The following is a 57,671-nucleotide window of genomic DNA, read 5'->3' as shown; positions in this document are numbered from 1 at the left end:
GTAACAATGACACAGGAATCTATCTTCAGTCCCTTCTTTGCAACCATATTCCTCACAATTTTAGTGTGGGTGTACATGTATATTCGCCGCATCAATTTCATTGTGAGCAAAAAGCTAACTCCCAAAGAGCTTACACCAATTTCCCTCACTCAGTTATCGCCTCCAGCGGTATCCAATCCATCGGACAACTTCAAAAATTTATTTGAGCTTCCAATCATTTTTTATGCACTTGTTCTCTATCTCTTCACCACCAGACAGGTAGATCCAATATATGTCAATGCGGCATGGATTTTCTTTGGGTTCCGCACCTTGCACAGCCTTGTCCACTGTACATTCAATCTGATTATGCTGCGATTTTATCTCTATTTGATTTCAGCGATCGCCCTATGGTTTATGACAATTCGTGCGTTCCTAATGTATCGGTATTTAGACTATTCGGGATGACAAGTTACTAACCTCTGTTGTAAATCTGGCTGTGTAGAAATGTAGTCTTGTAGCCATTGACAAGCAAGTTCTTGCAACTTGTCTAAATCTAAGTCCCATATTTTTAGAGTTTCGTCAAAGCTAGCTGAAACAAGTTGTTTACCATCAGGCGAAAATGAAATACTTGTAACTCCATTATTATGACCTTTGATAGTTTGTAATTCTTTGCCATCAAGACTCCATATCTTTATAGTTCCGTCAAAACTGCTAGAAGCAATTTGCTTTCCATCAGCCGAAAATGCAACGCTATAAACTACACTACTATGCCCTTTAAAAGTCTTTAATTCAGTTCCATCTATATCCCAAACTTTAACTGTATTATCCCAACTTCCTGAGACAAGATATTTCCCATTAGGCGAAAACGACACACTTCTATTTCCATTGCTATGCCCTTTGAGAGTTTGTAATTCTTTTCCATCTGCACTCCATATCTTTATTGTTTGATCGCCACTAGCAGAGGCGATTTGTTTGCCATCGGGAGAAAATGCGACGCAAAACACTGAACTAGTATGCCCTTCAAGAGTTATTACTTCACAGCTATCCATGCTCCATACCTTAATAGTGTTATCCTTGCCAGCAGAAGCAATTTGCTTGCCATTTGGTGAAAATGCAACACTATTAACCCAACTACTATGTCCTTCAAAAGTTTTTAATTCCTTTCCTTCAATACTCCATAGCTTTACAGTATTGTCAGCACTAGCAGACACAAGATATTTACCGTTAGGTGAAAATGCAATACTAGAGACCCAATTTTCATGCCCTTCAAATGTATGTAATTCTTTCCCATCTCTACTCCATAGCTTTACAGTATGATCATCGCTCCCAGAAGCGATGATCATACTGTCAGGTGAAAATACAACGCTAGTAACATCTTTTTTATGTCCTTTAAGGGTTTGCCAATTCTTATCGACAATACTCCAAATTTTAATGGTTTTATCCCAACTTCCAGAGGCTATTTGCCGATCATCAGGAGAAAAGGCAATGCTAAAGATTCCACCACTATGACCTTTCAGAACTTGTAATTCTTCTCCATCTATATTCCATATCTTTATGTCTCCATCTTTACTAGAAGATGCAATTTGCTGACCATCATGAGAAAAAACAACACTAAAGACTATATTTTTATGACCTTTAAGAGTTAATAAATTTTTTCCCTCAATACTCCATATCTTTATAGTCTTGTCTTTGCTAGCGGATGCAACGTGCTTGCCATCTGGTGAAAATGCAACACTATAAACTGAACTATTATGACCATTGAGAGTTAGTATTTCTTTACCCTCAATACTCCACAGTTTTACTGTCCCATCATCGCTAGCAGAAGCAATTTGTTCGCCATTTGGTGAGAATGTAACACTATAAACTGAATTATTATGACCTTTGAAGGTCAGTAGTTCTTCACCCTTAACACTCCATATCTTTACTGTGCCATCGCCGCTAGCAGAAGCAATTTGTTCGCAATTTGGTGAAAAAGCTACACTATAAACTGAATTATTATGACCTTTAAGAGTTAGTAATTCTTCACCCTTAACACTCCATATCTTTACTGTCCCATCATCGCTAGCAGAAGCAATTTGTAATCCATCTGGAGAAAATACTACACTTCTTACTTCGCTACCATGTCCAATGAGAGTTTGCATTTCTTTCCCATAGATACTCCATATTTTTACTGTCTTATCTCCACTTGCAGAGGCAATTTGTGATCCATCTGGTGAAAATGCGACATTATTGACAGCATTATTATGTCCATGCAAGCGATTTTTTTCTCTCATACCATATATAACTTCTCGCATTGCAGCAATGACATGACTTTTGGTATCGATAGAAACTATCTTGTTCGTTTTTAGCCTATTTGCAGTTTCTACAGCTTCCACTAATGCTTCAAGTTGAAGATTGTTATTGAACAAAGACTGTATTTTATAACTTGATGAGACAAATTCAGACTCTTGTAAAGATAAACTCAGCTGATCTACAGTTTCCCTCAATGCCTCCTTCGTCTCCGCTAACTCCTGCTGCAACTTCACCATCTCAGGTGATTGGGACGCACGAATAAAGTCCGCTAGATAATCATGCACCAACTGATACCTATCCAAAGGAGACTCAGGAATCAACACCACCAACCCCGATCGCACAAAAATCTCCAACACCAAATCCAACGCTGATGTATCTCCCTGCATCTCAGCCAGCAAATCATGCAAATCCTTTTCTAGCTCCACGCGAGTCTTTAACGGACGAGTTCCCCGCTCATCGGTCATCATAAACAGCAAGAATTTAGCCAAGCGCTCATTCTCTTCACCACAATCAACAATCACATCATTCAAATAACGCTCCACCAATATCGCCTTCGGATTCGTCCCCAATTGCCGATATTGCTCCAAAGTCTTAATTCCCTCCTGCTGCAACTGCGCTCCAATCACCTGAAGCTCGATCGGACGCACCTCGCCTAGCTCATCCTTGAGATCATCAGCGATCGCCCCAATCAACTCAGGCTCCAAATAAAACCGCGACTTCTCCGTCAGTGTATGAATCAGCGACTTAGCCGCCTCCACCTTGAGATTGCCTACCCGATACAACACATTCTTACTGAGAATATCTTGATCGATCGCCGCCATGCTCTCAATCTGGTTACACTCCAGCAAATAATGCAGATAGTCCTCCCGCAACGACAAAAACACCTTCAGCGAAGATAGATTTTGCGAATCATTCAGCAAACTTCCAATAAACTCAAAAAAGCGCCACCGCTCAGTTGGTTGATTGTAATAAACAAAAAAGAACTCCTCAAATTGATCGAAAATCAAGACCAGACGTTTATTTTGCGCTTCTTTTTCTCGCAGTTTCAAGATGATTCCCTCACCCCCAGCCCCTCTCCCAGAGGGCGAGGGGAGCAAAGAATCCGTCTCACCCTCTCCCAGAGGGCGAGGGGGCTGGGGGGTGAGGGTCTTCAAAGCCTTCTCCAACTCCTCTTCCCAATTCGTATAAACCCGCATGGCGATCGCGCAAACATCCCTCCCCTCAAACGCAGTATGCTCCAACTGCGGAATCAATCCCGCATTTACCAGCGAACTCTTACCCACACCCGACTTGCCATACAGCACGATCAGCTTATAACTCGGCTTAGCAATCCGCGTAATCAACTCATCAAGATCATGCTTGCGTCCCGAAGCCTCAATTTCTGTCGCCACATCAGTTTGCGATTTGCCAACCGACTTCTTACCCTGCAATCTCCCCGCACCGATAAAGGCACGATATCCATACTGTTGCTCAACCGCAAATTGTTCCTGCTTCGTGACATAGGCTTCGAGATATTGCTTTTGTTTGGTGTAAAGCGATCGCAGTTCTGTTAAAAGTTTGATATAAATCTGTGGATGTCCAGTATCTCCTAACTCCTTTGCTTCAAGAAGTAATTTCAATCCCTCATGATTATTTTTGAGTTGAATTTCTGCTTGAGCAATGATAAATAGATATAAATTGCGCCATTTTTGATAATCCTGAGGAGATTGATCCAAGAAAGAAAGTGCCATTTTTCCGTGATTTCTGGCAGTTTCCCATTCTTGTTTTTGGAGTGCGACCTCGGCTAGATATCGATAGTCTAACGAGAGATGATAAGGTTCATGAAACTGCTGATGTAAAGGTAAAGCTTTTTGGACAAATGCCTCAACTGCATCCCAATCAGACATACGATAAGCCGTAACGAAAAGGCGAATAATGATATTAGCTACAAAATCGGAACGGTTTATCTTTTCAAAAAATTCAATAGCAGATTGAAAGCCTGCCATCGCTAATTCCCAATTAGGCGCACGATATTTCTCAGCATCAGCAATTGTGTAATTTACTTGTCCAATTTGATTGATTAATAGACCACAGCGCTCAAAATCTTGAATTTCTTGCCAATAGTTAAAACTTGCCTGTAAATACTGCAAAGCCTTTTCAGGTGAGTTATTTGGCGGCAGCGTGTCTAACCCACGAATAAAGTTAAGATTTGCTTGCAGTCTTGGTTCAATATTCAAACCGCGATCGCCCAAGTCCTTGAGTGCTATTTCCAATTCCGAACATTGAATCGAGCCGAGCTGATGAATCTCACCCAACTTTTTAAAAAAAGGAACCTCACTAGGCGCAAGTACATGACTAAATAAAGCTTCACTGCCATCATGCAAAGAAGTTAGTAACTCATCAGTATCAATGGGAAACTCCAGCGTAGTTGTCCAACTCTCAAAGTCTGGAGCAACTTTAATAATCCGTTTATGCACCGCATCCGAAATCCACCACACAATCGGATAGGGGCAGTGATTGCGAAACATTTCGCGATTGATATTGAGATCTAAAAGTGCAGCCTGTAGATCATCTAGTTCATCCATTCCCACAATCGACAATACTGCGGGAGTCTCAGACTTCACCTGAGCAATGATGTGGTTATATAAGGCTTTTTGCGATCGTGGTAACTTTATTTCAAAAATTGGCTGTGGACGAATTTCTTTGAGGCGAATAATTAGGCGATCGCGCAAATCCCGATAATTGCATCGCACTAGCAGCAGCTTAAACTCACCCTCATAGAGATCTAGCGTCATCGACAGCTCTTGCAATACAGCCTCATTCTCAGAAGAAATATTTGCTACTGCCAGCTTAGACTCATCGCTCATCGCTTTGTGACCTAGATTTTGGATTGCTTACATTATTCACTAATTCAACAAAAAAGGCTTGCTAAGCAAGCCTTTTTTTATTTTTACTTAATCAAATTTTTACTTAATAGTTTTTAAGTAGATTTTAGTGCGGCTTTGTCGCACCAAAATCTACGTTAATTGATAATTAAATTAACCAAAGTGCGTACAGCAAAACCTGTACCACCAGCATTGTTATAGCCAGACTCGCGCTCAGTCCAGACTGGCCCCGCCACATCAAGGTGCGCCCATGCCTTAGTCTTTTCCACAAATTGCTTCAAGAATAAAGCCCCTGTAATCGCACCACCAGCCCGTGAACCTGTATTTTTAAAATCAGCAACCACTGACTTTAATTGATCGAAATAGGGATCTTCGAGGGGCATCCGCCAGAATTTCTCACCTGCATCTTTTGCAGCTTTAGCGATCGCCTCGGCAAAGTCATCATCAATCGACCACATCCCTCCAATATCCTCGCCCAAGGCGACCACACAAGCACCAGTCAGCGTGGCAAGATCGACGATCGCATCCACACCCAACTTATCGGCATAAACGAGTGCATCGGCAAGGGTCAAGCGACCTTCAGCATCGGTATTATTCACCTCAATGGTTTTACCATTAGAAGCTGTGAGGATATCCCCCGGACGCATGGCACTGCCATTGACCATATTTTCGCAAGTCGCCACGATGAAATGTACTTCTATGTCGGTAGGTTGTAGCTGCGCGATCGCCTTTGCCGCACCCAGCGCTGCTGCCGAGCCGCCCATGTCAGTTTTCATCAGTTCGATGCTGCTGCCAATACCCGTTTTAAGGTTTAAGCCACCAGAGTCAAAGGTCAAGCCTTTGCCCACGATCGCCAATTTGCGCTTCGGTGTACCGTTGCTGTAGGTGAGGTGAATGAACTTAGGTGGAATATCCGAAGCTCTAGCGACACCAAGGAATGCACCCATGCCTAAAGCTTCGCATTCAGCTTGCTCAAGAATTTTGGCAGTGAAATGTTCTGATTCATTGGCGATCGCTACCGCAGTTTCCGCAAGCGTAATCGGGGTAACAATATTTGCTGGTGCAGATACTAACTCTCTCGCCAAAATTACACCATCGACAATCTGCTGCGCCTTAGCGATCGCAGGATTTGCCAACGCAGGATCAGTTTCTAAAACCTCAACTTGCTCTAGGAACTGCGGATTAGCATTTTTAGATTTAAACCGCTTGTCTTGATGGGCTGCAAGTAATACGCCCTCTGCGATCGCTTGAGCCGTCAAATTCACATCTTGGTTATAGGTAGGAAAAGAAAGCGCTAGCTTTTTCACCTTCTCCTTATTAGCCCATTTCACCGCTGATGCAGCAGCTTTGCGCCAAACATCAGCATTAGCCTTAGCGGGATCGCCCATACCGATCAAAATCACCTTACGGATCGCATAGTCAATCCCGACACGCCCACCAACTGATGCACCAATTTCCCCAGTAAATTCTGACTCAGTAATTAAATCAGTCAAAGTACAAGCTAAAACCTGAATATCTAAGTTTTTCAGAGATTCAGATAGTTGTAGAGGTTGCTTGGTTGGTTTTTCTGATTGCTCATTGCTAGATTTTGGACTAGCAAAAACAGCGATCGCAAGCGCATCACCATGCCAAGCCTGCGGAGCAGTTACTGATGAGAGAATGTTCATTTTTGATACAGTCTGTAAATTTTGTAGCGACATTTCATTTTAATCTTAACGTCAGTTTGACAATGGCGAAAAAGGTGCTGTAGGGGCAGGTTTTGTAATGAATCTATCTCTAAACTATTGACTTGTCGCTAAACCTGCCCCTTGTATCTACAGAGATTTTGCTTTATAGGAAATCATCGCGAAGCACCCTACCAAATTTCTAGGTTTGTACTACAATCTGTAAGGCAAACATACAGCGCTTCCTCTTCATTTTGACCCGATAGCATGATGATTGTCACATGTGAGCTATCCGAAGATGACCACAGTAAGGTATGTTAGCTGCTATTTTAATGACGAAGAGAGACGGACTGAATTATGCGAATTTACTCCAGTTGGTTGACGCTTGGTGCGAGTTTATCGCTTCTGATTCCAGCTTGGACAGCCAATGCTCAAGAATTTACCATGCCTCTAAAACCTTATACAAAGGTTGTCCTAGAGCCTGACAGTACGATCAAAGTTACTTCATCAATTAATGAAGCAACTACCCCAAAAAAGGTAGAGATCCTTAAACCCAAACCTGAGTTAGTAAGTAATCAGCAACCTATTCTCCAAGACATTCAGGTAGTGATTGCAGCTTTACCAAAAGCCGATACTTCAGAATCATCAAAATTGCCTGCCTTGGAGACTACTATCCTTCAAGATAGTCAGCGATCGCAACCTGAAAAAGTCAGTTCTTCTACTGAACCTGCCAGAGTAATTCCTAGCGCCGCTGCCTCTACCTCAGGTCAACTTGATCCCGCACAGACGCTAGTTGTCCCAACGACACCTAGCCAAGTTAGATTAGATATCACTAAGCCAGTCACTCTAGCCGAAATACTTGACTTAATAGAAAAAACAAATTCCGATGCAATTCAAGCAAGAATTGCCGTAGATCGCGCTCGTGCTGGGCTAAGATTCGCTGAAGCAGGCCGCTCTCCCACCGCAACGGGTTCCTTACAGTATGGTGTTACTGATTCCACAAGTAACCTAGCAGTTAATCAGACTACACAATCCCTCACAGGCACTGTGGGAATTAACTACAGCATTTTCGATTCAGGTGTAAACGATGCCACAGTTCGCGCTGCTGAGAACAACTTACGAATTGCTGAATCTAACCTTAACCAAATTAAACAGACAATTCGTCTGAATATTGTCACTGCCTATTACAACTTGCAAAATACTGATGAAACTATTCGGATTCAACGTAAAGCTGTTGAGAATGCCGAAAGGAGCTTAAAGGATACAAAGGCTAGAGAACGGGCAGGTGTGGGCACAAAATTTGATGTACTGCAATCTGATGTCTCACTTGCTAATTCTAAGCAAGATTTACTCAATGCCGAAGCTGCTCAATTAGTGGCAAGGCGTGAACTGGCTCGACAACTCAACTATCCGCCTACAGTCGAAATTACGGCTGCTGATAAAATTATGCCCGTGCCTGAGTGGAAATTACCAATAGAGCAAACAATCTTACTAGCAGTGAGGAATCGTGCTGAGTTAGACATTCAGAGATTACAAAGAGAAGTTGCCCGCGATAATGCTAATGCCTCACTAGCAAAGTTAGGCCCACAGGTTAGCGTATTTGCCAACCTCAATGCGGCGAATGATTTTACTAATGGGAGTGGTATTGGTACTGGTTATCAAGTTGGAGCAACCTTAAATTGGACTCTCTATGATGGTGGTAGAACTGCTGCTCAAGTAGACCAATTTAAAGCCGATCAAGCCACTGCTGAAAGTAAATTTGAGCAGGCTGCTCGTCAAGCCCGTTTTGACGTAGAACAGTCATATATCAATCAACAATCGCGCCTTAAGCAAATTGACACTGCTACTAAAGCTGTCCAACAAGCTGAAGAAGCGCTGCGTTTAGCCCGTCTACGTCTTGATGCAGGGGTTGGAACTCAGCTTGAAGTAATTACGGCTGAGGCAGCGCTAACTACGGCTGATGTCAATCGAGTGCAGGCAATCATTGGGTACAATCAGTCCCGCGCTAATCTTGAACGAGCTGTAAGTGGTTTATAAATACCAACACAAAAATAGGGGGGGCACTTTGTGACCCCCTATTTTTGTGTTGGTATTTTAATAATTTAATATGTAAGACAAAAACTAGGGATTAACTATGGTGTCCGCTATAGACGGATTTATTTATGCGCTTTGTCTCTTCGTCTTTGTGTGGGTTATTCTTAGCCTTCAATCAAGCATTAAAAGGCTTGAGCAAAAAATAAAGCGGATGGATCTTTCTCTAAGCTTGCTATTAAATCGGATGGAGATTGAAGCTCCTTCCGATTTAATAGCAAGTTAAACAACTTGCGCTAGATCCCTATCGCAAGATAGAAGCCATTAAACTCTATAGAGGAGAAACTGGCGCAAGTCTTTTGGAAGCAAAAGAAGCAATAGAAGAGTTTATCTTGCAGAATCAAGAGAAATGGAGATAAAAGAACAAGTAACTTTATCCCAAATCACCTATTGCCTTTAGTTCAGATCCCTTTCCTTCTTTAACTCCGCCTCAATTCTCCCAATCTGTACAGCATAGTTCTCAATTCCTTTGCCCGAACGAGACTTCAGCCCAGCAGCATGGAGTCCCACAATCTGATAAGCACCATCAATCTTGCCAATCAGCGCCGAACCTGAAGCACCAGAGTTTGTATCGCAATCATGCACAAACATCCCATCCAGTTCTCCGACCACGCTACAGCCGACATGCACGCCTGCTGTCTCACCCTTACCAGCTTGTAAATCTCCATATATATTGGGATCAGGATAATCGACCGAATAGCCTACCACAACTAGTTTGTTTTGATAATCTTTCAACTTTGTTAGGGAAAGAGGTTTCCACTTTAGAAATCCATATTTATCACCTAAAGGCTTATTCAGTAATAAAATTGCCCAATCATCAGCCGAGTCCACTTCTGAGTTCTTTGTTCCTGCAAATACTTCCTTTACCACCGCATAATCTGTCTTTTTTCTTAATCGCCCATCGATTAAGTTGGGTAAAAAGACCATTTTCTTCGCTAATCTTCCTTTGTCATAGACGCAGTGAGAGTTTGTAAGCACATGTGACGGACTAATCAATGTTCCTGTGCAAGAATACTTTTTATTTTTCTCAGTCCATCCCACCACTTTGCCCACCGTAGACCAAGGATAATTGCGGCTCATCATTGGCTGGCGCTGGTCTCTCCCAATCACGCTCCGAGTAGAACTAGGCTGCTCTGATTGGGGCAAGATTCTAGGAACAAATCCATTAGAATTTGTGCTAAGGGGCTTAGACTCATTAATCTGTGCAGGAGCGTCTTGGGTAAGCAGTTCCTCAAGTAATTTCGCTTCTAATGGATCATGGAGCATGATCCCGCATAGTAAGGCGATCGCTATCCCACACACAAACCCGATTAAAGCTTTCCACATTTTGACTTGCATAGACTTATTTCCTCAGCATCTAAGGTTAGCTTTTACTAGGTTAGATCAAAAGTAAATGATCCCTATGGTGGTTACGGAATTTGCAACAATAATGGTTTATGAGAGTTTGCCCCAAAGGAGCACACTCTTATAAACCATTTAATTAAAGCCCATTACCGATCGCCAAAAATGCTGACCAATAATTAGGATGGTTATACTTTGGTGATTTGATAAGAGTAACTTGCGCTCTATGTAAAGCTTCAGTGGTTGTGACATCAACTTTTTTGAGTTCGCGATAAAAAGCTTCCATTAATGCTTGAGTTCCCTCGTCATTTACTGACCAGAGAGAGGCGATCGCATTTTTTGCACCTGCTTTTTGGACTTGGTATCCAAAGCCTAAAATTTCTACCCCATCCCCAAGTTTGCCGACTCCAGTTTGGCAAGCACTTAACACAATCAAATCTAGATTTGGAATTTGCCAATTGGTAATTTCGTTGAGTCGAATTTTGTCGCCATTACCAAAAATGATGAAGGAATTTTCTGGTGTACCAGTATTAAACTCAGCATGAGTGGCGAGGTGAAGAATATTGTGATTTTTGAATTTTGATTCGATCGCTTGGCGACTAAAATTTTCTTCGGTTAAAGCAACTGAATTATTAAAGGAATCAGCAATTGATTGTACTTCTTTAATCGTTGCAGGCAAAGCAATTTGTCCAAATTTTCGCTCACCCACTTTACCGCCAAATGCTCCTGCAAGGATACTAGGCTGAGATTTGGAGCGCGGCGAAAAATCAGAGAGAATATAGGCAATTAGATTGCTGATGCGATATTTCTCAATTAGCCATTGTTTGCCATCATACAGCGACGCTAAGGGGATATAGCGCAGTCTTCCATCAGGTGCATAGAGGATCGTTTCAGCTTTTGCTTGGGTGAGTTCTGTCTCAATGGGTTTAATTAGTAAATTGTAGAGTTCTTGAGCAGGTTCTTTGACATCCTCGGAGCCAGCATCAAGGAGTCCGCTCCTGAAATCAACAATTAACCTTTCTAGCTTCTCTTGAGAGATTTTCACAGTGCGGCTGATGGGAATTGCATTCGCAGAGAAGAGAATTAACTCTAAGCGATCGCTAAGAATTAGAGGATAGAAAAGGACTGTTCCTTGAGGAATTTGCTTGAGATAATCGGGAACTTTATTAAGCTCTGATTTCGGAAGTTGTTGAATCTGATTGGCAAGCTGGCGATTAAGTTCGGGTATTTGATCTTTGCTAATGCCTGAAAGCTGAGCAATAATCATTTTTTCTGGTTCCAGCATTCTAATCCCTTGCGATGTTCGATCATTCCCTTTGATATTTTTGAGATAGTCTTCCAGTTCTTGGACTTTGAGCAAGTCAAGAACTTGGATCGCCTCGATCACACGACCTTGATTGAGTAGTAGCCCAGCAAGTATCCGATAGGTAAATCCAACTCGACCTAAATAAGATTTCCGTTCTTCTTGGCTGAGTCCACGAATATCTTTACGAATGGATTCACGCACATTGACAGATTGTTTATAAGATAAAATTGCGAGATCGGGAAAATTTAGTCCATAAAATGACAATCCCAAATTATTGAGGATAATCCCTTCACCATCACGATCACCGATTTGTTTGGCGATTACTAAAGCTTGCTGGTAAGACTCGATTGCATTTTGATACTGTCCTAGATCGTTATATGTAAGCCCCAAACCGATCAATGAATATCCTTCTCCGTTACGATCGCCGATTTGCTTGGAGATGGCTAAAGACTGCTGGTAGAAATCGATTGCATTCTGATACTTTCCTATCCTGTAGTATCCATTTCCCAAACCGCCAAGTGATTTGCCTTCACCATTGCGATCGCCAATTTGTTTAAGGATTGCTAAAGCTTGCTGATAGTAATCAATTGCTTTCTGATACTGTCCTATATTGTTAGAGGTAAGCCCTAAACCAAGTAGTGAAGCTCCTTCTCCGCTACGATCGCCACTTTGTTTGGCAAGTGCTAAGGCTTGCTGATAGTAATCAATCGCTTTCTGATACTGTCCTATATTGTTAGAGGTAAGCCCCAGATTAGAGAGCGATTTTCCTTCGCTAAGGCGATCGCTGATTTGTCTAAATATTGCCAAGGATTGTTGATGGTAATCTATGGCTTTTTGGTACTCGCCCAGACTGGAGAATGTAGTGCCAAGATTACCAAGGGTAGATCCTTCGCCATTAAGATTGCTAGTTTGTTTAAAGATTACTAAAGCTTGCTGGTAGTAATCTATGGCTTTTTGATACTGTCCTAGCCTGTTGTGCGCATTGCCTAGTCCATTGAGCGAAGTACTTTCATTATTGCGATCGCGGATTTGCTTGCTAAATTCTAAACTTTGCTGAAAAGCGGCGATCGCTTGCTGATACTGTCCGATACTGATGTAGGCAATGCCCAACCCAATAAACGCATCTCCTTCTCCAAAGCGATCGCCAATTTGTTTAATGATTACTAAAGCTTGTTGGTAGTAGTCTATGGCTTTTTGATGTTCACCGAGGCTGTTATATACAAAACCAAGACTTATCAACGAAGCCTTTTCGCTGTTGAGATCGCCAAGTTGTTTAAAGATCTCTAAGGCTTGCTGAGAAGATTCTATTGCTTGCTGATACTTTCCTAGTCTGCCATACAGAATTCCGAGACTACCAAATGATTTCCCCTCACTAGCGCGATCGCCGATTTGCTTGGAAATGACTACGGATTTTTGATAATAATCGATCGCTGGTTGGTACTGTCCTAAACCGTTGTAGGCATTACCCAGTCCAAGGAGTGAATATCCTTCCCCATTACGATTGTCGATTTGCTTAAAGATTGCTAAGGATTGCAAATAAGCATCAATCGCTTTTTGATACTCTCCCAAATTGCTATAGATATAGCCCAGACTAAGCTGCGAAAATCCTTCACCGTAGAGATTGTTCGCAGTTTGGTAGATTTCTAATGCAGCTTTGTATGATTGGATTGCTTCACGGTATTGTTTTTGGGAAAGCTGTTGATTTGCTAATTGGATCAGTTGATCTGCTGATAATTTGGAATCCTGCGTCATCTGTGCTTGGGAAGTCAATAAAAGCAAGTCAGGCGGCAAACCTATGCCCATGAGTCCAGACACTAAAATAAACGTAAGTGAGTAAATCCGTGAAGCCATAACATCACCTTTGAACTTACCGAGTAATTATACATTTGCTAAAACTCCTTAGCTCAATACTCATGTAGGATTGCTGTAGCCCTAAAATATAGTTAACGAGCGTGCAATCTTCTCATCCTATTGCGATCGCATCAGATCATCTATCCGTAGCCGATCGCATCGAATCTTTTAAAGCAGGTTTTCTCGGCGCGATCACTAGTGTGTTCGCATTTTTTGCGATCGCGCTATCACATCATTTTTTGCAGAATTTTCTGACTGTTCATCTGACTGTGCAACTAATCAGCAGTTTTGAGCTTGGCAATCCCTTCACTTTGCTAATGAAGCTAGGCATGATTGGTTTTTCAGGTTTTTTGTTTGCAGTCACCTATCGCTACATCGTGCGCCGCGATCGCAACTCACATCTCAAATCGGGGGCGATTTTAGCTTTTGCTTGCATCCGTAGTTTTGCCACAATTGATCGCGATTTACCTGCACTAACGCTGTTGCCCTTAATCCAAATGGCTTTAGCGATCGCCATCTTGTTACTCGAAAATATTGTATGGTTAGCGATCGTGCAAAGTATTCTCGAAACCGCCATTCAGCACAAATGGATCGCCGCTTTTGGATCGGTAAAAGATTAATTAATTTATGACTAATCAAATCTGGCAATGGATCACTGAGCCGCTAGCGTTGGAATTCATGCGAAATGCCTTAATTGCAGGTGGCTTAGCAGGAATTATTTGTCCTGCGATCGGCTGCTTTTTGATCGTGCAGCGAATGGCGTTACTAGGCGATGTGATGACGCATACCGTCATGCCAGGGATGGCGATCGCCTTTTTTTATAAAATTGATGTGGCGATCGGCGCATTTATATCGGGGATTGGGAGTGCGTTTTTGATTGCATGGTTGCGATCGCAGACTCGCGTTAAGGTTGATGCGGCGATGGCGCTGACTTCTTCGAGCTTTTTTGCGATCGGCATTTTGTTGATTTCATTGCTGAAAATCAAGATTGATCTGCATGGCTTTTTGTTTGGCGATATTCTTAGCGTTTCCCAGACTGATACGATTCGAGCAGGAATAATTACCGTGATCGTGCTGGCTGCGATCGCTATGTTTTATAAGCAATTATTGTTTTATACCTTTGATCGGATTGGGGCACAGGCTTTGGGACTGCCCGTTAATCTGATCTATTTGGGATTAATGTCGGGAGTAACTTTGACGATTATTGCCAGTATGCAAACGATGGGCGTGGTGTTGGTGGTATCGCTATTAGTTGGTCCCGCGATTACCGCCTATTTATTAGTAAAGGAATTGCATCAGATGATTTTTGTGGGTGCGGGTTTAGGGGTTACGGCAAGTGCGATCGGTTTATATGCCAGTTACTATTTGAATTTGCCTTCGGGCCCTGCGATCGTTTTAGCAGTGCTGATCTTATTTTTACTGACTTTAGTTTTTAGCCCCAGTCAAGGCTTACTCACAGGCAAATAAAAAGCGGCGCATCACGCCGCTTTTTATTTTTCTATAAAAGCCAGCGCATCGCGATGCCTTTTATAGTTTTGATTTATGCTTCGGTTGTTTCTTCGGTTGCGCTTTCTTCAGACGCTTCAGCTACTTCAGCAATAACTTCTTCCACGACTGGTTGTGGTTTGGTTGGCTTAGGGCCTCTAACCAAAGCGAGATTTACGGGAGCTTTGACTTCTTCGTCCCTTCCGCCTCTTTTATCTCTCTTGCCTTTACCACCATCACGACCATCACGGCCAGAAGAACGCCTTTTGTCGGAGTCGTCAGACTGTCTAACGCTAGGAGTGGTTTCGTTGGTTTCGGGGTTTAGCTGACGATCTGCTTTTTTGATAGGACGTTCTACCATTGTTAAATTCCTGATTAACTTGATGTATTTGTATCCTAGCCTGTTTGGGCATACTCTCGCGAATAAAACTAGAAAGAGCGCTTTGCGCCCCTATAAAACCGTAAGAGTAGAGGTAGCGCTTCGCGCTACCTCTACTCTTACGGTTTTTACAAACTATTGACTGATGTTACGCAGAACGCAGATGATGAACCTCTTGTTGATAGCAAAGCAGGGCAACCACGGGGGGATTGCCCCTACCTGAAGATTCATGTTTTGTAGGGGCTGCGCCCCTGTGCCAGCCCCAAACATCGGCTATCGCAGGAATTCTATCTACGTAAGGTGAGCTATTGATTTAGGTAGAAATTTAATTTGCGATCGCATCAGAATCATGGATCTATTTTCTATCACTAACGTTATCGATAGACTTAGAGGTTCCGTAGTTAGGAATACAAAATCACAGTTTGACTAGCACTTAATCTCAAATCATTCTAAGCAATGATTAAGAAGTTAGCCAATGACAAATCACTATCCCGTTGTAATTGTTGGCGGTGGTCAGGCGGGTCTATCCATGAGCTATTGCTTAAAGGAAAGAGACTTAGACCATATAGTTTTTGAGAAAAATCAAATTGCGAATGCATGGCGATCGCAGCGTTGGGATTCCTTTTGCTTGGTAACTCCCAATTGGCAATGTCAACTTCCTGGATATCCCTATAAAGGTAATGAACCAGAAGGTTTTATCAAAAAAGATGAAATCGTTGCCTATATCGAAAATTACGCTCGCTCCTTTAATCCCCCGATTCAGGAAGGCGTGGAAGTGCTAAATTTGCGCCGAGGCGATCGCGGTATCTTTGAAGTGGCTACGAGCATTGGTGATTACACTGCCGATCAGGTTGTCGTAGCCGCAGGTGCATACCATCAGCCTAAGATTCCTAAAATCTCGGAGCGCTTGCCAGACCATATTTTGCAGGTTCATTCTTCAAAGTACAAAAATCCTGAATCTCTTCCCGATGGCGCTGTTTTGGTGATTGGTACTGGTCAATCGGGCTGCCAAATTGCCGAAGATTTACATCTGGCAGGGCGAAAAGTGCATCTATGTGTCGGTAGTGCGCCGCGATCGCCCCGTCGTTATCGCGGTAAGGATGCAGTGGAATGGCTTGATTTAATGGGATATTATGACCTATCGATTGATCAGCATCCCCAAAAAGAGAAGGTACGGAGCAAAGCTAACCACTATCTCACAGGGCGTGATGGTGGGCGAGAAATTGATTTGCGGCGCTTTGCTTTAGAAGGAATGCAATTGCATGGCAGATTAAAAAATATTGCTAGCAATAAATTGGAATTTTTCAATGACCTCAAGCAAAATCTTGATGGTGCTGATGCAGTTTCCGAGAGTATTAAGAAAACGATTGATAATTTTATTGCTAAAAATAATCTTGACGCACCCCTTGAGCCTCCCTATCAACCCGTCTGGCAACCAGCAATGGATATTCCCGATCTAGATTTGGCTGAGGCGAATATTACAACCGTGATCTGGTGTACAGGCTTTCAATCGGATTTCAGTTGGATCGAGATTCCCGTATTTGATGGCAAGGGTTACCCCTGTCACGATCGCGGTGTCACGGATATCAAAGGGCTGTACTTTTTAGGATTACCTTGGCTCTATACATGGGGTTCGGGCAGATTCTCTGGAGTTGCTAGAGATGCAACTTATCTCGCTGATTACATCATGGCGAGACGCAAGGTTTCCCATGTGAGCGATTGGACTGTAGTAAACGAGTTTTTGCTCGGTTCATGACTACCTATCGAAATCGATAGGTAAGTGATCGCATTTTGATAATTTCTCAAAGAAAGCGATCGCCTTCCTATCGATAAAGATAGAGTTCTCTTTTTCGTAGCTAGAGATACAAAATAGAACCTTGTCTAACAACTAATCTGGCTTCAAGTTCAGCTTTTAGCTTTTTGAGATTTTCTAATTTAAATATTACGTTGAGGAACAATAATGCCTGAAGTAACTACTCCTGCCCATCAGACTGGCGATTTCTTTGTGAACTATGAAGAGAAAGTATTTGAAGATGTCAAAGCTGAACCAGGGGAGAAAGCCCTAGTCACATTCCATACAGTAGCTTTTGAAGGTTCAATCGGTTTTGTGAACCTCTTGCAAGCAACACGCTTACTTCGCAAAGGTTTTGAAACGTCAATTTTGCTTTATGGCCCTGGGGTAACTCTGGGTGTACAGCGCGGTTTCCCCAAACTAGGCGACGCAGCTTTTCCAGGACATCAGAATTTCAACGATCAAATCACTAAGTTCATGTCTGAAGGTGGCAAAGTCTATGCTTGTCGCTTTGCATTGCAAGCTCTCTATGGACATGGCGAACCTTCGCTAATTCCTGGTATTCGTCCGATTAGTCCTCTGGATGTATTGGATATCATTCTTTTACATCGCAAAGATAATGCTTTCATTCTTGATACTTGGACTCTCTAGGAACTAGATAAATCGTGGATTACTCACGCAAAGTTAGAGCTGCCGCTGTCCAAATCAGTCCTGTGCTGTTTAGTCGCGATGGCACGACTGAGAAGGTCTTGCAAGCGATCGCAAACGCTGCTAAAGAAGGCGCTCAGATAGTCGTTTTCCCTGAGACCTTCGTTCCCTACTATCCCTACTTTTCCTTCGTGCAGCCACCTGTAATGATGGGAAAAGAGCATATGCGACTTTATGACGAAGCTGTGGTGGTTCCTAGTCCTGTGACGGATGCGGTTAGTCAAGCAGCGCGGTCGCATGGCATCGTTGTCGTATTGGGTGTAAATGAGCGGGACGGAGGTTCTCTCTATAACGCCCAATTGATTTTCGATGCGGATGGCTCACTATTATTGAAGCGCCGTAAAATCACGCCGACCTATCATGAGCGGATGGTATGGGGACAGGGAGATGGCGCAGGTTTGAAGGTAGTGGATACTGCGGTTGGGAAAGTGGGCGCTCTTGCTTGTTGGGAACATTACAATCCTTTAGCGAGATTTTCATTGATGTCTCAGCATGAGCAGATCCACTGCGCTCAGTTCCCAGGCTCTCTAGTTGGACAAATATTTGCTGACCAAATTGAAGTCACGATCCGCCATCACGCGCTGGAGTCTGGATGCTTTGTGATAAATGCTACTGGTTGGCTTTCGCCAGATCAAGTTGCGCAAATCACAACCGACGAGAAACTCCAAAAAGCTCTCAGTGGTGGGTGCAACACCGCCATCATTGGGCCAGAGGGCAATCATCTCTGTCCACCAATTACAGAAGGCGAAGGTATGGCGATCGCAGATCTAGATTTCTCGCTGATCACAAAGCGGAAACGCATGATGGACTCAGTTGGACATTATGCGCGTCCAGACCTGCTCCAAGCTCATTTAAATGCGGAACCATATTCAGGATTTCAGATCGCAAATTTCGATGAGAGCGTCACCCTTAATGAATAAGCAACAACTGATTACCGAACTACAAACTAAGGGTTTGCAACTAGTCGATCGCCAAAATGATCGCGAAAGCGATCGCCAAATGGGAGCGAATGGTCGCAAAGGTGGTGCTGGTCCGTCGGATCACAAGGCGATCGCGATTGATGGTACGACGGTGATGGTTCCAGTTTTCAACAGTTCGGCAGCAAGTTCTCCTTACACTGTGGAAATCAATGCCGAAACTAATGAGATGATCTTGGAATCGGGCAAAACTGCGATCGCGCCCATTTCTTTCCCGAAATCACCTAGTTTCTATAACCTCACCACCAGCGATGGGATTCCCTATTGGAAAATCGCCCTCTTGCATAGCCATGATGTACTAGCTACAACTGTTTTGCAGACCTGTATGCGCTACAACAATACGGATACTTCCTGCCAATTCTGTGCGATCGGCCAATCTCTTGAAGCAGGGCGTACCATATCTCGGAAAACGCCTGCTCAACTCGCGGAAGTTGCGGAAGCTGCGGTGCGACTAGATGGTGTCAAAAATATGGTGATGACTACGGGGACACCAAATACTAGCGATCGTGGAGCTGCTTATTTAACAGAATGCGCCAAAGCGATTAAGGCAAAAGTAGACATTCCGATTCAAGCCCAATGCGAACCTCCCGATGATTTCATCTGGTTTGAACGCATGAAAGCAGCAGGTATTGACACGTTAGGAATGCATCTGGAAGCTGCTGACCCAAAAGTTCGCGCCAAAATCATGTCGGGAAAAGCTAGCGTCCCCCTTGAATATTATTTTGAAGCTTTCGCTGCTGCCGTGAAAGTGTTTGGTTGGGGACAGGTCAGCACCTATCTTTTAGCTGGACTAGGCGATAGTTTAGAAACTCTGGTGGAAACCTGCGATCGCCTAATCAACATCGGTGTTTATCCATTCGTAGTTCCCTTTGTCCCGATTAGCGGCACACCATTAGCTAGTCATCCTGCACCGACGACTGAGTTTATGTTTGCGGTTTATGAGCAGGTGGGCGCATTACTAAAGCGATCGCATATGTCTTCAGCCGATATCAAAGCAGGATGCGCAAAATGTGGCGCTTGTTCAGCACTTTCTCTTTTTGAATAAGAATAAGCCCCTCACCCCTAGCCCCTCTCCCAGAGGGCTAACGTGTACACACAAGTTTGGATTATCTGTATACATCGCGGAAGCCCTGCACTCAAGTGCGGGCTAAGAGCTGAAGTCCACTGAAGTGGACTAAAGAATAATTTCTAAGCAACCTATTTCAACGTGTCGAATTTCTTCAGTCGGTTTCAACCGACTTTAGCTTTTAGCCCGCACTTGAGTGCAGGGCGACTTGAGTATACTTACTCCCCTTCTCCCGCGGGAGAAAGGGCTGGGGGATGAGGGCAGAATATTAAACCTAGGGATAATTATCATGACTTCCGATTACATCTTCAAACTCGCATCTACACCACAAGAAATCGACGCATACTTTGAACTTCGCAAAGCAATCTTTGTCGAAGAACAATATGTATTTGAAGAGAATGATGTTGATGACATCGATGCGATCGCCTATCCGATTGTTGCCATTAACCCTGAGAATAATCAAGTTGTGGGCGTTGTCCGCATCTATGAAACCGAAAAAGGCATCTGGTATGGCGGTAGATTAGGTACTCATAAAGATTATCGACGGGGTTGGCAAATTGGCAAAGGCTTGATTTACAAAGCCGTGACTACAGCGAACACATGGGGCTGCGATCGCTTTTTCGCCACAGTCCAAATTCAGAATGTGCGCTTCTTCCAACGTCTGCATTGGGAATCTCTTAAAGAAATGACAATCTGCGATCGCCCCCATCACTTTATGGAAGCTGACCTTAATTTTTATCCCCCAAGTGATGAAATTCGTCCTGCATTTCCATCTCAAATCCGCGAGGCTTCATAGATGCTAGCGGAACTCGCAGCTAAGCTCAGGCAGTCTATGGGTATCTTGCATAAGCAGGATATTCAGATTACGGCAAGAGGTTTAGGTGAGCAATGGAATGAGTCAATTCTGTTAGGCGATGACTGTGCGGCGATTCCAGATCGTGATGGCTATTTGTTACTGGCTGCTGAGGGCATGTTACCGCAATTAGTCGAGACTGATCCTTGGTTTGCGGGTTGGTGTGCAGTGATGGTCAATGTCAGTGACATTTACTCGATGGGGGGTGAGCCGAACGCAGTTGTCGATACTCTGTGGAGTCAATCGACCGATTCTATTTCAGAATTATTAGCAGGGATGAAAGCAGCGTCTATTGCCTATCAAGTTCCAATTGTCGGTGGTCATACTAATTGCCGTAGTCCCTACAATGCTTTGTCAGTGGCGATTCTGGGACGCGCTCAAAAGTTGCTCACCAGTTTTAACGCTCAGCCTAATGATGTATTGTTAGCTGCGATCGATATGCGGGGTCAATTTCATCCTGACTATCCCTTCTGGAATGCGGCAACTAAAGCTGATCCGCAGCAGCTACGCAAGAATCTCTCAATTTTGCCATGTTTAGCCAAATCAGAATTATGTGACACCGCTAAAGATATCAGTATGGGCGGTATTATCGGCACTTTACTGATGCTCACAGAAACTTCCAATTGTGGTGCAATTCTCGATCTTGATCAGATTCCTTGTCCTGAGAATGTGCCTTTTGAGCGTTGGCTGATTTCGTTCCCTAGCTATGGATTTTTATTGAGTGTGCGCCCTGAAAATGTAGAAGCAGTACAAACTCTTTTTCATGCTCAAGATTTGGTTTGCGCAGTGGTCGGGGAGATTCAATCTAATGCAGAAGTGATCTTGCGATCGCAAGGTGAGACAACTCTATTCTGGGACTTCTCTCAGCAATCTTTAACGGGCTTTAGCGATTCCTTTCAGGATGCGTCCTGCCGCAAAGACAAATAATTGTTAAGCGATCGCAACCCAAATTCTCACAATTCCAGCATTTTTACTTATAGTCATTTCTCATTTACACCTTACCCAGTGAAACATTAGAACTACTCGATCGCATCGCACCAAAAGGCGATCGGAGCCACTTCATCGATCTCGCAGTTAAGTATTACATCAACGCCGAAGCAAAGAAAAATCTCAGAGAAAAACTCAAGCAGGGCGCATTACGCTGGGTAGATCGAGACTTAGGGTTAGTTTGGGATTAATCGATCTCTAAAGTTTGATCACAACAGCAATATAAATTTGCAAGTTCATAAAAGCCCAGATCTCCGACTTTTTCTATGCTATCAAAAGTGATTTGCAAGTTCACAAAAAAAGTCGGAGATCTTAATCTTTGCTTTTCGGTTGAGTGCTAAGCGATCTTCTATAAACTATGGGGGCGGTATGCTTTACAATCATTCCCATGCGTGAGGCAAACAAAAATGAGCAACTTCTCTTCTTCAGAAACCTCTAACGATCGCGACGAATATCCTCAAGTAACACAAGCAGATTTAGATCGCGCTAAATTTCGCATTGGCATGAAACCATCATCGCGCAAACAAAGTATCACGCTCTCATTAGATGCTAACCTCATTGAATACTTCAAATTAAAAGCAGGAGAAAGTGGCTATCAAAACCTAATTAACGAAATCTTGCGTCAAGCCAAAGAGAATGAAGAGTTAGGAAAAGTTTTGCAATGATAGATGCTATGCGATCGCACATCACACCCAATTATCCATACATTTCCGTAATAATCCTTCTTAACTGAGCCGCCTCATCTTCAGCTAAAACATCAATCTTATTTTTGAGACGAACCTTGCTAATAGTCCGAATCTGATCTACGGCAATCTCAGCATCTGCTCCAGCACAATTAATTTGCAAACGACTGCGCCATTTCGGATGCAGCTTAGAAGTCAACGGACAAATCACCACAGTATCTAGAGCAGAATTCATCGTATCTTGACTAATCACAACCACAGGACGGATTTTGCTAATTTCACCACCAATCGTAGGATTGAGATCAGCAAAATAAATTTCATAGAGTTTGGGTTGCAACTTCATCCATCTCAATTCCATCTAAAACAATATTTTCAAAATCTTGCCAATCCTCACGTTCCTGAGCCATTTCCCGATAAGTCTCCTCCCAAGACAACTTCACATCATCTACTTTTCGCAACAAAATCCCTCGCTCTGTCTCTTCCAAAAGCAACTCATCATAAAAGCCATACTTTTGTAATATCAACTTAGGCAATCTCACGCCTTTAGAGTTGCCAATCGAAACTAACTTAATACTCTGAACTCGTGGATGCTTCTTCATGCCATCTTTTCACGCCCTTATAACTATAGTGACAATATAGAAAATCTTACGGAAACAGATTGTAATTACAGTATCTACTTTTTGGCGATATGTCAAGTTTACAAAAAATCGGGGAGCCTAATCTCTGAGCTTCAAGTTGCGCGATCGCACTAAATATTCATCTTTTTTGCTGGCATGAATGAGTCCTTAAAATTTGGCACAAAAAAAGGGGCGCAATGCGCCCCTTTCTGATTTTACGGTGATGTTGTTAACACTGCTACTGATTTTGCATTTGGTGCTTTAGCTTGAAGAAACTGGGTTTCTTTTACGGCTTGATTGGAGAGGGAGAAGAGAGGATTAGAAGCAATACCAGCGATCGCAGTAAATATCAACGTAAATACTAGCGCCGCTTGTAAAGGCTTCATACCAACCTGAGTCCATGAGATCTCTGGATAGTTGCGAATCGACTCGGACATTTCTTGAGGCTCTTTGACCACCATCATCTTGACGACGCGGATGTAGTAATAGAGAGAAACTACGCTCATGACTAGAGCTAGCAATACCAAGCCATAAGCATGAGCTTGCCAACCAGCCCAGAAAATGTAGAGCTTACCAAAGAAACCTGCAAGCGGAGGAATACCACCGAGGGACAGTAAGCAAACACTTAGAGCCAAGGTGAGTAGAGGATCTTTTTGGTAGAGACCACTGTATTCGCTGATTTGATCGGTTCCCGTGCGAGAAGCAAACAAGATTACACAGGCAAAAGCACCCATGTTCATGAATAGATACAGGATCAAGTAAAAGATCATGCTGGCGTAACCCGCTTCGGAGTCGATCGCCATGCCGAGCATTACAAAACCTGCTTGACCGATGGATGAATATGCAAGCATCCGCTTCATACTCGTTTGCGCGATCGCAACGACGTTGCCCAAAACCATGCTCAAAACTGTCAATACCACAAAAACGTAATGCCATTGCAGCGAAGCAAGAGGGAAAACGGTAATTAAAAATCTGAGAGCAAGTCCAAAACCTGCAACTTTCGAGCCGATCGATAAAAAGGCAACTACAGGAGTTGGTGAGCCTTCGTATACGTCAGGAGTCCATTGGTGGAAAGGTACTGCCGAAAGCTTGAAGGAGACTCCCGCAATTACAAACACCATTGAAATGATCAGAGCAGTATTGCTTACGGTGATCTTCGATGCGATCGCCGCTAATGAAGTTTCGCCGCCAGAGAGTCCGTACAGCAAAGACATGCCATAGAGGAAAATTGCTGAGCTAGCTGCACCGACTAATAAATACTTAAGAGCTGCTTCGTTAGAACGGGGATCTCGTTTGGTATAGCCTGACAGCAAGTATGACGAAATACTCAAGGTTTCAAGGGCGACAAATACCATCACCATTTCGTCAGCGCCAGTGAGGAACATGCCGCCCAAGGTGGCACTAAGCAAAATGACTAAATATTCGCCCACCACTACGCCCGACTGCTCTAAATAACGCACCGAGACGAGAATCGTTAGTAGAGCCGAAAGGGCAATGATGCCGCGAAAAATAATGCTGAGTTTGTCGCTATTAAAGCTACCCAAAAAGGCGATCGGGTTTTCTAAGCTCGTCCATTGCCAGATCAAAGCGCCTGTGGAAACCGCTAAACCTGCGATCGCAATGTAGGGTAGAACATTTGCCGATTTGCGCCCCGAGGCAATCAGATCGACGATCAATACGAGTACCAATGTCCCAATGACGATTAGTTCTGGCAAGATCGCGCCACTATTGAGCAGAGCATTGAGACTTGCTGTATCCATACTTAATTCATGTGTTATTGCTATGGCAATTGTATAGCAAAAATAGAGTCGCTCTTATTTCTTGCAACCTCCTCTACTTGAGAATTATCTGTCAGAAATCTGCCAGCAAGGTGATGATATCAAACCCCGATCTATCCTTTGGCAGCAGGACTTAGGTAGATTTTGTCCTAATTATAGTCAGCTCAATACATAGATTAAATACTATGTGTTGCATAAAAATAATAGGCTTTACTCTATGAAGGTTTAACTCTAAGATATCAATAGCAACGAATCAATCGTTCTCAAGTTTTTTCGCTAAGTCTTCTCATAACTTAGCTTCTGAATCTGGGTGAGTTGAGATTGCCTGTAGCTTTGCAAGCTGCAATTTAACTAAGGGCGATCGCAGCTTGGCTTTACGATGACTTAATAACACCTTAAAAATTTAATCACTTTTTCTAACGTCAATTAAAGGAACGAAATTATGTCTGATTTCAAGCACAACATTTCACGGCGGCGCTTTATCGCCACAGCAGGAGCAACCGCTCTCAGCTCAGTTTTGCTCAAAGGCTGTCTTGGTAATCCCCCCGAAGATACCCCAACCATTACTTCGGCACAGGCTACCAAAATCAGTATTCCCACTGAGCAAGTCCCAGAGATTACAAAAGTGAGACTGGGATATTTGCCAATTATTGAAGCCGCCCCATTGATAATTGCTAAAGAAAAAGGCTTTTTTGCTAAATATGGCATGACTGATGTCGATATCTCCAAGCAAGCCAACTGGGGTGCAGCAAGAGATAATGCCAAAATTGGCTCTTCCGCAGGTGGTATAGATGGCGGTCAGTGGCAAATGCCAATGCCCTATTTGATGTCAGAGGGAATCATCACTGACAACCTCAAAATCCCAATGTATGTATTACTTCAATTGAATACACAGGGCAATGGCATTGCGATCGCTGGCAAACACAAAGATAAGGGATTATCCCTAAAAATCGATAAAGCTAAAGAGTTCTTTGAGAAAACCAAGTCCGAAGGCGCAAAATTCAAAGCCGCCTACACTTTCCCAAAAGCCAATCAAGAATTTTGGATTCGCTACTGGCTTGCTGCTAATGGAGTCGATCCTGATACTGACATTGAATTATTGACTGTTCCTGCGGCTCAAACCGTAGCAAATATGAAGACTGGCACAATGGATGCCTTCAGTACTGGGGACCCATGGCCCTATCGCATCGTCAAAGAGAAGATCGGCTTTGTTTCTGCGCTCACTGCGGAAATTTGGAAAGGACATCCTGAAGAATATTTAGCAATGCGAGCTGACTGGGTAGATAAGTATCCTAAAGCAACTAAGGCAATCCTGAAAGCAATTATGGAAGCTCAACAATGGTGTGACAACTTCGATAATCGCAAAGAGTTAGTTCAGATTGTGGCTACTAAAAACTATTTTGGTGTTGCGACTGAAATCCTTGAAGACACGATGATGGGCAAGTATGACATGGGTGATGGTCGCGTCATCAATGACAAGAGCATGGCTCCGCTCTATTGGAAAGATTCAAAAGGCAATGTTTCCTATCCTTATCAAAGTCATGATCTCTGGTTCATCACCGAAAGCGTGCGTTGGGGCTTCTTACCGAAAGATTCTTTAGCTACAGCTAAGGAGTGGATCAAAAAGGTCAATCGTGAGGATCTTTGGCGCGAGGCAGCAAAAGAAGCTGGTATTCCTGCTGCCGACATTCCGACTAGTACTTCTCGCGGTATTGAAGAATTCTTCGATGGTACAAAGTTCGATCCTGAGAATCCACAAGCCTATCTTGATGGTTTGAAGATCAAGAAGGCCTAACTAAAAAATCTAAATAACAACCTAAAAATTACTGTGTGAGGAATATCAAATGAAGAAAATTTACTCTATTGCCAAGATTGGCTTGCTTTTGTCTGGTTTGCAGCTATCTTATGGTGCGATCGCAGTCTCCGCCGAAACCAAAACTGAAACAAAAACTGCTGTTGATTCAAAAACTCTTGTTCTCGCAGAAAATGTAACTCCACCAACTTCTATTATCAATAAAGCTCCTAGTTCTGAAGTGTCTCAGTTGAGTGCAGAAATTCGCCGTGACACCATCAGTCCCAATACAACTGCTCAGAATGTCACATCTGTTTCCCAGCTATCTGATGTGCGTCCCACTGATTGGGCTTTTACGGCTTTGCAGTCTCTCGTTGAGCGCTATGGTTGTATCGCAGGATATCCCGATCGCACATTTCGCGGCAAACAAGCAACCTCACGCTATGAGTTTGCGGCTGGCTTAAATGCCTGTCTCGACAAAATCAATGAAATCATTTCGGCTGGACTAGCTGACAAGGTTAGCAAGGAAGATCTTGCCACTTTGCAAAAGCTTCAAGAAGAGTTTGCTGCGGAACTAGCAACTTTGCGCGGTCGTGTCGATGCCCTTGATGCGAAGACTGCCAAGCTTGAGGCGCAACAATTCTCGACCACAACCAAACTCAGTGGCGAAGCGATTTTTAGTGTGTCGGGCGCAACAGGAGCAAGGACTGGTTTCACGAACACTAACATTGTCTTTAATAACCGTGTACGCCTGAATTTATTGACCAGTTTTTCTGGTAAAGACTTATTGATTACGGGATTGCAAGCCACAAATATCAACAGTCTGGCTCAACCTTTAGGCTATGCTGATCCCCTCGGCAGTTCTAGCAATGTCAAATTGGGATTTGAAAATCAATTCCTCAATTTCAATCCATCTAACTCCAATACGGCTGCCGCAAACTCAGTTAACCTTTACAAGTTACTCTACATTTTTCCAGTTGCTGATAAGTTGACAATGTTTGCAGGTTCTAATGCGGAAGTTTCTGATGCTTTCCCCGCAATTAGCCCATTTGCTAGTGAAGGGCAAGGCTCTATCTCCCGTTTTGGCCAAGGTTTAAATGCTGCAACCCGTGTATCTGGAGGTACATCTGGTACTGGGCTAGCGGCGGCTGTTGGTTTTATTTGGAATATTTCTGATAAGGTTGATTTTCGAGCTTTATATGGAAGTGTTAACTCTGCGATCGCTACTAACAGCCCCACTAGTTTGCTTGGGGCAGGCTTCTTTGGCGGTAGTAGCGTTGCGGCTGCTCAATTAACCCTCAAGCCCACTTCTACTCTTGATATTGGGCTCAACTATGCTAATAGCTATCACCAGATCAATATTTTGGGAACTGGCTTAGCTTCCGCAGACATTGGTGCAATTAATGCAGGAGGACTAGGCAACCCCATCAAGATGGATTCTGTAGGTGCAACTTTGACTTGGCGATTTGCTCCCAAGGTTGCCTTTAATGTATCGGGTGCTTGGATCTTTGCAAACCTTACTGGTGTCAATGCATCAACTACCTTTACTAGTTGGATGACAGGATTCCATTTCAGTGATGTATTCAATGAAGGAAATACAGCTGGAATTATCTTTGGACAACCTCTTGCACGGAGTTCGGCAGGTGGACTTGCCACGATTCCAACTGGATTTACGGCAACTCCATATCATTTAGAAGGTTATTTCAATTTTAAATTGTCCAAAAACATCAGTGTTACTCCAGGCGTATTCTTTGTGTTTAATCCAGAGGGTATCAATAACGCGCCTACTGCGACTGTCGGTGTAGTTCGGACAACATTCACATTCTAAGGTTTTCAGCTAAGAACAGTTTTAATCAACAATAAAAAAGTAGGAGTAACAAGTTTATGGCAGCAAGTATTGGTAACCGCAATTCGTCAAATGCGATCGCGAAGTTTTGGCAGAAAAATGCTCAAAATTGGGCGCTCCCAATCATTGGGATTTTAGGATTTCTCGCTGTATGGCAACTTCTCTCAAGCATTGGCTTAGTCAAATTGCCTGGACCATGGAATATTATGGCTGAGAAATCCACTCGTAATTTATTGCTTTATCCTTTCTTCGATCGCGGTGGTACAGATAAAGGACTATTCTGGCAGACTCTTGCTAGCTTTGAGCGCGTGGCTAAGGGTTACTCATTAGCGGCTGTCGTCGGGATTGGAGTCGGGATTCTAGTTGGCACTAATGCGGTTATCGACAAAGCTCTCGATCCATTGTTCCAATTCTTGCGAACTGTTCCACCACTTGCATGGGTTCCGATCGCTCTGGCTGCACTGCGTCAAAATGAACCAGCCGCCTTGTTTGTTATCTTTATCACCGCAGTATGGCCAATCTTGCTCAATACCGCAGTGGGTGTTAAGCAAATCCCTCAAGACTACCGCAACGTTTCACGAGTTCTCCAACTTTCACGCCAAAAGTATTTCTTTAAGATTCTGATTCCTTCCGCTCTTCCCTATATTTTCACTGGGCTACGCATTTCCATTGGTCTTGCATGGCTCGCGATTATCGCCGCAGAAATCATCATGTCAGGTATCGTCGGTATTGGCTTCTTTATTTGGAATGCCTACACTAACGATAAAGTCGGTGAAGTTATTCTGGCTCTAGTTTATATCGGTGCTGTTGGCTTGATCCTTGACCGTGCGATCGGCTGGCTTCAGAACGTGATTTTGCCTGAAGAACAGAAGTAAAAAGATCCCCCTAGCCCCCCTTAAAAAGGGGGGAAAAGAAAATTATCTTCTTCCCCCTTTTTAAGGGGGATTGAGGGGGATATTTAGAAGCTAGCGCCATCAGCAAATTGATATTTAATTAAAGGAGAATTTTAAAATGAGTAGTTTTGTTTCAGTTGATCAAGTCGAAAGAACTTTCCCCTTAGGCGGTGGCAAAGAATATATTGCGCTTAAAGGAATTGATTTACATATTCAGAAAGGTGAATTTATTTCCCTGATCGGTCACTCTGGCTGTGGGAAATCCACTTTACTAAATATGATCGCAGGATTAGACCTACCCACTGGCGGAGTCGTCATGCTCGAAGATGAGCGCGTATCCCGTCCAGGTCCCGATCGCATGGTGGTATTTCAGAACTATTCACTTTTGCCTTGGCTATCGGTACGCGACAATGTGGCTCTGGCTGTAGATGAGGTTCTATCGAATTTACCGAAAGATGAGCGCCATGCTTTAGTTGAGCGTTATGTAAACATGGTGGGGCTAGCCCATGCGATCGATAAGCCGCCCACACAGCTATCGGGTGGTATGCGTCAGAGGGTTGCGATCGCTCGCGCTCTTGCAGTCAGACCAAAACTACTTCTCCTTGATGAACCCTTCGGAGCTTTGGATGCATTAACCCGTGGCAATCTGCAAGAGAAATTAATGCAGATTTGTAATGAAGACCAAATTACGGCAGTAATGGTTACGCATGATGTCGATGAAGCGGTATTGTTAAGCGATCGCATTGTTATGCTCACCAATGGGCCATCTTCAAAAATTGGCGGCATTTTGGAAGTAGATATTCCTCGTCCTCGCCAAAGACTAGAAGCTGTTAAGCATCCTAGCTATTACAGCTTACGCAGCGAAATTATCTATTTCTTAAATCAACAGAAGCGTGTTAAAAAGCTCAATGCACGCACCGTAACTACAGTTGCTCGGCACGGATTGGAAAAAGTTAATCTAGAGATTGGCTTCGTTCCCTTAACTGCTTGTGCGCCGATCGCTGTGGCTAAGGAAAAAGGTTTCTTTCAAAAGCATGGACTGGATGAAGTCTCTCTTGTCCGCGAAACCAGCTGGCGCGGCATTGTCGATGGTATCGCAGGTGGCTATCTAGATGCTGCACAAATGCCTTCAGGCTTACCAATGTGGATGACCCTCGGCGGTGCTGGCGCATGTAAACCAATTGTGACTGCGCTGACCATGACTCGTAATGGTAACGCGATTAGCCTCGATCGCCGCTTTTACGATCAAGGAGTTCATACGCTTAGCGATTTCAAAAATCTTCTACAAGACACACGCGATCGCTCTCACCGCATGGGTGTAGTCCATCCATCTTCAATGCATAATCTGCTCCTGCGCTACTGGTTAGCCGCAGGCGGTATCGACCCCGATCACGATGTCGAGCTAAAAACAATTCCTCCCGCCCAAATGGTAGTTGACCTCAAAGCAGGTAGTATCGATGGTTTCTGTGTCGGTGAACCTTGGAACTTCCGCGCCGCGATGGAAAATATCGGCTTTACCGTTGCCACTGACTTAGAAATTTGGCAAGGACACCCTGGCAAGGTTCTCGGTGTGCGCGAAGATTGGGCTAATGCCTATCCAAATACCCACATCGCTCTCGTCAAGGCTTTACTAGAAGCCTGTATGTATTGCGCCGATCCCAACAATTCAGAAGAGATTCGCCAGATCCTCTCTCGTCGCGCCTATGTCAGTACGAATGTTAATTACATCCATTTAGGTAATCCTGATGATGTCACCTGTGCGATCGACACCCCGATGCGCGAACCTGCTCACCACCAATTCTATGGTGCTGGTGTCAATCGCCCTAGCCGTTCTGAACATCTCTGGCATATTACCCAGATGGCACGTTGGGGCGATGTTCCTTTCCCCCGCAACTGGGTAGAAGTGCTCGAAAAGAGCTGTCGCGTTGGAGTGTTCAGTACAGCAGCGCGTGAGCTTGGATTGACCGATATCACCTACAGCCGTAACGCGATTCAACTCTTTGACGACATTCCCTTTAACGCCGAAGATCCGATTGATTATCTCAATCATCTAGAGATTAAGCGCAATATCACGATGGCAGAGATTGGCATGGATTCTATGCGAATGGTTGCTTAAATGCGATCCCCCTCAATCCCCCTTAAAAAGGGGGAAGAAGAAAAAATTAATTCTCCCCCCTTTTTAAGGGGGGCTGGGGATCTAAATCTCAAACTTTAAGAACAAAATTAAAAAGTTAAAAAGAACATGACACAAACAACCCTTAACCCCACACCAGTCGCCACCATTCCTCCTCAAGAATCTTTCCTTCGCATTGAAAATGTTTCCAAAATTTATCCCACACCTAACAATGGACAATATGTAGTTCTAGATGGTGTAAATCTTCATGTCCAAGAAGGTGAATTTATTTGCCTGATCGGTCACTCTGGCTGTGGCAAATCTACTCTCCTAAATATGGTTGGTGGTTTCTCAAAACCATCGATCGGCGAAGTTTTAGTTAATGGCAAACTGATAACCAAGCCAGGGCCCGATCGCATGGTCGTATTCCAAGGTTATGCCCTCCTGCCTTGGCTCACAGTATACGAAAATGTCATGCTTGCAGTTGACTCGGTTAATCCAAATATGTCAAAAGGCGAGAAAAATGATATCGTCCGTCACCACCTCGCTATGGTCGGATTGAGTGAATCCGCCGAGAAAAAGCCAACTCAAATTTCAGGTGGGATGAAACAGCGCGTATCGATCGCTAGAGCCTTATCCATCCGTCCTGAAGTCCTTATCCTTGATGAACCATTTGGCGCTTTGGATGCAATCACCAAGGAAGAACTGCAAGAAGAACTCCTCCAAATCTGGACAGAACATCGCTGTACGGTATTGATGATCACCCACGATATTGATGAGGCTCTATTCTTAGCCGATCGCCTTGTCATGATGACCAATGGTCCCTCCGCACATATTGGTGAAATCTTAACGATTCCCTTTGCTCGTCCCCGCGATCGCGCCCAAATCATGGAAGATCCTTTATACTACGATCTGAGAAATACGGCTCTAGACTTCCTATATAACCGCTTTGCCCATGACGAGTGATGCCCTCACCCCTAGCCCCTCTCCCATAGGGAGAGGGGAACAAGATAACAGCATAAACTTTCGCGATCGCCTAGCGATAATCGCCACAATGCACCGTAAGGAATTAGCGATCGCGCCAATCTTACAAACATCGTTAGGCGTTATAGTTACCGTACCTCAAGATTTTGATAGCGATTTGTTTGGTACATTTACTCGCGATATTGATCGCCCTGCCAATCAAGTCGAAACCGCAAAACTCAAAGCCGAAAAAGTCTTAGAGATCATAGAAGCTGATTTAGCGATCGCTAGTGAAGGCAGTTTTTTCCCGCATCCCATGTTAGGTATTCCCTATAATCGCGAAATTGTTCTTTTGCTAGATAAAAAGCATAACTTCTCAGTTTATGGAGAATTCCTCTCAGCAGACACTAACTTTGGTCATCAAGAAATTTCTAGCTACTCGCAAGCCTATGATTTTGCAATGACAATTGGCTTTCCCGATCATGCGATCGTACTGATGCCAGATGCCAAGACCTCGGCAAAGGAGTCAATTTACAAAGGAATTAATTCAGAAGATTTGCTCAAAGAATCTGTCAATGAATTGCTGCAACAATCACCACAAATTCATATTGAAACAGATATGCGATCGCTCTACAATCCCACTCGTATGGGCAATATTGCCAAGGCTACTGAAGAGCTAGTACGGAAGTTACAGCAACTTTGTCCCCATTGTAATTTTGTGGATTTTGATGTGGTGAAAAAAATAAAGGGTTTGCCGTGTGAACTTTGCGGACTGCCCACCCAAGTTACTCGCGCTCATGTTTATCAATGCGATCGCTGCCAGTTTCAGCAAGAAGTTCTATTCCCAGATCAAGTTCAACTTGCCGATCCGATGTACTGCTCCTATTGCAATCCTTAAAGAACCAATTTTTTGTGGCGTGGCTTCGCCACGCCACAAAAAATTGGTTCTTTATTCAATCGCTTGTAAAACTACTTTGGGCGAGAGTTTATCCTTAAACCAAACTGTCAGAGCAGGTGTATCGCTTACTTTAACGCCCGCCTTCTCCAGATTTAGTCGTTCAGAAATCGCCAAAATCAAATTCTCACAATTAGCTTGCCGCACTTGTGAAAACTTCTTACGTAAGTATTCAGGTCGCCAATAGCCGACAATCTCTAATAAATAAGTCCGTCCATCGGGATGCACCAACCGAAAGTCAGGAATCATCACACTCCCAGGAATGGGAATTAAATCTACTTCTCTTTCTAACTTCCACTCAGTTTTTAATTCTGCCCAACGCTCTGCAAACGATGACTCGATCGCACTGTCATACATTTTGCCAGCAGGATAATGACTAACTAAGCCACAATCAGAATCGAGAGTGAATAAACCTGTCCGCTTTTGTTTTGAATAAGTATCTTTTTCAACGAGGGTGGCGTTGAGGCTCCATTTAGTGACATGGAGCAAAGCTGGTAGTAGCTTCGCGATCGCAAGTCCGTAACGGGTACTCGTCCCAAACAAACTCGTAGCACCATCCACGGTAATCGTAAAGCCATAATCGACATCACCTTCGATATAGGACATCAATTGAAATAGCTTGAGATAACGGAATAGTAGCTTATATTCCCCAGGATCATTACGATGGACTTTGAGCGTCATGTGACTTGCTCGATAGAAAATCCCTTGCACTTGCGAAAGATTGTAACGATGGATGAGAGCTTCAGGCGTAGGACTTTCAAATTCGGTCAGAATCCGATTCTCCATTAAATCGGCATAAAGTCCCGTTGTAATTTGTGAAGGTAAGACTTCACGCTTAAGTTCTTCAGTCAGGCTATCGGCAAGTTTGGTAAGGGTTTGCTTTGTAGCTTGCTGGCTAGGGATAACTTGAGCCGACAATTCAAAAATACGGCGGCGTAATTCCTGTGGTTCAAGGGGACTCACAATTTCAAAAGTACTAAAACTGGACTTGAGAATATGCGCCAATCCCCGCTTCACCCGATAATCTGGTGTGTCGCCTTCAAGTTCTTGCAATAGGCGATCGAGTTCACTCTGAGTCCCACCCTTAGCATTCTCAAAAATTGCGATTAGTTCTATTGCGATCGCTTGATGCTTCTGATCTACTTTTAATCTTTTCGGAACGACGGTTTCGCCATTCAGTCGATGCATCAGGAGTTCGCTAGGCAGCATAAAAGAAAAGGCTTATAGATTAGTTACAGCAATTATCGTTCAAACGAACCATAAGAAATTTTTTGAAAGTGCTGCAAAGCAACACTTTCAAAAAATTTCTTGGTTTGGGTTTGGTCGCAAAGCGCTGTATTATGCAGCATCTAGAGCGATCGCATTGATTGTGTCCATAATTTCGCGGAAACTTGCTAGCCCTGCTTCGATGTTTTCGATGATTTCGTTGGCGAGAATGTCAGGATCGGGCAGATTATCGAGATCGGCGAGGCTTTTGTCTTTGAGCCAGAAGATATCGAGGTTGGTTTTGTCTCGCGCCATGATTTCGTTATAGCTAAATTTGCGCCAACGTCCTTCGGGTTGAGATTCTGACCAAGTTTCGCTGCGGTGATGGCGATTGGTGGGATTGTAGCAATCAATAAAAGGCTGGAGGTCTGATAGTTTGAGGGGATTTTTCTTGAGGGTGTGCTGGACATTGGTGCGGTAGTCATAGATCCAGACTTCCTTTGTCCAAGGTTCTTTGGCGGCGGGTTTGTTGTCAAAAAAGAGAACGTTTGCCTTGACTCCTTGGGCGTAAAAGATACCTGTGGGTAGTCGCAAAATCGTATGTAAATCCGTAGTTTTCATCAACTCTTTGCGAACGGTTTCGCCTGCGCCACCTTCAAAGAGAACGTTATCTGGTAAGACAACGGCGGCTTCACCGTTGATTTTGAGGAGGGTACGGATATGTTGCAGGAAGTTGAGTTGTTTGTTGGAAGTGGTTGCCCAAAAGTCTTGACGGTTATAGCTGAGGTCTTGTTTTTCCTGTTCCCCTGTTTCGTTGGTGATGGTCATGCTGCTTTTTTTGCCAAAGGGAGGATTGGCTAAAACGTAGTCCACGCGAATTCCACTATCGGCAATCAGGGCATCGTTGGGAGAGATAAAGCTTTCGCCATCGATTTCGCCGATGTTGTGCAGAAACATATTCATGAGGCTGAGGCGGCGAGTACTGGCGACGATTTCGTTACCTGAGAAGGTGCGGTTTTTGAGAAAGGCTTTTTGCTCGCGGTCTAGGGAATGATGGGCTGTGATGTAGTCGTAGGCGGCGAGGAAAAAGCCACCTGTGCCACAGGCGGGATCGTGGATGGTTTTGCTGGGTTGCGGATTGACGCAGGCGACCATTGCTTTGATTAAGGCTCTGGGGGTGAAGTATTGTCCTGCGCCGCTTTTGGTGTCTTCGGCGTTTTTCTCTAGCAGTCCTTCGTAAATGTTGCCTTTGACATCGGTTCCCACCATTGTCCATTGCTCTTTGGCAATCATGTCGATGATTTTGAGCAGTTTTGATGGGTCTTGGATTTTGTTTTGCGATTTGGTGAAGATTTGTCCTAATGTGCCTTTTTCAGTGGCAAGCGATCGCAACATTTGGATGTAATAGGTTTCTAGTTCTGCGCCGCGTTTGTTGCTGTTGAGGGTTTCCCAGTTACAAAGTTCGCCATTGGCGATTTCGTTGTTTTCAGAATCTTTGATGCGTGGAAATTTGATGGTTTTGCTGTAGGGCGGTTTGGACATTTCGTCTGCCATTTTCAGAAATAGCAGGTATGTAATTTGTTCGAGGTAGTCGCCATAGCTCACGCCGTCATCACGGAGGATGTTGGCGAAGTTCCAGACTTTGGAGATTAGGTTTGATTCGTTACTCATGTTTACGGATTATTTTTACTAGCTATTACTTGACTTGGTTTCCACCGTCCCCGATCAGTTCTATCTAAATCTTTATCAAAACTGACAATTACAGCTTTCTCAATCTCAGCAGCAACGTATTGATATGCGTCATCGAAATCCAGATTGAAGTTATCCATGACTTCCACTAATCTTTCCATTTGGTTAGGAGGGACACTAACTATTAGGACTTCTCCATCTATGAGGACATCTTGGACAAACTGAACAAAAACATCTCTTTGTTGTAAGCGATCGCAAATAACCCCTATGGAATGCAAACTGAAATCTGTTATACATATTTCTGCTAGATCCAGCATATTTAGCATTTTTGCTACGGTTTTAGCTTGTCGTTGTCCTAATAGTTCTTCTAGCCAGATATTTGTATCCAAAAGAAACATTAGCTGGATCTCCAGTCGTTAGCTAAATGCTGTAAGTCAACGGATGTATAGGTTTCTGCTTTGAGTTTTCCTGCCCAGTCTTGGCGCAGTTTTCGCTTGGGGCGTTGTTGAGACTTGTTTAAAAGTGATTCTACGAATGCTTTTACCTCGATTTTGAGGTTGGGGGGCAATTCTTGAATTATTTCTTCCAATGGTTTTGTGGCGTTATTCATAACTTTTTTTATTCAGAGATTTATTGGCTATTTTCGCTTGATTGCAATTCTTTTAAAAAATTTGAGTCAGGCTGACAATTCTGGATAATTATCATACTAAATTCAGTCTCTCCCATTTGTGTGATTAGGCTGTCTAAGGCTTGTCCCGCAGTTTTGCCTATGCTTTGTTTGTCTCCCGCGATCGCACGGTAGGATTTTTCGCCATTGATGCTAGAAATAGGCAAAATTGCTACGGTTGTCATTGGTTTAACTTGGTGAGCTTGGTGTTTTAAATTATAGTTCAGCGATCGCTAAGATATTTTCTCGCTTTTCTCTTAATTGGTTGATTAGCATATAGTTACCTCTTAGTTTTGCTATTTTTTTTAACTTTTTCCAATAGTTTTGCAGCAGGTTCCCAGTCGGGTTGTTGGCGACAGTTTTGGAGTTCGTCTTGGCTGAGGAGTTTGCCTTCAAAGGCTTTTTTGAGGATGCTTTGTCGCAATGCTTGGGCTTTTTCTAGGCTTTGATCGATCGCTTCGTTAAGTTTGTCGCAGACTGATAGACGGGTTTCAATTTCTTGGACAATTTGGGTTTGTTCTTCTAAAGATGGAACAGGAATTTCAATATTCAAATACCTTACTTGTGTAAGATTTAGTCCACTATCATTTCCACCTGTTTTAATTTCTTCTATTTTATGAATATAGGTTAGAGAGTTCATCAGATATTCAAAATATGTAGGCAAAATGATTTTGTTTTTCACTCTAAGTCTATAAACTTTGTCACAGTTAATTAGTTTAGGTCTTGTTTTTCTTACTAAGCAACAAATTCCAACTCTAACTCTTGGTCCAGCACGAGTAATTAAGATATCGTTTACTTTTATCTCGTGTTGTTCTCTGGGTATCAAATTATCAGGAAGAATTTTATTTTCTTCTTCAATAAATTTCCCAGATTGAATGGCTGAAGTTTTTATTACAGCCCATTCATTTATATCTTTTGAAGATTCCTCCCTACATTTTGGACTCCATCCTTGTGACAATCCATCAATGACATTCGATATTTTTTGTAGAGATCTATCAACAACCGCTAAGTTTAGTACAGTAAAGCGATAGATTTCTAGTTTGGATTTGGCGGTTTTGAGGTTGGCTATGCCGTTGTCTAGTTCGCTGAATAGTTGCTCGATTTTTGAAGCGATCGCGCTTTGTTCAGGCAGTGGCGCAAAAGGAATAGTAATCTTTTTTAAAGTATTTAAATAGATTCCTTTTTGCGCTGTACCTTTTGATTGCTCTTTAAAAAATGATTGAATTGATGGTGATCTTAAAGCAAAAGAAATATATTTTGAATTTAGCCCCTCTAATTTTATTAGTGCTACACTTCTTTGCAAAGTAAATTTTTTAATATTTTGAGGAACTACTGCACTTCGCCCAATTGTTCCAACAATAGTTAATAAAATATCTTCAGGCTCAACATTGGCTCGTTTACATTCTGATTCAAATTCAACAGGATCTATTAACCGATAATTATCAAAAACAATTTTGTCATCAAGAATATTAGTAGCACTTAACATTGGTAAGCCGACATCTTGTTTTTTAGGTGGATTATGAGAGCCATCTGTAATTTTTGAAGTAATATCCCCTAATTCAACCTCAATCCAATCTTCTCTCATCATCAACAACCTAACTTATCGCCCAAAATTCCCGACAATTGCCTAAAGATTATAGATTATCAGCGACTTAGAGACAAAAGATTAAATATTCAAGCACAAAACCTATAAAAGCGCAGATCTCCGACTTTTTCTTTGCAACCAAAGATTTCTTTTGCTTGTCACCCAAAAAGTCGGAGATCTCAATCTCTGCATTATCGCCACAATCTCTATACAACATTCACCAAAAAAAACAACCCGCAGCAATAGGCGAACATCAAAAACATCTCATCAGACAAATAACATATACTCAAAAATAATCCCTACGCTGAATGAGTCATGACAACCCTAACCGTCACCCTCCCCGAAGCACTGACCAAATATCTACAAGAACAAATCGCATCAGGACATTACAACAACACCGACGATTATATTCAAACCCTGATCCAACAAGACCAAGTCCGCAAAACATACCTTGAACCGCTAATCCTCGAAGGCATCGCTTCAGGAGACGCAACCCCAATGAAAACCAGCGATTGGGACACAATCCGTCAAGCTGTCCGTAAAAACTATAGCGATCGCGCTCAAAATGGCTAATCTCAACAAACGTCCGATCATCATTCAAGATCTGATTGCCCACGCAACCTACATCAGTCTTGAAAGTTTAGATGCTAGCGATCAATTTTTGTACGCAGCCGAAGCCACATTTCAACGCATTGCCCAATTTCCAGCGATCGGCAAACTAAGCGGCTTTAGCAATCCCAAACTAGAGCAAATACGCCAATACCAAATCAAAGGATTCTCAAAATACATCATTTTCTATCAAATTCAAAACCCTGAAAATGTAGAAATCATTAGAGTCCTTCATGGTTCTCAAAATCTTGAATTTATTCTCGATCCTGAGTAAGCAATAGATGCTTACTTTGTTGTTTTATCCCCGCTAAATTAATTTCCTTCATTTCCAAAGCGAAAATAATTGTTATTAATTTCGTTAATAAGGGATAGCTAGTAAGTCTATATTAACGAAAGAGGATGGTTTTCGTTAATAACCACCAAAAACAAACAATATTTTCATTCAACAAAATTTACGCCGCCAGCGCCTCATTTAACTCCTCAATAATCTCCCCCATCCCATCGCCAAAAAGCTGATACATCCGACCTCTGCCACCCTCGCGATCGAACGGCGTATAGTCCAGATCATCCAACTCCACATGAAAACTCATCACCACATGATCCTTCAACATCCTTAACCAACTCATCTGCTCCTCCGTAAACTTCAACGCACCCGCCTGCTTACCAAACACCCAAGTTTGAAAATTTTTGTCCACCGTCTTGTCATAAGCTGTCAAACCCTGATCCAAACCAGTCACCCGCCTGATCAATGACACCAGCGCCACTAGCTCATTTTTAGGACTATCAACACGCAATCCTTCCAACTGCGCGTAAGCCTCCCACACATACACAGGCGCAAGCATCGGCTTATCTAATTTCAGACGTTCTAACACCTCCTTAATCATCTTAAAAGTCAACTCCCTCCGTTGATAGGGCTGACCATAAAACAAACTCAAAGCCGTGATTTCGTCCCTATTTGCCGCAATATAATCCGCAAAATCCTGTACCACCGACTCCGCCTTCTCCGTCGAAAAAGCATCAAACTCTGACTTCAAAATCCGATCCTGATTGATAGTATCGATAATCTGCTCATGAACTTTCCACAAATTATCAATATAAGTATTCAACTCTCCATTGAAATTTGCTGAGGCTAAATCCGCTAACTCAGACTGAGCTTGCTTTTTGGCTGACTCTTCTAATGCAGGAGTGCGATCGCCCACTGCAATCTCATTCATCAAAGCCATAGTTTTCTCTGCGATCGCATCAGGATCGAAGGCACTCAATAAGTCCTTAACCACCGAGTTAATATGCTTTCCGCCTGATAATTCTGCAAACTTCATCTGCTCAGATTCCGTTAACTGTTTATCCAGACGCAGCAACCGATTTGCCAAAGTCAAAAATAAATCCTCATCCTGCGCCCCGATCGCCACAGCATTCAATAAATCCTTTAGCGGTACGCTCGGCTTACGCTCCAAGGGTCGGCTATCGGTTTTCTTGGACTTGATCGCGCCTACAGCATCGACAATCACAAAATGGGTTTTCGTATATTTAGCTGTGCGTGTCACTCTTTGCAAATCGTCAAAAGCGATCGTTCTCGTTCCTCTTCCCTTCATTTGCTCAAAATAATTCACACTCTTGACATCACGCATAAACAGCAACACTTCCAACGGTTTCACATCCGTTCCTGTGGCGATCATATCTACCGTTACCGCAATGCGTGGATTCCATGAATTACGGAATCGATTTAAAACTGATTTTGGATCTTCAGCGTTATACGTCACCTTTTTACAGAACTCATTGCCCTCACCAAATTCCTCACGCACGATCGCAATAATATCTTCAGCATGGCTATCCGTCTTCGCAAAAATCAGCGTTTTCGGAACTTCGTACTCACCATTAGCCTCAATGCGATCGGGGAAAATATCGGCTTTTAAGGCGCGTTTAAATTCCTGAATGATCAACCGAATTTGATTGGGATTGACCACATCCTTATCAAGCTTATTCGACTTATATTCGTAATCTTCATCCAGTCGCTCCCAACGCTTTTTCCGAGAGAGTTTCTCGCGCTTATCGATGTACTGCTCCGCCTTCAGTTTTGCGCCATTTTTCGTAATTTCCGTCTCAATCGTATAGACGTTATACGGCACATTCACCCCATCTGCGATCGACTCCTCATAGGTGTATTCGCTCACCACATTTTGATTAAAAAAGCCAAACGTGCGCTTGTCAGGCGTAGCCGTCAGCCCAATCAAAAAAGCATCGTAATATTCCAACACCTGCTGCCAAACGTTATAAATGGAGCGATGACATTCATCGATAATGATGAAATCGAACTGCTCGATGAAGTTCTTAATGGAATAACTCACAGGCAGAGGTTCTTTTTTCTGCCAACTCGATTCATTAGGATTCATCTCTTCGGCAGATTCTTCCAATTCCTTCCCCTGCAAAATCGAATAGAGTCGCTGAATTGTGGAAATACAAACCTGACTATCAGAGGCAATATAGCTAGAACTCAAACGCTGCACATTATAAAGCTCCGTAAACTTGCGATTGTCATCGGTCGGCTGATATTTCAAAAACTCCTGTTCGGCTTGTTCTCCTAAATTCTTGGTATCCACTAAAAATAAAATTCGCTTGGCTCTGGCGAACTTCAACAACCGATACACAAAAGTACAAGCCGTAAAAGTTTTACCCGCCCCCGTTGCCATCTGGATCAAGGCTCTGGGACGATTGGCTTTAAATGATGCTTCCAGATTAGCGATCGCCTTAATTTGAGCAGGGCGTAAACCTTCAGGATCTAATTCAGGGATTTTATTTAAGCGCGATCGCAAAGTTTCAGGCTGAGCAAACCACTCTGATAAGGTTTCAGGACGATGAAAGTGAAAAACTGGACGCGATCGCGGCTTCGGATCGCGATAATCGGTAAATCTGGTTAAAGCGCCCGTACTTTCATAAACAAAGGGCAGAGGATCATTCTTTAAATACTTCAGTTTACTGACTGCATAATACTTCGACTGCTCCTCATGGGCGGTGAGTTGCTCCCCTGCTTCTTCACGCTTAGCCTCGATAATGCCAACGGGTTTCTTATCCACAAACAACGCATAATCGGCAATTCCCGCATCAGTCTGATATTCCCTAACCGCCACCCCTTTATTCGCCGCGAGATTCACCTTGTTCTTTGACTGCACCACCCATCCAGCCAAAATCAACATACTGTCGATTTGATCTCTCGCGATTTGTTCGGGATTTTGGTTTGACATTATATTTTTAGTCAAATAACATCTAAATTATAGCTCTAGAGGGCTTTTAGCCGAAATGCTAACTTATAGGAAGTGTATTTATCGTCAGGAGCATTAATTCTATGGCAGGTCAACTACTCACCCACAAATTCACCACGCAGCAATATCACCTCATGCATGAAGCTGGTGTTTTTGGGCATGGCGATCGCGTCGAGTTAATCAATGGAGAAATTACAGAAATGTCACCAATTGGCAGAAAACACGCGGCATGTGTCATTCGTGTAACCAAGCTGTTGCAAAAAAAACTGGACGATCTTGTTTTAGTTTCCGTTCAAAATTCAATTCGTTTAGATGATGGTTCAGAGCCTCAGCCTGATTTTGCTATTCTAAAGCCTCGTGATGATTTTTACGCGGAGGCTTTGCCCACACCTGCTGATATTCTGTTGATTATTGAGGTCGCAGACAGCACGATCGCTTACGATCGCGAAGTCAAGATGCCACTGTATGCGGCGGCGGGGATTCCTGAGATGTGGTTGTTTGATGTAAATGAGCAGGTAATTTTCGGATATTCACAGCCAGCAACAAGGGGGTATAAGAAAATGCAGCGTTATGAACAAGATGATAATTTTTTTATGCTTGCCTTTCCCGATATCAGTTTTTCATGGCAAGAATTGTTTTAAAACCAATAAGATCAGAGGTGATGCAAAGCATCACCTCTGATCTTATTGGTTTTATATATGATGATTCGATATTTGCCTCTTGTGGTGGGCACAGTGGGCGGCTTAGCACTATTAGCTAATCGGATGGTGACGGCAAATCTCACTGCTAGTCAGTCACGGGCTGATGCCTTGGGGGTCTTATTAAGTGCGGTTTTAATTTTGATTGGGTTGTTATGGCAGCAAGTGCAACCAAAATCGCCCGAAGCAGTGATTTTAGTAGGCGAAGAAGGATTGGAAATAGATGAAAATCTACCAGAGGCAGTTAAAACAGAACTCGCTTGGGCAACGCATATCTTACTTACCAATACAGTTACACAATCAGTAGCCATCTATTACGATCGCCAAACTATTCTCCGCAGAGGCATTTTAGGCAAGAGCAATCAGGTAAATATTGGCACGATCGCGGCAAGGGTGATGAAAACCCAAAAGCCAATTTATCTGGTCAAACTAGAGCTTTATCCTGGTCGGGTGGAGTTTGACTATCTCCCCGAAAATACTCAGGGTGTGATCGTGCAACCTCTAGGCGAAAAAGGAGTCATGGTTTTAGGAGCAAATATTCCGCGTAGCTATACTAAGCAAGATGAAAATTGGGTAACGGCGATCGCTGACAAACTCACCTATAATCTCGAAAAAATATCCTCATAAGATTATGCGAAATCACAAGCTAAACCATATTTTTACAACTGTTACATTATCTTCAATGCTCACGGCTACCTTAGTCTTACCTGCTTTTAATCAAGCGATCGCGCAGATTCCTCAAGAGAGCAGTGATGCATCCCAGCCCACAAAAACGAGTTCGCCAGTAATTTCCCAAGAAAAACGAGCTTTGATCAAAGAATTGCTAGAAATTACTGAATCCAGCAAAAATGCCCAACAAATCATGGATGCGATGGTAAGAGCCGAATTACCAAAATTAGTATCGACTATTCTCAAAAATGCTCCCGCGCTCGACAGCGATAGCCCAGAAGTTCAAAAGAAATTGACCGACATCGTTTCACGGATGGCTGGGAAATATCGCGATCGCGTGATCAAAAAAATTGATGTCAACCAATTGATCGATGAGGTGTCCTATCCAATTTACGACAAGTATTTTACGACCGCTGAATTGAGAGACATCATTGGCTTTTATAATTCGGAAACGGGCAAAAAGGCGATCGCTGTTCTGCCTCAGGTTATTGGTGACTCTATGAAACGCACCAATGAAATTTTGCTACCCAAAATGTCTAGCATTATGGCTGAAATCATTACTGAAGAGCTATTAAACGCATTGCCACGGAAATAATCAGCACAAAGCAATGTAACCGCCTTAGCGATTGCTATACTGTAATGCTGTAAGCACTTTGTTGCATTGACTACCCTTTCACGTATTTCAACTGTTACCCCTAAATTACAAAAGACGCATGGCACTTCTAGATCGACAAGGTCGTTTATTTGGCAAATTTAGCATTCTCGACATCGGTGCGATCGCCACGATCCTGATTGTCCTGATTGGCTTACTCATCGTTCCTGGCAACGGCGGCAGTTCGATCGCGCAAATGCTATCTGCTGAGAATAAGACCGTCCAAGTCGATATGAATGTGCGTGGTTTAAGTGCTACCGATCCTCAAAACCTTATCAAAATTGGCGACAAAGTAAAAATCATCATCCGTAATCAACCACGCGGTGAAGTCACCATCAAAAAAGTAGAAATCTCAACCCCAAAAATTGTCGCGGCAAAATCTGACGGCACTGCGGTTTATTTTGATGACCCTCGTGCTATCTCGACCTCTCAATCTGACCTTGCCATCACCCTCGAAGCAACAGCTCAAATCACTAATGATGGGGCTGTATTTGCCAATGAAAAGGTCAAAGTCGGTACTTCAATTGACATTGAAGGTCCGAAATATATTATTCGGGGTAGTGCAATGGCGGTGAGGTATTAATTATGCAACCCCCATTTCCCCAAGGCTTTGTACTTAAAGGTCGCTATGCAGTCCGAACAACAATTGGACAGGGTGGCATGGGGCGCACTTATCTAGCGCAAGACCTAGAGCGCTTTAATGAAACCTGTGTATTGAAAGAATTTATTCCTCCTCAAGATTCTCAAGAGGTGTCAGAAAAGGCTAAAGAGCTATTTCGACGAGAAGCATCGGTGCTTTATCAAATCCGCCATCCACAAGTGCCAGAATTTCGCGCAACCTTTGAGTCTGAAGGCAGATTACTCTTAGTCCAAGACTATGTGGAAGGTAAAAATTATCGCAATTTGTTACTCGATCGCCTCAAGGTTGGGCAGACATTCTCTGAGAATGAAATTTTTGCACTGATGCAGCAGCTTCTACCAGTGCTGAGTTACTTACATGGTCACAATATTATCCACCGCGATATTTCCCCTGAAAACCTGATGTTGCGATCGCAGGATAACTTACCTGTGCTGATCGATTTTGGGGTCGTGCAGGAAACCACCGCTAAACTAAACTCGCAGATGGGCATTCCCGCCTCAACCGTTGCAGGTAAAGCAGGCTATGCGCCTCCCGAACAATTACAGTCTGGCAACGCCTATGCTAATAGCGATCTCTATGCCCTTGCCGTAACTTCGATTGTTTTGCTAACTGGTCGCGAGCCATCAGAACTGTTTGATAGCATCAATCTGGCTTGGAATTGGCAACAGTTTGCCAATGTTAATCCTGCATTTGCAAGGGTAATCAACCAAATGTTGAGCTACAAGCCTACTAATCGCTATCGTTCCGCCGATGAGGTATCACAAGCAATGCAAGTTGCCCAAGCTTCTTTTTCGGGAGCAAAAACCTATGCGGTAGGGAGACAAGTGCCATCCAATGTCGCAGCAAATATCCCTCAAAGAACGGTGGTAGCTGGTGCTAGCAATCGCAATCCTGTCAACTACGGCACTCAAAATTCGCCTAATCGATCAACCAGTGGTGGCGGTGTCAACTGGTTTTTGGGGATTTTAATCATTTTGGTAGCTGGGGTTGGCTCATGGGCGATCACATCTTTCTTTTTTAGTCGTAATCGCGCTACTACCAATCCAACCGAAACTGCGATCGCTTCTCCCACGGCAACACCAAGCGTTGCCAATGTAAAGAATATCAACACCAGTCTTGAACTTAAGTCAGTGAGTGAAGGCTCAAATCGAGGCATTATTAGCGAGAAGATTTCGGCGGGACAAGTTGTCAATGTCCGTTTTAATGCCGAAAAAGATGATCTTCTTACGGTTTCGCTAAATGGTACAGATTTGCAAATGACCATCCAAAGCGATGATGTGAGCCTAGACCGCAAAGCAATTGACAATGCCACAGGATATTGGCAAGGTCGTTTGAAAAAGGATGGTGTGTACTACATCAAAATTAAAACTACTGGCACAAATGAAACCACTTATAAGCTCGAAGTTCAGTTAGATGCTCCAGTAAAAGCTCAACCGACACCAACCCGAACTCCTACGCCGAGTCCAACAGCTACGCCTACGGATAAGTCAACAACTACGCCCACTCCTAGTCCTTCGCCTACTTCTGGACAGCCTAATCCAACGCGATCGCCTGATCCCACTCCTACTGCTGTTCCTACCGAACCACCGCGATCGCCATCGCCAGTCCCTAACCCGACTGAGCCTGCCCCAGAACCAACCAAACCACTTACCTTTTAAATTAAATAGATAAGAATAGGCGGCGCTTCGCGCCGCCTATTCTTATCTATTTAGGACTACCAAATTAATGCAAACTGTAGATATCAAGTTCCAAAAGCTGCATCCAGATGCTCAAGTTCCTAGTTATGCCCATATCGGGGATGCTGGTGCTGATGTTTATTCAGTTGCTGAAGTTACACTACAGCCGCAGCATCGCGCTGCTATACCTACTGGATTAGCAGTCGATATTCCCATCGGTTACGAAATCCAAGTGCGTCCTAAGAGTGGACTGGCTCTCAAACATGGTATTACCGTTCTCAATTCGCCTGGGACTGTCGATGCTGGTTATCGTGGCGAGATTCAAGTGATTGTGATTAATCTGGGAACAGAAGCTTATACTTTCACCAAAGGTCAAAAGATTGCTCAGCTAGTACTAAAGCCAGTGCTTCAAGCGCAATATATTGAAGGAGAACTCAGAACTAGCGATCGCGGTATTGGCGGGTTTGGGAGTACTGGGTTAACTTAGACTTTACAAAGCCAAGAATTGGTGATGCGTGGCAAAGCAACGCATCACCAATTCTTGAAGGGAGTATGTATGTCAAGCGTTCATCAACCAAAGCTCATCATATTTTCTCAGCATGGAATGAGCGATACCAACCATGCAATGAACTCATTAGCTCATAAAGTTGCACCGCCACATTCGCATATCGTTGCGCCAAATCTAGGGTTTATTCAAACCCACTTTGAGATTGAACCTTTGATTCAAAAGGTTGAGCGATCGGCTGCACAAGCATTTTTCCAGTACCCTGATTTACCAGTCCGGATCGTGGCTACTTCTCTGGGAGGTGTGATTTGGATTGAGGTATTGTCTCGTCATCGAGAATGGTGGTCAAAAATTGAGTCTTTGGTACTGTTAGGTTCACCAATCGGCGGCGCAGATCTTGCCCGAATTATCGATCCTTTTGCATGGGGAATTGGGATGGCGAAACATCTTGGCAAAAATCGACGACCTCTAGCAGAGCAAATTACGGCAGAAGTGCCGACATTGGTAGTGGCAGGAAATATCGATAGCGATGGTACGGTCACAACTGAGTCTACAAAGTTAAAATACGCTCATTTTGTCTGCTTAAACGGTGTCAGTCACCCTGCGTTAAGGTTCGATCCTGCCGTGGCTGAAGCGATTCAAGAGTTTTGGGCTAAGCCTAGAGAAACTCTACCTGCGCCCAAAATCACTCTAACTTTAGAGTTAATAGAGCATTTTCGAGCTGTGAAAGGCATAACTGATGCTAATTCACGAGACTTCCGCCATGCTAAAACTATCTTTTCTTTTGCCGATGGAACTAGTCTGTACACTTGGAAAAATATTTTCGGTGTTGATCATATATTCATAGCTAATGCTGATGGAAAATGTCAATATGCTGGGTTTGTTGGCTGGGTAGACTCTGCTGGGCTGAAGAGAGCTACAGATGCAGCGATCGCAACATTTCGCTAACTATAGTGTGACCAGACAGAAACTCCTCAAAGCGCTGAATTACCCAAAGCTGTAAGGATGCGCCCCTGCGGGGCGCATCCTTACAGCTTTGGGTTTGAAATGAGTTATACCCATTTACTTACTGCACATGCAAAAGCGATAACTGATAGTAATTTTCTGCATGGGCGATCGCATTTTCTTGTTCTTCTTCCGAAAGCTCACGCATCACCTTCGCAGGTACACCTGCCACAACCACACCCGCAGGCACATTCTTAGTCACCACCGCACCCGCACCCACAATACTTCCTGCCCCAATTTTCACCCCTTCCAACAGGATTGCCCCCATTCCAATCAAGCAACCTCGCCCAATTTCCGCACAGTGAATCACCGCCCGATGTCCGATTGTCACATATTCGCCAATTACTAAAGGCTGGTCAGGATCACCATGCAAGATCGCCCCATCCTGAATATTCGTGCAATAACCAATCTCCATGCGATTGACATCCGCCCTAATTACCACCTTGTACCAAATATTCACGCGATCGCCGAGATGTACATCACCAATTAACACTGCATCACTAGCAATAAAAGCAGCGCGGGAACAGTCTGGGGTGGGTAGTTGTGAATAGGGAAGATGCATATTGTTTATTATTATGAGAGCGTGCTTAGCAGGCTCCTATAATAATAAACAATATGCCAGCCAATAACCTATGTCACAACCCCTCGATTTAGCCCAAACTCCAGCCCAGACTGAAGATTTATTGCTTTCGGTGCGTAATTTACAGGTTAGCTTTAGGGGCGATGAAGGGATCGTCCATGCTGTCAAAAATATTTCCTTTGACCTTGCTCAAGGACAAACTCTCGGCATTGTTGGTGAATCTGGCTCTGGTAAATCAGCAACAGCTTTAGCAATTATGGGCTTATTGGGGGAATCTGGCAAAATTACTAACGGGGAAGTTATATTTCGACCCAGTGGCGAAGTACCACTTGATCTAGTGCGCGTGTCGCCACAAAAAATGCTGAAATACCGAGGCGATCGCATATCGATGGTATTTCAGGAGCCAATGACATCGCTCAATCCCCTGTTTACTTGCGGCTATCAGGTGATCGAAGCAATTCGTCTGCATCAAAAGGTTTCCCAGCAGGAAGCTGAGACACGCACGATCCAACTATTTCAGGAAGTGCAATTACCCAATCCTGAGCAATTAATTGAACGCTATCCCCACGAGCTTTCAGGCGGACAGTTGCAGCGCGTGATGATCGCCATGGCGATCTCCTGCAATCCGCAGTTGATCATTGCTGATGAGCCAACAACGGCGCTAGATGTGACTGTGCAAGCGACAATTCTAGAGTTGCTCAAAGAAATTCAGCGATCGCGTCAGATGTCGATGATTTTTATTACCCATGATTTGGGGATTTTAGCTGCGATCGCGGATAAAGCGATCGTCATGAATCAAGGCGAAGTCGTCGAAAGTGGCGATACACAATCAATCTTCCAATCACCAAAACATCCTTATACCAAAGGTTTAATCGCCTGCCGTCCTCAAAGCGATCGCCAGTTGCGTCTATTGCCAACGGTGAGCGACTTTATGGAAATTCAAAATGGGCAAATGGTGGAGAAAGAACCCAATGATCCTCGTTATTTAGAGGTTGTACCACCTGAAGAAATTGCTGCTCGTCTAGCAGAATTGCAAAAGCAAGAACCAATTCTCTCAGTGCAGAATCTCAGAATTGAATTCCCCATTCGTAGCATTTTAGGACTCAAAAAACGCTATCTCGTCGCAGTAAATAATATTAGTTTTGATGTCTATCGGGGAGAAACCCTTGGACTAGTTGGGGAGTCGGGCTGTGGTAAAACTACCACGGGTAGAGCACTTCTAGGCTTAACCACTGGCGTGATGGGTTCAGTCAAATTTGAAGGACGTGAAATCTCCAAATTAAAAGGAGAAGCCCTACAAAAGTTACGCTGCGATTTGCAAGTCGTATTTCAAGATCCTTACGGTTCGCTAAATCCGCGTATGAGTGTCGGTGATGCGATCGCTGAACCTTTGATCGTTCATAGTCATCAAGAGCGCTTTGAAAGTTATCGCAAAGCTGAAGCCAGACGAGAAAGAGTTGCTTATCTGCTAGAGCGTGTGGGCTTAACTAAAAGCGCTATGCGTCGCTATCCTCATGAGTTTTCAGGTGGTCAGCGGCAACGTATTTGTATTGCCAGAGCCTTGGCGCTCAATCCTAAATTAATCATTGCCGATGAGCCTGTATCAGCGCTTGATGTGTCGGTACAAGCCCAAGTTCTCAATCTATTAAAGGAACTACAAGCAGAATTTGGATTAACTTATATTTTTATTTCCCATGATCTCGGTGTGGTCAAATTTATGAGCGATCGCATCATGGTCATGAACAAGGGCGAAATCGTCGAACTAGACACCGCTGAATCTATCTACACTAATCCCCAACAGCCATACACCAAAAAACTAATTAGTGCCATTCCCAAAGCTTTAGTTTTATCTCCCTAAAAGCCTATTGAACAGGGGCTCTTTGCGCCCCTGTTCAATAGGCTTTTAGGATTAGGATTAGTATTATCCTCCTGTATATGTTTACTCCCTTCCCACCAAAGAAATAGAAATATAAAACCAATAAATAACGAGGCGGGGCTTTGCCCCGCCTCGTTATTTATTGGTTGGGAAGTGACTAGCAAATTCTTTGAAGGAAAATCTACCTAGCATCTACATATACCAATTCACAAAATTGTCGTCACACTTTTGTGAATTGGTATTAGTCTAATTCATTGGCAAATACGGCTGCGATCGCCTGTTTTGCATCACTGCGAAATTCCTGCACATTCACACGACTGAGTAAGACTACAGCAATAATCATCACGACAGCCTCACAGACAAACACAAAACTATAGGCATAGATGGGAATACTAAAGATTTTCTTGCCAATATCCAGCACAATGCCGCCTGAAAGCGTGGCAATACCTCTAGCGATCGCCTGAGACAATCCCCAAGCACCGATAAATGTCCCTGCGGTTTCGGCAGCTGTGAGATCGAGCATGAGACTCAATGCGCCTGAAGTCGTAATTCCTGAAGCAAATCCAAAAAGAGCGAGAGCTACTTGCAAGACAATAGTTTTTTGAGTGAAGCCTGCAATCAATAGCAAACCACAGCTAGCCGCAACTAAGTAACAACCTAATTTTGTAGAATTTTCTTTGCCAAGACGCGGCACAATGAGAAATCCTGAAGAACTTAAACCAATGAGCGTACCTGTTCCGAAAGCTGCATTAAGCTGGGTAGTCGCACAAATGCTCATTCCAAATACTGCGCCGCCAAATGGTTCCATAATCGCATCTTGCATAAAAATGCCGATGGTCATCATTAGCAAAAATGAGAAGAATAAACCAGTCTGTTTACTAGCAGTTAATACGAGCAAAGCCCTACCAAGACTGAGTTTATCTTCTGTGGCGGTAGTTCCATTGAGAATATGATTTTGAGCAACACGCAATTTGTATCGAGAATATTTTTGCTCAACGCCATAGGTTGCAAAAAAAGACAGTCCAACTACGGCAACAGGAATGATGATGAATACAAAATTAATTGCTTTTTGCAGCTGAGCAAGGCGATCGCTATTTGCATAAATTGACACATCACTAGGCGGCGCACCAGTACAGGGCAGAAGTCTTGAAACTGCGATCGCGCCAATCACAATGCCCACCATGAGCATCGACCAGACGATCCCAACTAATTTTGAGCGATCCTCTTCATCGGATATATCCACTAACAATGCTGCAAAAGGAGTGGAACTAAAACTAATTGCCATTCCATAAATAGCGAACATTGCACCAAGCAAAACTGCCCATGCATAGGTAATTCCATTCCAGCCAATCTCATGAACGCTAAGTCCCAACTTCCACATTACCTGTGTAAGCAAAAAGGCAATGATCGCAAACACCACTGCTCCAATCCAGACATATCCTGAGCGATGCGTTCCAAATATAGTTTTAGCGTCGGAGGTCTGCCCAAACCAGACTCGCGTCGGTGACACAAATAGAGGCATGGCAATAAACCCTGCCGCGAGGGTGGCAGGAATTGTCAATTCGTTGATCATCAGGCGATTAAGCAGCCCAGCAATCAGCAAAGACATAATCCCTAAGCCCATTTGAAATAATCCGATCCGAAACATCTGGATCAGTGGCAGTTTAGGCGGCAGTTCGTCTAAATTTGCGGTATCCACTTGGTTATTCATCGTTTGCGATTGAAATTTTAAAAATCAATAAAAATATTATTATTCACTTTAGCACTAAGAGCAGAAAGCCTCGCTCTGTAAAGGTTTAAATAAAAGACTGCACAAAGTACTGTCTTTTATTTATAAACTTCCGCAGAATTGCGCTAGCCGATCGCAAAACAAGTTCATAGACTCTAAATCAATCTTGGTTTGTTTTGTGGTGGTGCTTCGCACCACCACAAAACAAACCAAGATTATTAACTTGAGATGCAAGTAGATCTATGAATATTTTTTTGAGAAGCTCAAACTTTTTATTAGCCTGTAGCCTCGTTCTTAGCTTTAGCAGCAATGTCTATGCGAAAGATATCTATGCGAATGATTTACCGCAAAGCTCTGAGTCAAACAAACCAATTAATATCCAAAGCAAGCAAATCAAGCAAGAAAAAACCAAGCAAAATCTGAATGCGCAATTACTCATAGCTGCTCAAAATGGCAACACCAAGGAAGTGCGATCGCTAATTTCCCAAGCAACCGATGTCAATGTCCGCGATGAATATGGCTGGACACCAATCCTATGGGCGGCAATGAATGGACATACTGATGTGGTGCGAGTGTTGTTAGTGTCAGGCGCAAATCCAAATACACGCAATAAGTATGGCTGGACTCCGCTGATGTGGGCTGCTGGTCAAGGCTATGGTGAAATTGTGCGATCGCTAATTGCATCAGGTGCGCGCCTAAATGCACAGGATCGCAATGGCTGGACAGCGATGATGTGGGCATGGGATGGCAATCATCAAGAGACTGTCGCAATTTTGCGAAGTGTCGCAAACGACTAATAATCCCAATTCACAGAAGTGTTGTCACACTTTTGTAAATTAAAAACCAAACCCTGTAAGGGTTTGGTTTTTAATTTGTTTATTTAAGGTCATTTCTCGTCAAGAATTTCCCAATGCTCAGACATAAGTTGGGCTTTACCCCCTTTAATTACCCCTTGCAAAGAGGGAAAACTAGAAATCTTGTTCCCTCTCCTTTGCAAGGGGAGGGTTAGGGTGGGGTAAATTTTAAATGAGAAATCACCTAAGTTCAGTTTGATCTTTTAGTAAAGGTTCTTCTGCCACAAGAAACTGTTGTGGAATACCGATCTCAATTCCCTCTTGCTCCATAATTAACTTGAGCCGAAGACGGAATTCCCTTGCCACAGACCATTGTTGAAGCGGTTGTGTCTTAATCCAGATCCGAATTAACATTCCTGAATGTTGCAAATCATCAATACCAAGCACTTCAGGAGGTTCAATAATTTTGGCACGCCAAATGTGCTCTTGATAAATCTCTTGGGCTAATTTTCGTAAGACATCTAAAGCAAGATTGGGATTCGTGTCATATGCAACCCGAATCGTCAGATCCACCCTAGCCCAGTCTTTGGATAGATTCTGGACAATCGCAATAGAGCTATTAGGAATCGTAATCAGTTGACCTTCATTGTTACGGATTTGGGTAATTCGCAGATTCATATTTTCGACTAATCCTCCTAATTCGCCCACTGCGATCACATCGCCGACTGCATACTGATCTTCCAAAATAATCAAAAATCCATTAATTACGTCCTTAATTAATCCCTGAGCCGCAAAGGAAATCGCGATGCCGACAATTCCCGCACCTGCTAACAGTGGAATTAAGTCAAATCCTATAGCAGAGAGGATTGCTAGGGCTCCTAGTCCAACCAAAACGATCGCAGTAATATTTTTGAGAACTTGCGACACCGTAGATACTCTTAGATCTAACCTTTGGTATGGCTTCAACATCGCAAAATCCTTAGCCTTCAGAAATCCTGAGAAGCGATCAATCAGAAGGTTGCTGATCCGAATTAATAAATAAATCCCGAAGGCGATCGCGGCAATTTGGAGAGGAGTCGAGAGCAAGAAAGATTGAATCCAACGACTATATGGAAATAGTCCCAAAATGATAAAGCTACCACCACCGACAAGAGCTAAATAGCTCAGTTGTAGAGCCCGTCGTTGAAGATCACTGAGGTTAGCTCGTTGTTTTTGGTTTAGTTGTTGTTCCAAATCCGTAACAGCGACTGCATCAAGATAAGGTGGAGCAGTATGTTGAATCTGTGCCTCAATCGTTTCCTGCTTTAGCTTTAATCGCCCCTGCCAGTGAACGATTGCTCGCATCCCAAGGAGCATTGTCAGAATAATTCCAGATGCTATTAACCCACGATTAATTAAAAATTGGGGTTGGCGCTCTTGTCTAGCTCGAACTAAAGCATCTCGGAGAACTTGAGCAATCTGATTCGCCCAGCCGATCGGATCTCGACCTTGTAGTTGAGCATCTATAGTCGTCACGGTCATTAGATAGCGATCGTTAATAGCAATTACTGGTTGATCGCTCTTTGGATCAATGCTGCTAACTACTTGCAAAGTATCAGGCTCAAAGTTGCTATTAGCAATACGATGCAGTTCATCTTCTATCCCCTGTACTCGTTGCTCTAGAGGGAATCTTTGATTAAAAGTTGGAGCTGCTAACACAAACAGTTGATAGCCATCAAGTTTGACTACAGCATGATCAATTTTGGGCACATTGGCAGCACTTTGACCAGTTAACCAATTTAATTTTAAAAATTCAGATTGCCCCCAAACGCTTTGACCAGTCGAAAAAATTAGCGATAGTGCGATCGCTAAAATACATAAAACAGAAGCATGTAAACATTTTTTCCAAAAGTGGAATTTGGATTGGATTGAATGGTTGGACATAGATTAAATCTTTCTCAAAACAAATAGATTCCCTTCATTGCCTCTACCGATTCGCAAATCCTGATCTAGATAAGTTGTCTCTAGCCATCCTTTTTGATCTTCTCTTTTAATTTGGAAGTCGATCGCAAATAATTTCTTAGGCGATCGCAAAGTATCAATAAAACTATCTACATTCTGATAGCCAATTAAGTTTTGTGAACCAGCTACCAAGCGCTCAAAATTCACTTTAACTCGTTTCTCATCAACCACCGTAAAATTTGCACAGACACTCACTATCCCACTTAGTAACGGCAGTCCTTTAATCTCGGCAACATTAAAAATCTTGCCTTCCGCTACACGCAAACATTGATATATATTACCTAGTTTGTACAACGGGAACCGATCAATTCCCAAAAGCTCTTGGCTAGTCGTAAATAGCAATAACCAGTTACCATCTAATAGCTCAGGAGTGTTATTTGGAGAAGAGTTAGGATTTAATTCTTCAAGATAAGCCACTGCCGAAAAAATCGCCTTACGCTGATTTTCGGACATTTGTAAGCCGCGATTCACAGGTGCGATCGCATTAATAAGATTTGCTTTACGAGTATTACTAGTCATGCTTTCATTCTAGACGAATCCAAACCAGACAGGATTAACGTATGTATGTTTTAGAAACCCATATCTAAAACCTAAACTAATCGCCAATTAGTTGACAAAGACTTGATTTCAGGGCTTACCAGCCTCTAAATTATATCTCTAGGTATAAATGCTGGGCAAACATTGTTGTGTAAATCTTGTGCAAAATAATCGATATAGTGTAGACTATGGCACGTATTGAATAAAGATACACTTGATGAAATTTAGATAATGTAGATCTAAGTTTTCTCGTAATTTCTGCGATCGCTAGTACTGTTTGTTGCTCGGTTTCTCATTCCTAAAGATGAGGAAATCTTGAGCAAGAAATTAATGATTTGTAGAATCTGGAAGAGTCTCCAAATTACGATTTTCTACAGTTCATAATCAACTTTTGTAATTTAATTCTATTATTTGAGAATAAATTTTGAACTCAATTCAAAATTAAGTAGAGATCGTAGCCTATAATTTTGGGTCTCTACTTAGTTGATTACTTGAAATGTCAAATATTTTGTTCAAGTTGTAGTTGACAACCTATTTTAGGAATAATTACGGATAGTTCGCTGCTATCAAAAACTGGTAGTTTTCAACATTGCCTTTTACGGAAACACATTATTGCTTTTTAATCAGGAAAATTAGAACTATATGCGTAATTATAGTAAAAAAACTAACTCAAAGTCTTCATTCTATCGGTTGATAGCAGCGACATTGACAATAAGTGGAGTGTCATCGTTACTACCCTATCTTGCAATAGCTCAGGTTGTGCCTCCGACACCAGCAAATACACCAATCCTCAACCGTGCATCTGGTACTTATGTAGACCCAAACAATCCTGGCACACAGATTAACGCCACTTCCAATACAGTTACAGTAACCGTTGCTGAGGTAGCAGGTATTACGAATGTGCCTGCGGGGATTATCGATGTCAACGGTGGTAGTGTCGCTCTCAATGACGTACTTAACTTTGACTTTTTAGTTACAAATACAGGGAATGCTCCTAGTAATATCGTCTTCCCAGCAGTCGCAAACATTACAACAGTAGGTTTAAACGCTGGTACATTGCAGTATCAACTAGACCTCAACAATGACGGCGATTTTCTGGATCTTGGTGAAGGTTTACAGACAGGTTCATTTACCACCACCACACCAATTCCTGCGGGTAGCTCTGTGCGAGTCAGAGTTGTTGGCACGGTAACAGCCGCAGCCGCCGGCGCACCTGTCAGCGTCCGATTGGGTGATACTGGAGCCAATGACAACTCGGCAGGTACTCAAAACCAACCAGACTCAGGTCTCGAGCCTCCTCTCGTAGGCGTTGATGGTACTAATGCTAATGAAGTGCGTACAGTTAACGTTGGTCCTGATGCACCTGTTAATGGTGAGCGCGAAGCATCCGCAATTCAAGCAACCACGGTTGCTACTGCTGTTCGTAATGTAGCTCTAGCCACTGTCTTAAAAGCAAGAACGGCTTACGATCCAGGTCCTACAAACGCAGTGACGGACGATCGCCTTACCTATCGTCTAAATTTAAGAGTAGCCAATACATCCCCAGATCCTGCCCAGTTCACCCCAGCCAACCTCGAAGGAACCACAGTTAATGTCGATACTGTAGTCCAAACCCGCATCTTGGTATCTGACGTGATTCCTGTAGGCACAAGAATTGATGACACATTTGATGCAGCCTTAAATTTACCAGCGGGCTGGCAAGCGGTCTATCAATATACAGCAACCGCCGCAGGTACTATTCCCGTTGTCAGCGCTGCCCCTGGAGCCTTGCCAGCCGCAGCGTGGTCAACTACGGCTCCAACTGCTGGGACTGCACCGAATGTTGTCCGTGTTGGTTATATTTTTACAGGGACACTTGCTCCAGGCTTTACTACTGAGTTAGTTGCTAACGCTTTCCAATTCAGAGTTATTACAGTTAATCTGCCTCCTGCAACAGGTGGTGTAATTAATAATATTGCCCAAGTATTTGGCGAAACCGTGGGTGATCCGACAAATCGCGTGGTCTATGACGAATCAGGTGA

48 protein-coding genes (1 of these 48 only partly in view) are annotated in these 57,671 nt (G+C 43.3%); 29 read left to right on the top strand and 19 right to left on the bottom strand.

The window, feature by feature from the left end; all coding sequences use genetic code 11:
* The first annotated feature begins 6 nt into the window (after positions 1–6).
* Entirely contained in the window at positions 7–444 is a 438-nt protein-coding gene (locus PseudUWO311_RS08065) for an MAPEG family protein (RefSeq protein ID WP_142654731.1), read from the top strand.
* Here the strand turns inward: PseudUWO311_RS08065 and PseudUWO311_RS08060 are convergent.
* Both PseudUWO311_RS08060 and PseudUWO311_RS08055 read right to left on the bottom strand, forming a co-directional pair.
* Positions 432–5,117, bottom strand: a complete 4,686-nt coding sequence (locus PseudUWO311_RS08060; protein ID WP_142654682.1) for an eIF2A-related protein — start codon at positions 5,115–5,117, stop codon at positions 432–434. The genes PseudUWO311_RS08065 and PseudUWO311_RS08060 overlap by 13 nt on opposite strands.
* A gap of 155 nt (positions 5,118–5,272) precedes the next feature.
* Positions 5,273–6,802 carry a leucyl aminopeptidase gene (locus PseudUWO311_RS08055; protein ID WP_142654730.1) on the bottom strand — a complete coding sequence of 510 codons (1,530 nt, stop codon included), beginning with the start codon at positions 6,800–6,802 and terminating at the stop codon, positions 5,273–5,275.
* A gap of 354 nt (positions 6,803–7,156) precedes the next feature.
* Between PseudUWO311_RS08055 and PseudUWO311_RS08050 the strand changes: the two genes are divergently transcribed.
* On the top strand, positions 7,157–8,836 hold the full coding sequence (locus PseudUWO311_RS08050) for a TolC family protein (protein WP_142654681.1): 1,680 nt from the start codon (positions 7,157–7,159) through the stop codon (positions 8,834–8,836).
* Between the two features lie 450 nt (positions 8,837–9,286).
* Here the strand turns inward: PseudUWO311_RS08050 and PseudUWO311_RS08045 are convergent, their stop codons facing one another.
* Complete coding sequence (locus PseudUWO311_RS08045; RefSeq protein WP_142654680.1) at positions 9,287–10,228, bottom strand: trypsin-like serine peptidase; 942 nt, start codon at positions 10,226–10,228, stop codon at positions 9,287–9,289.
* 142 nt (positions 10,229–10,370) lie between these two features.
* Positions 10,371–13,388: a CHAT domain-containing protein gene (locus PseudUWO311_RS08040; protein ID WP_142654679.1), complete on the bottom strand. Its 3,018-nt coding sequence runs from the start codon at positions 13,386–13,388 to the stop codon at positions 10,371–10,373.
* A gap of 101 nt (positions 13,389–13,489) precedes the next feature.
* On the opposite strand from PseudUWO311_RS08040, the gene PseudUWO311_RS08035 reads away from it, so the two are divergent.
* Both PseudUWO311_RS08035 and PseudUWO311_RS08030 read left to right on the top strand, forming a co-directional pair.
* Entirely contained in the window at positions 13,490–14,008 is a 519-nt protein-coding gene (locus tag PseudUWO311_RS08035; RefSeq protein WP_142654678.1) for a hypothetical protein, read from the top strand.
* 7 nt (positions 14,009–14,015) lie between these two features.
* Positions 14,016–14,855 carry a metal ABC transporter permease gene (locus tag PseudUWO311_RS08030; RefSeq protein ID WP_223807497.1) on the top strand — a complete coding sequence of 280 codons (840 nt, stop codon included), beginning with the start codon at positions 14,016–14,018 and terminating at the stop codon, positions 14,853–14,855.
* 73 nt (positions 14,856–14,928) lie between these two features.
* Here PseudUWO311_RS08030 and PseudUWO311_RS08025 read toward each other — a convergent pair whose 3' ends face one another.
* A complete protein-coding gene (locus PseudUWO311_RS08025; protein ID WP_103668102.1) occupies positions 14,929–15,234 on the bottom strand; it encodes a hypothetical protein in 306 nt (101 codons plus the stop codon).
* A gap of 493 nt (positions 15,235–15,727) precedes the next feature.
* On the opposite strand from PseudUWO311_RS08025, the gene PseudUWO311_RS08020 reads away from it, so the two are divergent.
* The 7 genes from PseudUWO311_RS08020 to PseudUWO311_RS07985 all read left to right on the top strand — a co-directional run bounded on the left by PseudUWO311_RS08020 (position 15,728) and on the right by PseudUWO311_RS07985 (position 22,300).
* Positions 15,728–17,008, top strand: coding sequence for an MSMEG_0569 family flavin-dependent oxidoreductase (locus tag PseudUWO311_RS08020; protein WP_142654677.1), 1,281 nt, complete (start codon positions 15,728–15,730; stop codon positions 17,006–17,008).
* A 204-nt stretch (positions 17,009–17,212) separates the two neighbouring features.
* Positions 17,213–17,695: an MSMEG_0572/Sll0783 family nitrogen starvation response protein gene (locus PseudUWO311_RS08015; RefSeq protein WP_103668100.1), complete on the top strand. Its 483-nt coding sequence runs from the start codon at positions 17,213–17,215 to the stop codon at positions 17,693–17,695.
* Positions 17,696–17,709: 14 nt separating this feature from the next.
* Positions 17,710–18,672, top strand: coding sequence for a Nit6803 family nitrilase (locus PseudUWO311_RS08010; RefSeq protein ID WP_190303435.1), 963 nt, complete (start codon positions 17,710–17,712; stop codon positions 18,670–18,672).
* Positions 18,665–19,774: an MSMEG_0568 family radical SAM protein gene (locus tag PseudUWO311_RS08005; protein ID WP_142654675.1), complete on the top strand. Its 1,110-nt coding sequence runs from the start codon at positions 18,665–18,667 to the stop codon at positions 19,772–19,774. Before PseudUWO311_RS08010 ends, PseudUWO311_RS08005 begins: the two co-directional genes overlap by 8 nt.
* Positions 19,775–20,084: 310 nt before the next feature.
* Positions 20,085–20,591, top strand: coding sequence for an MSMEG_0567/Sll0786 family nitrogen starvation N-acetyltransferase (locus tag PseudUWO311_RS08000; RefSeq protein ID WP_181016159.1), 507 nt, complete (start codon positions 20,085–20,087; stop codon positions 20,589–20,591).
* The gene (locus PseudUWO311_RS07995) at positions 20,592–21,575 is read left to right on the top strand and encodes a sll0787 family AIR synthase-like protein (protein WP_142654674.1); all 984 of its coding nucleotides are present in this window, start codon (positions 20,592–20,594) and stop codon (positions 21,573–21,575) included. It begins immediately after the preceding gene.
* 467 nt (positions 21,576–22,042) lie between these two features.
* Positions 22,043–22,300: a BrnA antitoxin family protein gene (locus tag PseudUWO311_RS07985; RefSeq protein ID WP_142654673.1), complete on the top strand. Its 258-nt coding sequence runs from the start codon at positions 22,043–22,045 to the stop codon at positions 22,298–22,300.
* A gap of 31 nt (positions 22,301–22,331) precedes the next feature.
* Here the strand turns inward: PseudUWO311_RS07985 and PseudUWO311_RS07980 are convergent, their stop codons facing one another.
* The 3 genes from PseudUWO311_RS07980 to PseudUWO311_RS07970 form a co-directional block, all read right to left on the bottom strand.
* Positions 22,332–22,661 carry a type II toxin-antitoxin system PemK/MazF family toxin gene (locus PseudUWO311_RS07980; RefSeq protein WP_223807496.1) on the bottom strand — a complete coding sequence of 110 codons (330 nt, stop codon included), beginning with the start codon at positions 22,659–22,661 and terminating at the stop codon, positions 22,332–22,334.
* Positions 22,636–22,917, bottom strand: coding sequence for an AbrB/MazE/SpoVT family DNA-binding domain-containing protein (locus PseudUWO311_RS07975; protein WP_142654671.1), 282 nt, complete (start codon positions 22,915–22,917; stop codon positions 22,636–22,638). Before PseudUWO311_RS07975 ends, PseudUWO311_RS07980 begins: the two co-directional genes overlap by 26 nt.
* 233 nt (positions 22,918–23,150) lie before the next feature.
* Positions 23,151–24,695, bottom strand: a complete 1,545-nt coding sequence (locus PseudUWO311_RS07970; protein ID WP_142654670.1) for an NAD(P)H-quinone oxidoreductase subunit N — start codon at positions 24,693–24,695, stop codon at positions 23,151–23,153.
* A gap of 460 nt (positions 24,696–25,155) precedes the next feature.
* Between PseudUWO311_RS07970 and PseudUWO311_RS07965 the strand changes: the two genes are divergently transcribed.
* The 6 genes from PseudUWO311_RS07965 (at position 25,156) to PseudUWO311_RS07940 (ending at position 33,218) form a co-directional block, all read left to right on the top strand.
* Entirely contained in the window at positions 25,156–26,508 is a 1,353-nt protein-coding gene (locus PseudUWO311_RS07965) for a CmpA/NrtA family ABC transporter substrate-binding protein (protein ID WP_142654669.1), read from the top strand.
* Between the two features lie 49 nt (positions 26,509–26,557).
* On the top strand, positions 26,558–28,333 hold the full coding sequence (locus PseudUWO311_RS07960; RefSeq protein ID WP_142654668.1) for an iron uptake porin: 1,776 nt from the start codon (positions 26,558–26,560) through the stop codon (positions 28,331–28,333).
* A 56-nt stretch (positions 28,334–28,389) separates the two neighbouring features.
* Positions 28,390–29,226 (top strand): nitrate ABC transporter permease, encoded by an 837-nt coding sequence (gene ntrB, locus PseudUWO311_RS07955; protein WP_142654667.1) that lies wholly within the window; start codon positions 28,390–28,392, stop codon positions 29,224–29,226.
* A 136-nt stretch (positions 29,227–29,362) separates the two neighbouring features.
* Complete coding sequence (locus PseudUWO311_RS07950; RefSeq protein WP_142654666.1) at positions 29,363–31,360, top strand: nitrate ABC transporter ATP-binding protein; 1,998 nt, start codon at positions 29,363–29,365, stop codon at positions 31,358–31,360.
* A 126-nt stretch (positions 31,361–31,486) separates the two neighbouring features.
* On the top strand, positions 31,487–32,323 hold the full coding sequence (locus tag PseudUWO311_RS07945; protein ID WP_142654665.1) for a nitrate ABC transporter ATP-binding protein: 837 nt from the start codon (positions 31,487–31,489) through the stop codon (positions 32,321–32,323).
* Entirely contained in the window at positions 32,313–33,218 is a 906-nt protein-coding gene (locus tag PseudUWO311_RS07940) for a DUF6671 family protein (protein ID WP_190303434.1), read from the top strand. The genes PseudUWO311_RS07945 and PseudUWO311_RS07940 overlap by 11 nt, the downstream gene beginning before the upstream one ends.
* A 51-nt stretch (positions 33,219–33,269) precedes the next feature.
* On the opposite strand, the gene PseudUWO311_RS07935 is transcribed toward PseudUWO311_RS07940, so the two are convergent.
* The 6 genes from PseudUWO311_RS07935 to PseudUWO311_RS07910 form a co-directional block, all read right to left on the bottom strand.
* On the bottom strand, positions 33,270–34,484 hold the full coding sequence (locus tag PseudUWO311_RS07935; protein ID WP_142654664.1) for a DUF790 family protein: 1,215 nt from the start codon (positions 34,482–34,484) through the stop codon (positions 33,270–33,272).
* Positions 34,485–34,613: 129 nt separating this feature from the next.
* Positions 34,614–36,152, bottom strand: a complete 1,539-nt coding sequence (locus PseudUWO311_RS07930) for a class I SAM-dependent DNA methyltransferase (protein ID WP_142654663.1) — start codon at positions 36,150–36,152, stop codon at positions 34,614–34,616.
* 2 nt (positions 36,153–36,154) lie between these two features.
* Positions 36,155–36,568, bottom strand: coding sequence for a PIN domain-containing protein (locus tag PseudUWO311_RS07925; protein ID WP_223807495.1), 414 nt, complete (start codon positions 36,566–36,568; stop codon positions 36,155–36,157).
* Positions 36,568–36,780 (bottom strand): DUF2281 domain-containing protein, encoded by a 213-nt coding sequence (locus PseudUWO311_RS07920; protein WP_142654661.1) that lies wholly within the window; start codon positions 36,778–36,780, stop codon positions 36,568–36,570. Before PseudUWO311_RS07920 ends, PseudUWO311_RS07925 begins: the two co-directional genes overlap by 1 nt.
* Before the next feature lie 20 nt (positions 36,781–36,800).
* Entirely contained in the window at positions 36,801–37,022 is a 222-nt protein-coding gene (locus tag PseudUWO311_RS07915; RefSeq protein WP_142654660.1) for a hypothetical protein, read from the bottom strand.
* Between the two features lie 95 nt (positions 37,023–37,117).
* A complete protein-coding gene (locus PseudUWO311_RS07910; protein WP_142654659.1) occupies positions 37,118–38,425 on the bottom strand; it encodes a restriction endonuclease subunit S in 1,308 nt (435 codons plus the stop codon).
* A gap of 312 nt (positions 38,426–38,737) precedes the next feature.
* Between PseudUWO311_RS07910 and PseudUWO311_RS07905 the strand changes: the two genes are divergently transcribed.
* On the top strand, positions 38,738–38,995 hold the full coding sequence (locus PseudUWO311_RS07905) for a type II toxin-antitoxin system ParD family antitoxin (RefSeq protein WP_142654658.1): 258 nt from the start codon (positions 38,738–38,740) through the stop codon (positions 38,993–38,995).
* Positions 38,988–39,305, top strand: a complete 318-nt coding sequence (locus tag PseudUWO311_RS07900; RefSeq protein ID WP_142654657.1) for a type II toxin-antitoxin system RelE/ParE family toxin — start codon at positions 38,988–38,990, stop codon at positions 39,303–39,305. The genes PseudUWO311_RS07905 and PseudUWO311_RS07900 overlap by 8 nt, the downstream gene beginning before the upstream one ends.
* A 178-nt stretch (positions 39,306–39,483) precedes the next feature.
* On the opposite strand, the gene PseudUWO311_RS07895 is transcribed toward PseudUWO311_RS07900, so the two are convergent.
* A complete protein-coding gene (locus PseudUWO311_RS07895; RefSeq protein WP_142654656.1) occupies positions 39,484–42,270 on the bottom strand; it encodes a DEAD/DEAH box helicase family protein in 2,787 nt (928 codons plus the stop codon).
* A 101-nt stretch (positions 42,271–42,371) separates the two neighbouring features.
* Here PseudUWO311_RS07895 and PseudUWO311_RS07890 point away from each other — a divergent pair, with 101 nt between their 5' ends.
* From PseudUWO311_RS07890 to PseudUWO311_RS07860, 7 genes are all read left to right on the top strand, one after another.
* Positions 42,372–42,929 (top strand): Uma2 family endonuclease, encoded by a 558-nt coding sequence (locus tag PseudUWO311_RS07890; protein ID WP_142654655.1) that lies wholly within the window; start codon positions 42,372–42,374, stop codon positions 42,927–42,929.
* Positions 42,930–42,989: 60 nt separating this feature from the next.
* On the top strand, positions 42,990–43,613 hold the full coding sequence (locus PseudUWO311_RS07885; RefSeq protein WP_142654726.1) for a cofactor assembly of complex C subunit B: 624 nt from the start codon (positions 42,990–42,992) through the stop codon (positions 43,611–43,613).
* Positions 43,614–43,617: 4 nt separating this feature from the next.
* Positions 43,618–44,250, top strand: coding sequence for a DUF2059 domain-containing protein (locus PseudUWO311_RS07880; protein ID WP_142654654.1), 633 nt, complete (start codon positions 43,618–43,620; stop codon positions 44,248–44,250).
* A 118-nt stretch (positions 44,251–44,368) separates the two neighbouring features.
* Positions 44,369–44,890: a DUF4330 domain-containing protein gene (locus PseudUWO311_RS07875; protein WP_142654653.1), complete on the top strand. Its 522-nt coding sequence runs from the start codon at positions 44,369–44,371 to the stop codon at positions 44,888–44,890.
* Positions 44,891–44,892: 2 nt separating this feature from the next.
* Positions 44,893–46,605: a serine/threonine-protein kinase gene (locus PseudUWO311_RS07870; RefSeq protein ID WP_142654652.1), complete on the top strand. Its 1,713-nt coding sequence runs from the start codon at positions 44,893–44,895 to the stop codon at positions 46,603–46,605.
* Between the two features lie 67 nt (positions 46,606–46,672).
* Positions 46,673–47,110 (top strand): dUTP diphosphatase, encoded by a 438-nt coding sequence (gene dut / locus PseudUWO311_RS07865; RefSeq protein WP_142654651.1) that lies wholly within the window; start codon positions 46,673–46,675, stop codon positions 47,108–47,110.
* Between the two features lie 69 nt (positions 47,111–47,179).
* A complete protein-coding gene (locus tag PseudUWO311_RS07860; protein ID WP_142654650.1) occupies positions 47,180–48,076 on the top strand; it encodes an alpha/beta fold hydrolase in 897 nt (298 codons plus the stop codon).
* Positions 48,077–48,194: 118 nt separating this feature from the next.
* On the opposite strand, the gene PseudUWO311_RS07855 is transcribed toward PseudUWO311_RS07860, so the two are convergent.
* Positions 48,195–48,695, bottom strand: a complete 501-nt coding sequence (locus PseudUWO311_RS07855) for a gamma carbonic anhydrase family protein (protein ID WP_142654649.1) — start codon at positions 48,693–48,695, stop codon at positions 48,195–48,197.
* A gap of 70 nt (positions 48,696–48,765) precedes the next feature.
* On the opposite strand from PseudUWO311_RS07855, the gene PseudUWO311_RS07850 reads away from it, so the two are divergent.
* A complete protein-coding gene (locus PseudUWO311_RS07850) occupies positions 48,766–50,571 on the top strand; it encodes an ABC transporter ATP-binding protein (RefSeq protein WP_142654648.1) in 1,806 nt (601 codons plus the stop codon).
* 259 nt (positions 50,572–50,830) lie between these two features.
* Here the strand turns inward: PseudUWO311_RS07850 and PseudUWO311_RS07845 are convergent, their stop codons facing one another.
* Entirely contained in the window at positions 50,831–52,300 is a 1,470-nt protein-coding gene (locus PseudUWO311_RS07845) for a BCD family MFS transporter (RefSeq protein ID WP_142654647.1), read from the bottom strand.
* Positions 52,301–52,560: 260 nt separating this feature from the next.
* On the opposite strand from PseudUWO311_RS07845, the gene PseudUWO311_RS07840 reads away from it, so the two are divergent.
* Positions 52,561–53,115 (top strand): ankyrin repeat domain-containing protein, encoded by a 555-nt coding sequence (locus tag PseudUWO311_RS07840; protein ID WP_142654646.1) that lies wholly within the window; start codon positions 52,561–52,563, stop codon positions 53,113–53,115.
* Positions 53,116–53,352: 237 nt separating this feature from the next.
* Here PseudUWO311_RS07840 and PseudUWO311_RS07835 read toward each other — a convergent pair whose 3' ends face one another.
* Both PseudUWO311_RS07835 and PseudUWO311_RS07830 read right to left on the bottom strand, forming a co-directional pair.
* The gene (locus PseudUWO311_RS07835; RefSeq protein WP_142654645.1) at positions 53,353–55,035 is read right to left on the bottom strand and encodes a mechanosensitive ion channel family protein; all 1,683 of its coding nucleotides are present in this window, start codon (positions 55,033–55,035) and stop codon (positions 53,353–53,355) included.
* 3 nt (positions 55,036–55,038) lie between these two features.
* On the bottom strand, positions 55,039–55,632 hold the full coding sequence (locus tag PseudUWO311_RS07830; protein WP_142654644.1) for a PAP/fibrillin family protein: 594 nt from the start codon (positions 55,630–55,632) through the stop codon (positions 55,039–55,041).
* 738 nt (positions 55,633–56,370) lie between these two features.
* Here PseudUWO311_RS07830 and PseudUWO311_RS07825 point away from each other — a divergent pair.
* Positions 56,371–57,671: the 5' portion of a hypothetical protein gene (locus tag PseudUWO311_RS07825; RefSeq protein WP_142654643.1), read on the top strand. Its footprint extends 1,276 nt past the window's final position; 1,301 of the gene's 2,577 nt are visible here — the first part of the coding sequence; it begins with the start codon at positions 56,371–56,373; its stop codon lies beyond the right edge, outside the window.

The organism is Pseudanabaena sp. UWO311 (assembly GCF_006937785.1).
GTDB lineage: Bacteria > Cyanobacteriota > Cyanobacteriia > Pseudanabaenales > Pseudanabaenaceae > Pseudanabaena.
This window is presented reverse-complemented; position numbering and strand designations above follow the sequence as displayed.

What these genes read in the sequence shown, in the direction of transcription:
- PseudUWO311_RS08065 (WP_142654731.1), top strand. Translation starts at nt 7, where the DNA reads ATGACACAGGAATCTATCTTCAGTCCCTTCTTTGCAACCATATTCCTC.
- PseudUWO311_RS08060 (WP_142654682.1), bottom strand. Translation starts at nt 5,117, where the DNA reads ATGAGCGATGAGTCTAAGCTGGCAGTAGCAAATATTTCTTCTGAGAAT.
- PseudUWO311_RS08055 (WP_142654730.1), bottom strand. Translation starts at nt 6,802, where the DNA reads ATGAACATTCTCTCATCAGTAACTGCTCCGCAGGCTTGGCATGGTGAT.
- PseudUWO311_RS08050 (WP_142654681.1), top strand. Translation starts at nt 7,157, where the DNA reads ATGCGAATTTACTCCAGTTGGTTGACGCTTGGTGCGAGTTTATCGCTT.
- PseudUWO311_RS08045 (WP_142654680.1), bottom strand. Translation starts at nt 10,228, where the DNA reads ATGCAAGTCAAAATGTGGAAAGCTTTAATCGGGTTTGTGTGTGGGATA.
- PseudUWO311_RS08040 (WP_142654679.1), bottom strand. Translation starts at nt 13,388, where the DNA reads ATGGCTTCACGGATTTACTCACTTACGTTTATTTTAGTGTCTGGACTC.
- PseudUWO311_RS08030 (WP_223807497.1), top strand. Translation starts at nt 14,016, where the DNA reads ATGACTAATCAAATCTGGCAATGGATCACTGAGCCGCTAGCGTTGGAA.
- PseudUWO311_RS08025 (WP_103668102.1), bottom strand. Translation starts at nt 15,234, where the DNA reads ATGGTAGAACGTCCTATCAAAAAAGCAGATCGTCAGCTAAACCCCGAA.
- PseudUWO311_RS08020 (WP_142654677.1), top strand. Translation starts at nt 15,728, where the DNA reads ATGACAAATCACTATCCCGTTGTAATTGTTGGCGGTGGTCAGGCGGGT.
- PseudUWO311_RS08015 (WP_103668100.1), top strand. Translation starts at nt 17,213, where the DNA reads ATGCCTGAAGTAACTACTCCTGCCCATCAGACTGGCGATTTCTTTGTG.
- PseudUWO311_RS08005 (WP_142654675.1), top strand. Translation starts at nt 18,665, where the DNA reads ATGAATAAGCAACAACTGATTACCGAACTACAAACTAAGGGTTTGCAA.
- PseudUWO311_RS08000 (WP_181016159.1), top strand. Translation starts at nt 20,085, where the DNA reads ATGACTTCCGATTACATCTTCAAACTCGCATCTACACCACAAGAAATC.
- PseudUWO311_RS07995 (WP_142654674.1), top strand. Translation starts at nt 20,592, where the DNA reads ATGCTAGCGGAACTCGCAGCTAAGCTCAGGCAGTCTATGGGTATCTTG.
- PseudUWO311_RS07985 (WP_142654673.1), top strand. Translation starts at nt 22,043, where the DNA reads ATGAGCAACTTCTCTTCTTCAGAAACCTCTAACGATCGCGACGAATAT.
- PseudUWO311_RS07980 (WP_223807496.1), bottom strand. Translation starts at nt 22,661, where the DNA reads ATGAAGTTGCAACCCAAACTCTATGAAATTTATTTTGCTGATCTCAAT.
- PseudUWO311_RS07975 (WP_142654671.1), bottom strand. Translation starts at nt 22,917, where the DNA reads ATGAAGAAGCATCCACGAGTTCAGAGTATTAAGTTAGTTTCGATTGGC.
- PseudUWO311_RS07970 (WP_142654670.1), bottom strand. Translation starts at nt 24,695, where the DNA reads ATGGATACAGCAAGTCTCAATGCTCTGCTCAATAGTGGCGCGATCTTG.
- PseudUWO311_RS07965 (WP_142654669.1), top strand. Translation starts at nt 25,156, where the DNA reads ATGTCTGATTTCAAGCACAACATTTCACGGCGGCGCTTTATCGCCACA.
- PseudUWO311_RS07960 (WP_142654668.1), top strand. Translation starts at nt 26,558, where the DNA reads ATGAAGAAAATTTACTCTATTGCCAAGATTGGCTTGCTTTTGTCTGGT.
- ntrB (WP_142654667.1), top strand. Translation starts at nt 28,390, where the DNA reads ATGGCAGCAAGTATTGGTAACCGCAATTCGTCAAATGCGATCGCGAAG.
- PseudUWO311_RS07950 (WP_142654666.1), top strand. Translation starts at nt 29,363, where the DNA reads ATGAGTAGTTTTGTTTCAGTTGATCAAGTCGAAAGAACTTTCCCCTTA.
- PseudUWO311_RS07945 (WP_142654665.1), top strand. Translation starts at nt 31,487, where the DNA reads ATGACACAAACAACCCTTAACCCCACACCAGTCGCCACCATTCCTCCT.
- PseudUWO311_RS07940 (WP_190303434.1), top strand. Translation starts at nt 32,313, where the DNA reads ATGACGAGTGATGCCCTCACCCCTAGCCCCTCTCCCATAGGGAGAGGG.
- PseudUWO311_RS07935 (WP_142654664.1), bottom strand. Translation starts at nt 34,484, where the DNA reads ATGCTGCCTAGCGAACTCCTGATGCATCGACTGAATGGCGAAACCGTC.
- PseudUWO311_RS07930 (WP_142654663.1), bottom strand. Translation starts at nt 36,152, where the DNA reads ATGAGTAACGAATCAAACCTAATCTCCAAAGTCTGGAACTTCGCCAAC.
- PseudUWO311_RS07925 (WP_223807495.1), bottom strand. Translation starts at nt 36,568, where the DNA reads ATGTTTCTTTTGGATACAAATATCTGGCTAGAAGAACTATTAGGACAA.
- PseudUWO311_RS07920 (WP_142654661.1), bottom strand. Translation starts at nt 36,780, where the DNA reads ATGAATAACGCCACAAAACCATTGGAAGAAATAATTCAAGAATTGCCC.
- PseudUWO311_RS07915 (WP_142654660.1), bottom strand. Translation starts at nt 37,022, where the DNA reads ATGACAACCGTAGCAATTTTGCCTATTTCTAGCATCAATGGCGAAAAA.
- PseudUWO311_RS07910 (WP_142654659.1), bottom strand. Translation starts at nt 38,425, where the DNA reads ATGATGAGAGAAGATTGGATTGAGGTTGAATTAGGGGATATTACTTCA.
- PseudUWO311_RS07905 (WP_142654658.1), top strand. Translation starts at nt 38,738, where the DNA reads ATGACAACCCTAACCGTCACCCTCCCCGAAGCACTGACCAAATATCTA.
- PseudUWO311_RS07900 (WP_142654657.1), top strand. Translation starts at nt 38,988, where the DNA reads ATGGCTAATCTCAACAAACGTCCGATCATCATTCAAGATCTGATTGCC.
- PseudUWO311_RS07895 (WP_142654656.1), bottom strand. Translation starts at nt 42,270, where the DNA reads ATGTCAAACCAAAATCCCGAACAAATCGCGAGAGATCAAATCGACAGT.
- PseudUWO311_RS07890 (WP_142654655.1), top strand. Translation starts at nt 42,372, where the DNA reads ATGGCAGGTCAACTACTCACCCACAAATTCACCACGCAGCAATATCAC.
- PseudUWO311_RS07885 (WP_142654726.1), top strand. Translation starts at nt 42,990, where the DNA reads ATGATTCGATATTTGCCTCTTGTGGTGGGCACAGTGGGCGGCTTAGCA.
- PseudUWO311_RS07880 (WP_142654654.1), top strand. Translation starts at nt 43,618, where the DNA reads ATGCGAAATCACAAGCTAAACCATATTTTTACAACTGTTACATTATCT.
- PseudUWO311_RS07875 (WP_142654653.1), top strand. Translation starts at nt 44,369, where the DNA reads ATGGCACTTCTAGATCGACAAGGTCGTTTATTTGGCAAATTTAGCATT.
- PseudUWO311_RS07870 (WP_142654652.1), top strand. Translation starts at nt 44,893, where the DNA reads ATGCAACCCCCATTTCCCCAAGGCTTTGTACTTAAAGGTCGCTATGCA.
- dut (WP_142654651.1), top strand. Translation starts at nt 46,673, where the DNA reads ATGCAAACTGTAGATATCAAGTTCCAAAAGCTGCATCCAGATGCTCAA.
- PseudUWO311_RS07860 (WP_142654650.1), top strand. Translation starts at nt 47,180, where the DNA reads ATGTCAAGCGTTCATCAACCAAAGCTCATCATATTTTCTCAGCATGGA.
- PseudUWO311_RS07855 (WP_142654649.1), bottom strand. Translation starts at nt 48,695, where the DNA reads ATGCATCTTCCCTATTCACAACTACCCACCCCAGACTGTTCCCGCGCT.
- PseudUWO311_RS07850 (WP_142654648.1), top strand. Translation starts at nt 48,766, where the DNA reads ATGTCACAACCCCTCGATTTAGCCCAAACTCCAGCCCAGACTGAAGAT.
- PseudUWO311_RS07845 (WP_142654647.1), bottom strand. Translation starts at nt 52,300, where the DNA reads ATGAATAACCAAGTGGATACCGCAAATTTAGACGAACTGCCGCCTAAA.
- PseudUWO311_RS07840 (WP_142654646.1), top strand. Translation starts at nt 52,561, where the DNA reads ATGAATATTTTTTTGAGAAGCTCAAACTTTTTATTAGCCTGTAGCCTC.
- PseudUWO311_RS07835 (WP_142654645.1), bottom strand. Translation starts at nt 55,035, where the DNA reads ATGTCCAACCATTCAATCCAATCCAAATTCCACTTTTGGAAAAAATGT.
- PseudUWO311_RS07830 (WP_142654644.1), bottom strand. Translation starts at nt 55,632, where the DNA reads ATGACTAGTAATACTCGTAAAGCAAATCTTATTAATGCGATCGCACCT.